The sequence below is a fragment of the Isoptericola sp. GX10416 genome (assembly GCF_056590155.1).
Genome location: NZ_JBWPVO010000015.1, coordinates 1 through 56425, shown reverse-complemented (window position 1 = coordinate 56425; position 56425 = coordinate 1). Strand labels below are relative to the sequence as shown.

Annotated in this window: 53 protein-coding genes (1 of these 53 cut by a window edge); 27 read left to right on the top strand and 26 right to left on the bottom strand. The window is 73.5% G+C overall.

Translation table 11 applies throughout. The features are described 5' to 3' along the window. Positions 1-437, top strand: partial view of a TetR/AcrR family transcriptional regulator gene (locus ACWAT2_RS17370; RefSeq protein WP_402377525.1) — the 3' portion only. 232 nt of this gene lie to the left of the window's left edge; only the last 437 of its 669 coding nucleotides appear in the window; its start codon lies off the left edge, out of view; the stop codon is at positions 435-437. 22 nt (positions 438-459) lie between these two features. Here ACWAT2_RS17370 and msrA read toward each other — a convergent pair whose 3' ends face one another. Beyond that, entirely contained in the window at positions 460-1131 is a 672-nt protein-coding gene (gene msrA, locus ACWAT2_RS17365) for a peptide-methionine (S)-S-oxide reductase MsrA (protein WP_402377522.1), read from the bottom strand. Between the two features lie 210 nt (positions 1132-1341). Between msrA and ACWAT2_RS17360 the strand changes: the two genes are divergently transcribed. The 7 genes from ACWAT2_RS17360 to ACWAT2_RS17330 all read left to right on the top strand — a co-directional run bounded on the left by ACWAT2_RS17360 (position 1342) and on the right by ACWAT2_RS17330 (position 6764). Beyond that, positions 1342-1953 carry a YdeI/OmpD-associated family protein gene (locus ACWAT2_RS17360; protein ID WP_402377520.1) on the top strand — a complete coding sequence of 204 codons (612 nt, stop codon included), beginning with the start codon at positions 1342-1344 and terminating at the stop codon, positions 1951-1953. Between the two features lie 117 nt (positions 1954-2070). Continuing rightward, positions 2071-3300 (top strand): AI-2E family transporter, encoded by a 1230-nt coding sequence (locus tag ACWAT2_RS17355; protein ID WP_402377518.1) that lies wholly within the window; start codon positions 2071-2073, stop codon positions 3298-3300. Further along, complete coding sequence (ilvA, locus tag ACWAT2_RS17350) at positions 3297-4517, top strand: threonine ammonia-lyase (protein ID WP_402377515.1); 1221 nt, start codon at positions 3297-3299, stop codon at positions 4515-4517. The genes ACWAT2_RS17355 and ilvA overlap by 4 nt, the downstream gene beginning before the upstream one ends. Positions 4518-4639: 122 nt before the next feature. Continuing rightward, positions 4640-4792 carry a hypothetical protein gene (locus tag ACWAT2_RS17345; protein WP_402377513.1) on the top strand — a complete coding sequence of 51 codons (153 nt, stop codon included), beginning with the start codon at positions 4640-4642 and terminating at the stop codon, positions 4790-4792. Between the two features lie 10 nt (positions 4793-4802). Next, positions 4803-5168: a YciI family protein gene (locus tag ACWAT2_RS17340; RefSeq protein ID WP_402377510.1), complete on the top strand. Its 366-nt coding sequence runs from the start codon at positions 4803-4805 to the stop codon at positions 5166-5168. A 94-nt stretch (positions 5169-5262) separates the two neighbouring features. After that, positions 5263-5436, top strand: a complete 174-nt coding sequence (locus ACWAT2_RS17335; protein WP_402377508.1) for a YciI family protein — start codon at positions 5263-5265, stop codon at positions 5434-5436. Beyond that, positions 5433-6764 carry an RNA polymerase sigma factor gene (locus ACWAT2_RS17330; RefSeq protein ID WP_402377505.1) on the top strand — a complete coding sequence of 444 codons (1332 nt, stop codon included), beginning with the start codon at positions 5433-5435 and terminating at the stop codon, positions 6762-6764. Before ACWAT2_RS17335 ends, ACWAT2_RS17330 begins: the two co-directional genes overlap by 4 nt. A gap of 96 nt (positions 6765-6860) precedes the next feature. On the opposite strand, the gene ACWAT2_RS17325 is transcribed toward ACWAT2_RS17330, so the two are convergent. The 5 genes from ACWAT2_RS17325 to ACWAT2_RS17305 all read right to left on the bottom strand — a co-directional run bounded on the left by ACWAT2_RS17325 (position 6861) and on the right by ACWAT2_RS17305 (position 10468). After that, positions 6861-7274 carry an ectoine synthase gene (locus tag ACWAT2_RS17325; RefSeq protein WP_402377502.1) on the bottom strand — a complete coding sequence of 138 codons (414 nt, stop codon included), beginning with the start codon at positions 7272-7274 and terminating at the stop codon, positions 6861-6863. 40 nt (positions 7275-7314) lie between these two features. Further along, entirely contained in the window at positions 7315-8613 is a 1299-nt protein-coding gene (ectB, locus tag ACWAT2_RS17320) for a diaminobutyrate--2-oxoglutarate transaminase (RefSeq protein ID WP_402377499.1), read from the bottom strand. A gap of 97 nt (positions 8614-8710) precedes the next feature. Beyond that, positions 8711-9262 carry a diaminobutyrate acetyltransferase gene (ectA, locus tag ACWAT2_RS17315; protein WP_449768919.1) on the bottom strand — a complete coding sequence of 184 codons (552 nt, stop codon included), beginning with the start codon at positions 9260-9262 and terminating at the stop codon, positions 8711-8713. A gap of 126 nt (positions 9263-9388) precedes the next feature. Next, complete coding sequence (gene greA, locus ACWAT2_RS17310) at positions 9389-9871, bottom strand: transcription elongation factor GreA (RefSeq protein ID WP_402377494.1); 483 nt, start codon at positions 9869-9871, stop codon at positions 9389-9391. Between the two features lie 165 nt (positions 9872-10036). Beyond that, the gene (locus tag ACWAT2_RS17305) at positions 10037-10468 is read right to left on the bottom strand and encodes a DUF4307 domain-containing protein (protein WP_402377491.1); all 432 of its coding nucleotides are present in this window, start codon (positions 10466-10468) and stop codon (positions 10037-10039) included. Positions 10469-10521: 53 nt separating this feature from the next. Between ACWAT2_RS17305 and mca the strand changes: the two genes are divergently transcribed. Genes mca through ACWAT2_RS17290 form a run of 3 tightly spaced genes read left to right on the top strand, consistent with a single transcriptional unit; the run spans position 10522 to position 12577 of the window. Continuing rightward, positions 10522-11418 carry a mycothiol conjugate amidase Mca gene (mca, locus tag ACWAT2_RS17300; protein WP_402377488.1) on the top strand — a complete coding sequence of 299 codons (897 nt, stop codon included), beginning with the start codon at positions 10522-10524 and terminating at the stop codon, positions 11416-11418. Continuing rightward, positions 11418-11771 carry a hypothetical protein gene (locus ACWAT2_RS17295; protein WP_402377485.1) on the top strand — a complete coding sequence of 118 codons (354 nt, stop codon included), beginning with the start codon at positions 11418-11420 and terminating at the stop codon, positions 11769-11771. Before mca ends, ACWAT2_RS17295 begins: the two co-directional genes overlap by 1 nt. Next, a complete protein-coding gene (locus ACWAT2_RS17290) occupies positions 11768-12577 on the top strand; it encodes a nitrilase-related carbon-nitrogen hydrolase (protein ID WP_402377482.1) in 810 nt (269 codons plus the stop codon). Before ACWAT2_RS17295 ends, ACWAT2_RS17290 begins: the two co-directional genes overlap by 4 nt. 40 nt (positions 12578-12617) lie before the next feature. On the opposite strand, the gene trhA is transcribed toward ACWAT2_RS17290, so the two are convergent. Continuing rightward, entirely contained in the window at positions 12618-13295 is a 678-nt protein-coding gene (gene trhA, locus ACWAT2_RS17285; RefSeq protein ID WP_402377619.1) for a PAQR family membrane homeostasis protein TrhA, read from the bottom strand. 289 nt (positions 13296-13584) lie between these two features. Here trhA and ACWAT2_RS17280 point away from each other — a divergent pair, with 289 nt between their 5' ends. The 3 genes from ACWAT2_RS17280 to ACWAT2_RS17270 are packed head-to-tail and all read left to right on the top strand — an operon-like array spanning position 13585 to position 16108. After that, positions 13585-14346 carry an isoprenyl transferase gene (locus ACWAT2_RS17280; RefSeq protein ID WP_402377480.1) on the top strand — a complete coding sequence of 254 codons (762 nt, stop codon included), beginning with the start codon at positions 13585-13587 and terminating at the stop codon, positions 14344-14346. Positions 14347-14394: 48 nt separating this feature from the next. Continuing rightward, the gene (locus ACWAT2_RS17275) at positions 14395-14883 is read left to right on the top strand and encodes a MarR family winged helix-turn-helix transcriptional regulator (protein ID WP_402377477.1); all 489 of its coding nucleotides are present in this window, start codon (positions 14395-14397) and stop codon (positions 14881-14883) included. 22 nt (positions 14884-14905) lie between these two features. Then, complete coding sequence (locus tag ACWAT2_RS17270) at positions 14906-16108, top strand: glycerate kinase (RefSeq protein WP_402377474.1); 1203 nt, start codon at positions 14906-14908, stop codon at positions 16106-16108. Positions 16109-16132: 24 nt separating this feature from the next. On the opposite strand, the gene ACWAT2_RS17265 is transcribed toward ACWAT2_RS17270, so the two are convergent. Next, entirely contained in the window at positions 16133-17599 is a 1467-nt protein-coding gene (locus ACWAT2_RS17265) for a hypothetical protein (RefSeq protein WP_402377471.1), read from the bottom strand. A gap of 199 nt (positions 17600-17798) precedes the next feature. On the opposite strand from ACWAT2_RS17265, the gene ACWAT2_RS17260 reads away from it, so the two are divergent. From ACWAT2_RS17260 to ACWAT2_RS17250, 3 genes are all read left to right on the top strand, one after another. Further along, complete coding sequence (locus ACWAT2_RS17260) at positions 17799-18944, top strand: ferrochelatase (protein ID WP_402377468.1); 1146 nt, start codon at positions 17799-17801, stop codon at positions 18942-18944. Positions 18945-18986: 42 nt separating this feature from the next. Then, positions 18987-19751, top strand: a complete 765-nt coding sequence (gene hemQ / locus ACWAT2_RS17255) for a hydrogen peroxide-dependent heme synthase (RefSeq protein ID WP_402377466.1) — start codon at positions 18987-18989, stop codon at positions 19749-19751. A gap of 68 nt (positions 19752-19819) precedes the next feature. Then, positions 19820-20647, top strand: coding sequence for a tryptophan-rich sensory protein (locus ACWAT2_RS17250; RefSeq protein WP_402377463.1), 828 nt, complete (start codon positions 19820-19822; stop codon positions 20645-20647). Between the two features lie 16 nt (positions 20648-20663). On the opposite strand, the gene ACWAT2_RS17245 is transcribed toward ACWAT2_RS17250, so the two are convergent. From ACWAT2_RS17245 to ACWAT2_RS17235, 3 genes are all read right to left on the bottom strand, one after another. Further along, the gene (locus ACWAT2_RS17245) at positions 20664-21419 is read right to left on the bottom strand and encodes a putative protein N(5)-glutamine methyltransferase (protein ID WP_402377461.1); all 756 of its coding nucleotides are present in this window, start codon (positions 21417-21419) and stop codon (positions 20664-20666) included. Positions 21420-21466: 47 nt separating this feature from the next. Continuing rightward, entirely contained in the window at positions 21467-22765 is a 1299-nt protein-coding gene (locus ACWAT2_RS17240; RefSeq protein WP_402377458.1) for a Glu/Leu/Phe/Val family dehydrogenase, read from the bottom strand. A gap of 153 nt (positions 22766-22918) precedes the next feature. Further along, complete coding sequence (locus ACWAT2_RS17235) at positions 22919-23713, bottom strand: helix-turn-helix domain-containing protein (RefSeq protein ID WP_402377455.1); 795 nt, start codon at positions 23711-23713, stop codon at positions 22919-22921. Between the two features lie 125 nt (positions 23714-23838). Here ACWAT2_RS17235 and ACWAT2_RS17230 point away from each other — a divergent pair, with 125 nt between their 5' ends. Beyond that, on the top strand, positions 23839-27360 hold the full coding sequence (locus ACWAT2_RS17230) for a proline dehydrogenase family protein (RefSeq protein WP_402377452.1): 3522 nt from the start codon (positions 23839-23841) through the stop codon (positions 27358-27360). A 110-nt stretch (positions 27361-27470) separates the two neighbouring features. Here ACWAT2_RS17230 and ACWAT2_RS17225 read toward each other — a convergent pair whose 3' ends face one another. The 6 genes from ACWAT2_RS17225 to ACWAT2_RS17200 all read right to left on the bottom strand — a co-directional run bounded on the left by ACWAT2_RS17225 (position 27471) and on the right by ACWAT2_RS17200 (position 34479). Beyond that, complete coding sequence (locus tag ACWAT2_RS17225) at positions 27471-28484, bottom strand: LacI family DNA-binding transcriptional regulator (RefSeq protein WP_402377616.1); 1014 nt, start codon at positions 28482-28484, stop codon at positions 27471-27473. A 17-nt stretch (positions 28485-28501) separates the two neighbouring features. Continuing rightward, the gene (locus ACWAT2_RS17220; RefSeq protein WP_402377449.1) at positions 28502-30058 is read right to left on the bottom strand and encodes a glycoside hydrolase family 1 protein; all 1557 of its coding nucleotides are present in this window, start codon (positions 30056-30058) and stop codon (positions 28502-28504) included. Positions 30059-30134: 76 nt separating this feature from the next. Further along, complete coding sequence (locus tag ACWAT2_RS17215) at positions 30135-31058, bottom strand: carbohydrate ABC transporter permease (protein ID WP_402377446.1); 924 nt, start codon at positions 31056-31058, stop codon at positions 30135-30137. After that, on the bottom strand, positions 31055-32236 hold the full coding sequence (locus ACWAT2_RS17210; RefSeq protein ID WP_402377444.1) for a carbohydrate ABC transporter permease: 1182 nt from the start codon (positions 32234-32236) through the stop codon (positions 31055-31057). The genes ACWAT2_RS17215 and ACWAT2_RS17210 overlap by 4 nt, the downstream gene beginning before the upstream one ends. Positions 32237-32375: 139 nt before the next feature. Continuing rightward, the gene (locus ACWAT2_RS17205) at positions 32376-33716 is read right to left on the bottom strand and encodes an ABC transporter substrate-binding protein (protein ID WP_402377441.1); all 1341 of its coding nucleotides are present in this window, start codon (positions 33714-33716) and stop codon (positions 32376-32378) included. A gap of 262 nt (positions 33717-33978) precedes the next feature. Continuing rightward, positions 33979-34479, bottom strand: coding sequence for a DUF2505 domain-containing protein (locus ACWAT2_RS17200; RefSeq protein ID WP_402377438.1), 501 nt, complete (start codon positions 34477-34479; stop codon positions 33979-33981). 65 nt (positions 34480-34544) lie between these two features. Here ACWAT2_RS17200 and ACWAT2_RS17195 point away from each other — a divergent pair, with 65 nt between their 5' ends. Then, complete coding sequence (locus ACWAT2_RS17195; protein WP_402377613.1) at positions 34545-36020, top strand: sensor histidine kinase; 1476 nt, start codon at positions 34545-34547, stop codon at positions 36018-36020. Between the two features lie 63 nt (positions 36021-36083). Here the strand turns inward: ACWAT2_RS17195 and ACWAT2_RS17190 are convergent, their stop codons facing one another. Continuing rightward, entirely contained in the window at positions 36084-36332 is a 249-nt protein-coding gene (locus ACWAT2_RS17190) for a WhiB family transcriptional regulator (protein WP_106267737.1), read from the bottom strand. Between the two features lie 228 nt (positions 36333-36560). On the opposite strand from ACWAT2_RS17190, the gene ACWAT2_RS17185 reads away from it, so the two are divergent. Beyond that, on the top strand, positions 36561-36995 hold the full coding sequence (locus ACWAT2_RS17185; protein ID WP_402377435.1) for a hypothetical protein: 435 nt from the start codon (positions 36561-36563) through the stop codon (positions 36993-36995). 35 nt (positions 36996-37030) lie between these two features. Here ACWAT2_RS17185 and ACWAT2_RS17180 read toward each other — a convergent pair whose 3' ends face one another. From ACWAT2_RS17180 to ACWAT2_RS17165, 4 genes are all read right to left on the bottom strand, one after another. Then, the gene (locus tag ACWAT2_RS17180; RefSeq protein WP_402377433.1) at positions 37031-41017 is read right to left on the bottom strand and encodes an FtsK/SpoIIIE domain-containing protein; all 3987 of its coding nucleotides are present in this window, start codon (positions 41015-41017) and stop codon (positions 37031-37033) included. Positions 41018-41095: 78 nt separating this feature from the next. After that, the gene (locus tag ACWAT2_RS17175; protein WP_402377430.1) at positions 41096-43714 is read right to left on the bottom strand and encodes an ABC transporter permease; all 2619 of its coding nucleotides are present in this window, start codon (positions 43712-43714) and stop codon (positions 41096-41098) included. Continuing rightward, positions 43714-44532: an ABC transporter ATP-binding protein gene (locus ACWAT2_RS17170; RefSeq protein ID WP_402377428.1), complete on the bottom strand. Its 819-nt coding sequence runs from the start codon at positions 44530-44532 to the stop codon at positions 43714-43716. The genes ACWAT2_RS17175 and ACWAT2_RS17170 overlap by 1 nt, the downstream gene beginning before the upstream one ends. Before the next feature lie 214 nt (positions 44533-44746). After that, positions 44747-45364: a hypothetical protein gene (locus ACWAT2_RS17165; protein ID WP_402377425.1), complete on the bottom strand. Its 618-nt coding sequence runs from the start codon at positions 45362-45364 to the stop codon at positions 44747-44749. Between the two features lie 234 nt (positions 45365-45598). On the opposite strand from ACWAT2_RS17165, the gene ACWAT2_RS17160 reads away from it, so the two are divergent. From ACWAT2_RS17160 to ACWAT2_RS17150, 3 genes are all read left to right on the top strand, one after another. Next, the gene (locus tag ACWAT2_RS17160; protein ID WP_402377422.1) at positions 45599-45895 is read left to right on the top strand and encodes a lactococcin 972 family bacteriocin; all 297 of its coding nucleotides are present in this window, start codon (positions 45599-45601) and stop codon (positions 45893-45895) included. Positions 45896-45983: 88 nt separating this feature from the next. Then, entirely contained in the window at positions 45984-48047 is a 2064-nt protein-coding gene (locus tag ACWAT2_RS17155; protein ID WP_402377420.1) for a hypothetical protein, read from the top strand. A gap of 56 nt (positions 48048-48103) precedes the next feature. Next, a complete protein-coding gene (locus ACWAT2_RS17150) occupies positions 48104-48763 on the top strand; it encodes an ABC transporter ATP-binding protein (RefSeq protein ID WP_402377417.1) in 660 nt (219 codons plus the stop codon). Here the strand turns inward: ACWAT2_RS17150 and ACWAT2_RS17145 are convergent. From ACWAT2_RS17145 to ACWAT2_RS17135, 3 genes are all read right to left on the bottom strand, one after another. Then, positions 48745-49425, bottom strand: coding sequence for a hypothetical protein (locus ACWAT2_RS17145; RefSeq protein ID WP_402377415.1), 681 nt, complete (start codon positions 49423-49425; stop codon positions 48745-48747). The genes ACWAT2_RS17150 and ACWAT2_RS17145 overlap by 19 nt on opposite strands. Before the next feature lie 153 nt (positions 49426-49578). Continuing rightward, positions 49579-50250 (bottom strand): response regulator, encoded by a 672-nt coding sequence (locus ACWAT2_RS17140; RefSeq protein ID WP_402377413.1) that lies wholly within the window; start codon positions 50248-50250, stop codon positions 49579-49581. Further along, entirely contained in the window at positions 50247-51707 is a 1461-nt protein-coding gene (locus ACWAT2_RS17135; protein WP_402377410.1) for a sensor histidine kinase, read from the bottom strand. The genes ACWAT2_RS17140 and ACWAT2_RS17135 overlap by 4 nt, the downstream gene beginning before the upstream one ends. A 143-nt stretch (positions 51708-51850) precedes the next feature. Here ACWAT2_RS17135 and ACWAT2_RS17130 point away from each other — a divergent pair, with 143 nt between their 5' ends. Next, positions 51851-52537, top strand: a complete 687-nt coding sequence (locus ACWAT2_RS17130; protein ID WP_402377408.1) for a response regulator transcription factor — start codon at positions 51851-51853, stop codon at positions 52535-52537. A gap of 6 nt (positions 52538-52543) precedes the next feature. After that, positions 52544-53890, top strand: coding sequence for a sensor histidine kinase (locus tag ACWAT2_RS17125; protein ID WP_402377406.1), 1347 nt, complete (start codon positions 52544-52546; stop codon positions 53888-53890). 113 nt (positions 53891-54003) lie between these two features. On the opposite strand, the gene ACWAT2_RS17120 is transcribed toward ACWAT2_RS17125, so the two are convergent. Next, the gene (locus tag ACWAT2_RS17120; protein WP_402377404.1) at positions 54004-54486 is read right to left on the bottom strand and encodes a GtrA family protein; all 483 of its coding nucleotides are present in this window, start codon (positions 54484-54486) and stop codon (positions 54004-54006) included. 40 nt (positions 54487-54526) lie between these two features. Between ACWAT2_RS17120 and ACWAT2_RS17115 the strand changes: the two genes are divergently transcribed. Both ACWAT2_RS17115 and purE read left to right on the top strand, forming a co-directional pair. After that, complete coding sequence (locus ACWAT2_RS17115; protein ID WP_402377401.1) at positions 54527-55750, top strand: 5-(carboxyamino)imidazole ribonucleotide synthase; 1224 nt, start codon at positions 54527-54529, stop codon at positions 55748-55750. Beyond that, on the top strand, positions 55750-56277 hold the full coding sequence (gene purE, locus ACWAT2_RS17110) for a 5-(carboxyamino)imidazole ribonucleotide mutase (RefSeq protein ID WP_402377398.1): 528 nt from the start codon (positions 55750-55752) through the stop codon (positions 56275-56277). The genes ACWAT2_RS17115 and purE overlap by 1 nt, the downstream gene beginning before the upstream one ends. Positions 56278-56425 lie beyond the last annotated feature (148 nt).

Genomic DNA, 56425 nt, shown 5'->3' with positions numbered 1-56425 from the left:
AACCGCCCGACACCACGTGCACGATGTGCGACCTCGCCGAATGCCTCGGCCTCTTCGTCGAGGCGTTCGAGCAGCTACCGCCCGGCGTCCTCGCGCCGCTGCTGGGAGACACGGCGGACGACGCCGGGCTGCGCGCGGAGTTCATGGCACGGCTCTTCGACCCACCCCGTGAGGCCGTGCGGCGCACGCTGTCCCGCGCGCGTGACCGCGGCGACCTGCGCGAGGACCTCGACCTGGACCTCGCCGTCGACCTGCTCGGGTCGTTCGTGCACTACCGCGCACTCTTCGGCCACGCGGCCACGACGCCCATCGAGATCGAGGCAGCGGTGGAGACGATCCTGCAGGGCGTCGCGGCCGACTACGACGCCCTGGTCGCCCACGCGACGGGCAGCGACGTCGTGGCGGCGCCGCACGAGCTGCACCCTCGCCCGGAGTGACGCCGCGCCGCGCCCGCCGGTGTCAGGCGGCGTCGGGGAAGGGGACGCCCGTGGTCGCGTGGCAGCGGTAGCCGTGCGGGTTCTTCGCGTCCGACAGGTACTGCTGGTGGTAGTCCTCGGCGTAGTAGAACGGCCCCGCCTCGGCGGCCGGCCGCATGTCGGTGGTGATCGGGTCGTAGCCCTTCGTGGCCAGGACCTCGCCGTACCGCTCGGCGGTGGTGCGTACCGACTCGGCCTGCGCCGGCGTCGTCCAGTACACCGCCGAGCGGTACTGGGTGCCGACGTCGTTGCCCTGGCGGTAGCCCTGCGTCGGGTCGTGCCGCTCCCAGAAGATCTTGAGCAGCTCGTCCTCGTCCACCCGGGCCGGGTCGTACGCGACCATCGCGGTCTCGGTGTGCCCCGTGCGGGCCGAGCACACCTCCTCGTACGTGGGGTTCGGCGTCGTGCCACCCATGTAGCCGACGGCGGTGCTCACCACGCCGGGGACCTGCCAGTAGATCTCCTCGGCGCCCCAGAAGCAGCCCATCGCGAGGTAGAGCACGCGCGTGCCCGGCTCCCACGGGCCGGTGAGCGAGGTCCCCAGGACGGTGTGCGACCGCGGGGCGGGCAGGATCGGCGACTCACGGCCCGGCAGGGCGTCCTCGGGGGTCACCATCGTGGTCTTGGCCGACTGGCCGAACAGGTTCTCGAACATCGCGTCGCCTCCTTGGTGCGGTGCGGGGGCGTTCCGCCGACCCCGCACCTGCGCAACGATGCGGGGCGCGCGGGTGTTCCGTGGTCGTCGCCCGCCCCTCCGCTGTGGGTGCACGACGCGCCGCTGACCCGAAGCGCATGTCGGCGTGTCGTGCACCCACAGCGCAGAGAGGGGGTGCGGGGTGTCGGGGGCTGGGCGTAGCGTCGCAGCATGACGCAACCGGTCGACGTCGACGAGTTCCTGCTGCCCGACGCGGCGGCCTGGCGTGCGTGGCTCGACGAGCACGAGGACTCCGCGCCCGACGGCGTCTGGCTGGTCCTGGCGCGCAAGGGCCAGGACGCCCCGACCACCCTCACCCGCGCCGCGGCGCTGGAGGAGGCGCTGTGCAGCGGCTGGATCGACGCGCAGGCGAAGAGCCGTGACGGCGCCACGAGCCTCCAGCGGTACTGCCCGCGACGACGCCGCAGCATCTGGTCCGTGCGCAACCGCGAGATCGTCGCGCGGCTGATCGACGAGGGCCGGATGCGCCCGCGTGGCCAGGCGGAGATCGACCGCGCGAAGCAGGACGGCCGCTGGGACGCCGCCTACGCCGGGCCGGCCACGATCGAGATGGCCCCCGCGCTCACGGCGGCGCTCGCGGAGAGCCCGCGCGCGACAGCGATGTGGGAGATCCTCACCTCCCAGAACCGCTTCGCGATCCTGCACCGCCTGACGACGGCGAAGAAGGAGGAGACGAGGGTCCGCAACGCCGCGAAGTTCGTCGCGATGCTCGAGCGCGGCGAGACGGTCCACCCGCAACGGCGCACCCTCGACACGGACTGACCGTTCCGCCGTCGGCGAACCCCGGACCTGCCGCGACATCGTCGCGCAGCGCTGCTTCCGGCCATTTAGTGTGGGTCCGTGAACGCCCCTCAGGAGACGTCTGCCAACGGACGTGACATGGTCCCCGCCAGCGTGCGGGGCGCTGCGGCGTGGTCGTGGCGGCTGCTGATCATCGCTGCCGGTGTCGCCGGCTTCTTCTGGTTGCTCGCCCAGCTCAAGACGATCGCCGTCCCGGTCGCGATCGCCCTGCTCATCACCATCCTGCTGCGCCCCCTGCGGCTCACGCTCGAGCGGTGGCACGTGCCCCGCGGGCTGGCCACGGCGCTGTCCATCCTGGGACTCATCGCGTTCGTCACCGGCCTGATCGTGATCGCGGGCCAGTCGATCGTCAACGGCTTCCAGGACCTGTGGGACCAGGCTGTGGCGGGTTTCGAGGAGTTCCTCAGCTGGCTGTCGGACGGGCCGCTCGGCCTCGACACGGCCACGCTGAGCGATCTCGGCAGCCAGGCGCAGGACATGGTCGCGGACCAGAGCTCGTCGCTGATCACCGGCGCGCTCGGCGCCGCCACGACGGTCGGCCACGTGCTGGTCGGCATCATCATCGCGCTCTTCTGCACGATCTTCTTCCTGCAGGACGGCCGGAGCATCTGGACCTGGGTCGTCAACATCCTGCCGATCGCCGCCCGGGAGAAGGTCCACCAGGCCGGCCGGCGCGGCATGGTCACCCTGTCGTCCTACGTGCGCACCCAGATCCTGGTGGCCCTGGTCGACGCCCTGGGCATCGGCATCGGCTCCGCGTTCTTCGTCCCGGCACTCGCGATCCCGATCGGCATCCTCGTCTTCGTCGGCTCGTTCGTCCCGATCCTCGGCGCCATCGTGACCGGCGCGATCGCCTGCGCCGTCGTCCTCGTGGCCGAGGGGTGGGTCGCCGCGGCGATCATGCTCGGCATCGTGCTGCTGGTCCAGCAGGCGGAGAGCCACATCCTCCAGCCGTTCCTCATGGGCCACGCGGTCTCCCTGCACCCGGTGGCCGTGGTCCTGGTCGTCGCGGCCGGCAGCCTTGCGGCGGGCCTCATCGGGGCGCTGTTCGCGGTGCCGCTCGCCGCCGTCCTCAACACCGTCATGCAGTACCTGCACGGGCACGACAAGTTCCCCGAGCTCGGCACCGACGACCATCTGCCGCTGCTGCGCCGCCGTCCCTCCCTCGCGGACCTGCCAGGTACGCTCCTGTGGCCGAGCCGGTCGGGCGCGTCGCAGGACGACGCCGGTGCAGCACCCACCACCTCGGGTGATGTTCCTGCCGCACCGGCTGACGATGCCGGACCGGCAGGAGAGAGCAGGACGTGACAGCACCGCACCCCATCCATCGTGTGACACTGGCCGACGTCAGGGCGGCCGCCGAGCTGCTGGCACCGGTGGTGACGCGCACGCCGGTCCACCCCTTCCGGGCGTTGACGCAGATCGCCGGGGCCGACGTCGTCCTCAAGTGCGAGAACCTGCAGCGCGCCGGGTCGTTCAAGATCCGCGGTGCGTACACGCGGCTCGCGGGCCTGACGCCGGAGCAGCAGGAGCGCGGCGTCGTCGCGGCCTCCGCCGGGAACCACGCGCAGGGCGTCGCGCTCGCCGCGGAGCAGCTCGGCATCCCCGCCGTCGTCTACATGCCGCAGGGCGCCTCGGTACCCAAGCTGGAGGCCACGCGGAGCTACGGTGCCGAGGTGCGCCAGCTCGGTGCCAGCGTGGACGAGGCGCTGAGCGCCGCGCGTGCGGAGGCCGCTCGCACGGGCAAGGTGCTGATCCACCCGTTCGACCACGTGGACGTCGTGGCGGGTCAGGGCACGGTCGCGCTCGAGATCCTCGAGCAGGTGCCCGACGTCGGCACGGTGGTCGTGCCCCTCGGGGGCGGCGGGCTCGTGGCCGGCATCGCCACGGTGCTGGCGGAGCTCGCACCGCACGTCCGGGTCGTCGGCGTGCAGGCGGCGTCGGCCGCCGCGTACCCGGCCTCGCTGGCCGCCGGGCGCCCGCTGGCCGGTGACCTGGGCGCGACGATGGCGGACGGCATCGCCGTCGGCACGCCCGGCGACGTGCCCTTCGAGGTGCTCACCCGGCTCGGGGTCGAGGTGCGGACCGTCACGGAGGACCAGATGTCCCGCGCGCTGCTGATGGTGGCCGAGCGCGGCAAGCTCGTCGTCGAGCCGTCGGCGGCCGCGTCCGTCGCAGCGGTGATGGCCACGCCCCACGCCTACACCGGGACCGTGGTGCCGGTGCTGACCGGTGGGAACATCGACCCGCTGCTGCTGCAGCGCGTGGTGCAGCACGGACTCGTGGCCGCGGGCCGGTACCTGCAGCTCTCGGTGCGGCTGGACGACAAACCGGGGGCGCTGGCCACCCTGCTGGAGACGATCGCCGCCGCCGAGGGCAACATCGTGCGGGTGGACCACCGCCGCACGGACACCACGCTGGAGATCTCCGAGGTGCTCGTGACGCTGCAGCTTGAGACCAAGGGGTACGACCACCGGGCGGCGGTGCTGGACCGGCTGCGCAGCGACGGCTACCGCATCGGCTGAGCGCCGGACCGGACGAGGTCGACCCTGCTCCGCTCCGGGTGTCGATCCGGGCGTCCCCCGTTCGTCGAGGTGGTGACGCGGCCACCAGGGCCGCACGGAGCGAGGAGTCCATGATGCGATTCGTGTCGACGATCCTGTGCAGAGGACCCGAGGTGGAGCGCCACCGGCGGTACGTCGCCGAGCGGCGGTACGGTGTTGGCGACGGCATCGAGGCCGCAGACGTCGCGATGTTCGGACCTGTCGTGTACGTCCGTCCGGACGTCCGGAACCGCTGAGGAGGCAGTGATGCGCTACCTGATGCTGGTGCTCAGCACCCCGCAGGACCCGGACGCCGTCGACGAGAGCGGCGCCCCGGCGATCGAGGACTGGGTGGACCGCTACTACGGCGACGGCACGGCGTCGGCCGGGGACCGGCTGCGTCCGCCCGAGGACGCCGTCGGCGTCCGGGTGCGCGGCCGGAAGGTGCTCGTGACCGACGGTCCGTTCTCGGAGTCGAAGGAGGCGATCGGCGGCTTCGACATCATCGAGGCCCCCGATCTCGACACGGCGATCACCGTCGCCTCCGAGCATCCCATGGCGCACCTCGGGGCGATCGAGCTGCGCCCCTTCTGGCCGCTGGACCTCGACGGGCAGCAGGGAGGTGACCGATGATGCGGTACCTGTTCCTGGTGCGCGAACCCGACGTCCCGGACCGTGGCCCGACCCCTGACATCGACGAGTGCGGGTCCACGACGGTGCGACGGTCGTGACCGACGGCCCCTTCGCGGACTCGAAGGAGATCATCGGCGGTTTCGACATCATCGAGGCGCCGGATCTCGCGGCGGCGCTCGCGATCGCCGCCGAGCACCCTGGTTCGTGGGGCGGATCGACGATCGAGGTGCACCCGTTCTGGCCGACGGGCGGGGACCCGGCGGCGTGACGGGTGCGGCGTCCGCGGTCGAGGACGCGTTCCGCAGCGAGTGGGGGCGCGTCCTCGGCGCCGTCGCGCGCAGCACCGGCGACCTCGACCTCGCGGAGGAGTCGGCGCAGGAGGCGTTCGCGACCGCGCTCCGGACGTGGTCTCGGGACGGCGTCCCCGGCCGGCCGGGTGCCTGGCTGACGACGACGGCTCGTCGGCACGCGATCGACGTCCTGCGGCGGCGTCGCACCGAGGGGGAGAAGACCACCGCGGCGGCGCGTCTCGGGGAGCGGGTGGACGGCGGCCTGCGCGCCGCCGGCGCCGCGGGTGACCCGGTGCCCGACGAGGTCGCGCTCGGGCTGGAGGACGAGGCGTGGGAGACCGACGACCCCGACGGTGACCTGCTGCGCCTGCTGTACACGTGCTGCCACCCGGCGATACCGCTGGACGGGCGGGTGGCGCTCACGCTGAGGTCCCTCACGGGCATGACGACCGCTCAGGTCGCCCGGGCCTTCCTCGTCCCCGAGCCGACGATGGCGCAGCGGCTCGTCCGGGCCAAGCGCCGCATCCGCGCCACGGGGATCGTCTTCCGCGTGCCGCCGCCCACGTTCCTGGCGGACCGCACGGCGGGGGTCCTCGCGGTGCTGTACGTGCTCTTCACCGAGGGTTACGACGCGTGGGCCGAGCCCACCGACGCCGCTGAGGGCACCACCGCCCGTCGAGCACTGGCCGACGACGCGGTGCGGCTCGCGCGCATGGTCGCGCGGCTGCTGCCCCACGAGCCCGAGGCGCAGGGGCTGCTCGCCCTGCTCCTGCTCCAGCACGCCCGGCGGGAGGCCCGTACCGGGCCCGACGGTGCGACCCGCGTCCTGGCGGAGCAGGACCGGATGCGGTGGCGCCAGGACGAGACGGCCGAGGGTCTGGAGGTGCTCGACGCCGCGCTCGCGGCACGACGGCCGGGCCCGTACCAGGTGCAGGCCGCGATCGCGGCGCTGCACGCTCGGGCGGCGGACGGCACGGAGACGGACTGGACCGAGATCCTCGCGCTCTACGACGTCCTGGGCGAGATGACAGGATCGCCCGTCGTCGCGCTGAACCGGGCGGTCGCCGTCGCGCAGGTGCACGGCCCTGGTGCGGCGCTGGAGGCGCTGGACGCCGTCGCCGGCGTTCCGGAGCTGGCCGGCTATCACCTGCTGGCGGGTGTCAGAGCAGACCTGCTCGCTCGGCTCGGGCGGGCGAGTGAGGCCGCCGACGCCCTGCGGACCGCCCTGGCGCTCGTGGACCGCGAGGGGGACCGCCGACTCCTGCGCCGCCGGCTGGCCGACCTGGTGGACCCGGAGACGACATGAGCGTGCCCCCTCGTCCCGTGGAGGGACGAGGGGGCACGCTCCTCGAGACGGCGACGCCCGGTCGGCCGGACCGGCACGCGGGCGGCGCACGGAGGGTCAGACCGCCGCGGTGGTCTCCGGCTCCGGCTCGGTGACGAGCGGGTACACGCCGTTCTCGTCGTGCACCTCGCGGCCGGTGACCGGCGGGTTGAAGACGCAGACGCACGTGATGTCGGTGCGCGGGCGCACCTTGTGCTTGTCGTGGTCGTTCAGCAGGTACAGCGTGCCGGGCTTGAGCTCGTGCACCTCACCGGTGGCCAGGTCCTCGATCTCGCCCTCGCCGGACGTGATGAAGACGGCCTCGATGTGGTTGGCGTACCAGAAGAAGCTCTCGGTCCCGGCGTACAGCGTGGTCTCGTGCACCGAGAAGCCGACGCGCTCCTTGGCGAGGACGATGCGCTTAGAGCGCCAGTTCTCGCTCTTGATGTCGGCCTCGGTGTCGGTGATCTCGTCGAGCGTGCGGACGATCATGTGTCTCCTCGGTCGTGAGAGGTCAGGTGGGACGGGTCGGTCAGGAGCCCAGGACGGCGTCGAACGCCTCGTCCAGGATGGCCAGGCCGCGGCGCAGCTCGTCCTCGGTGATGGTCAGCGGCGGCAGCAGCTTGACGACCTCGCTGTCGGGACCCGAGGTCTCGACCAGCAGACCGTGCTCGAACGCGTACTGCGTCACCCGGCCGGCGAGCTCGCCGTCGGGCAGCTGCAGACCGCGGGCGAGGCCGCGACCCTTGGAGAGGAGCTCGTGGTCGGGGTGACGCGAGACGACCGAGTTGAAGGCGCTCTCGACGATCAGGCCCTTGGCCTTGACCTCGTTCTCGAGGGTGTCGTCGGACCAGTAGGTCCGGATCGCCTCGGAGGCCGTGGCGAACGCCGGGGCGAACCCGCGGAAGGTGCCGTTGTGCTCGCCCGGCTCCCACACGTCCAGCTCGGGACGCACGAGGGTGATCGCCATGGGCATGCCGTAGCCGGAGATCGACTTCGACAGGCAGATGATGTCCGGGACGATGCCGGCCTCCTCGAAGGAGAAGAACCCGCCGGTCCGGCCGCAGCCCATCTGGATGTCGTCGAGGATCAGCAAGATCCCGTGCGCCTTGCACAGCTCGGCCAGGCCACGGAGCCACTCGGCGCGCGCGGCGTTGATGCCACCCTCGCCCTGGACGGTCTCGACGATGACGGCGGCGGGTTCGTTGAGGCCGGACCCGCCGTCCTCGAGCATCCGCTGGAAGTACTGGAAGTCGTCGACGTCACCGTTGAAGTAGTCGTCGTACGGCATCGGGGTGGCGTGCACCAGCGGGATGCCGGCGCCGCCGCGCTTCATCGAGTTGCCGGTCACGGACAGGGCGCCGAGCGTCATGCCGTGGAACGCGTTGGTGAAGTTGATGACCGACTCGCGGCCCGTCACCTTGCGGGCGAGCTTGAGGGCCGCCTCGACGGCGTTCGCGCCGCCCGGGCCGGGGAAGACGACCTTGTGGTCGAGTCCGCGCGGCTCGAGGATGTTGGTGCGGAAGGTCTGCAGGAACTCGCGACGCGCGGTGGTGAACATGTCGAGCGTGTGCACCATGCGGTCGTCGGCGAGGAAGTCCAGCAGGACCTTCTTCAGGATCGGGTTGTTGTGCCCGTAGTTGAGGGAACCTGCACCCGCGAAGAAGTCGAGGTACTCGGTACCGTCCTCGGCGTACACGGTGGCGCCGACCGCACGGTCGAACACCACGGGCCAGGCGCGGGAGTAGCTGCGGACCTCGGACTCGAGGGCGGTGAAGCCCGTCGGGTCATCGGTGGTCGACGCGTCGGACTGGGGGGTCAGGGTCGTCACGAAGGACACTCCTCTGAGGTGGTGCGCGCGGGTGCTTCGAATGGAACGGGGGCTGTGTCGTCACCTGCGCGCGGGACCGGCGCAGCCCGGTGTCGTGTCAGTTGCGGAAGCCCTCGATCACGAGCAGCGGTTCTGCCTCGTGGCCGTCGGGGAAGTGCTGTGCCTCGAAGCCGGGCACCTCGGTGAGCGAGGCGTTGCGGTCCTCGGACCAGCGTCGGAAGACGCGGCGGGAGGCTGCGTTGTCCTCGGTGACCGTGGTCACGAGGGAGGTGATTTCCGGCTGCTCGTCGATCACGGCGTCGATGAGACGCCCTGCGAGGCGGCGCCCGCGGGCGCGCTCGTCGACCGCGACCTGCCAGAGGAAGTAGCGGCTGGGATCCGCCGGCAGTCGGTAGCCGGTCACGAAGCCGACGACGTCGTCACCCAGCAGGGCGATCCGGCACGTGTCGGAGAAGTGGTCGGCCAGCAGCAGATAGCTGTACGACGAGTTGAGGTCCAGCGATCCGGAGTCGCGGGCGACCCGCCACATGGCGCCTCCGTCGTCGACGGTGGGGCGGCGGATCGTGAGTGGCGTGGAGCCGTCCCCGGCAGCCGCGTCCGCGGGCGCCGAGGGGGTCGGTTTGGTCGTTGGGCCGTCAGAAATTGTCATACCGGCATCAACCATAGACACGATCGAGGGATAATCCCACCCCGCCACGATGAATCCGGGGTGCGATGTTGACCACAGCCGCACGATGCCGGGGCGTCCGACGGTGGGCGCCCCGGCATGTGGCAGTCAGCCGGAGAACGGCTTGGCGGAGCGGATCTCCACCGGGATCTCGCGCCCGTTCGGCGCGGTGTAGCTGGTGGAGTCGCCCACCTTCTTGCCGTCGATGGCCGCCCCCAGGGGCGACGTGGGGGAGTAGACGTCGAGGTCTGTGGTCCCGGCGATCTCGCGCGAGCCCATGAGGAACGTCATCTCGTCACCGGCGACCTCGGCGACGACGACCATGCCGGCCTCGACGGTGCCGTCGTCGGCGGGCTGCCCCACCTGCACGTGGCGCAGCTTCTCGGTGAGCTCGCGGATGCGGGCCTCGTTCTTCGCCTGCTCCTCGCGGGCAGCGTGGTAGCCGCCGTTCTCCTTGAGGTCGCCCTCGTCGCGTGCGGCAGCGATGCGCTCGGCGATCTCGGTGCGGGCCGGTCCGGAGAGGTGCTCCAGCTCGGACTGCAACCGGTCGTGAGCCTCCTGGGTGAGCCAGGTGACGTTGCTCTCGGTCACGAGGGCTCTCCTTTCGTGGTGCTCGTCGCCTGCCCCGGATGACGCACGCCGGGCCGCCCGGCGGGCGTCGGCACGCGCGCCGGACGGCGCAGGACTGCGTGTGAATCCCTCAGGATAGCCGACGGTGGGCGGATTCGTGGACTTCGTGGCACCGTCGTCGAGCCGTCAGAGGTCGGAGACGACGCAGTCGGTGACGTCGGCGGCGGTCGCCTGCTCGGAGGTGCCGACGGTCACCTGGTAGGCGGAGGTCCGGCCGTCCGCGGGGCCGACCGGGACGTCGAGGGTGCCCACCTGGGCGTAGCTGGTGGACAGGGCGTCGACGGTGCAGACCGCCGTCGTGCCCGGGGGCATGTGCACCTGGAACGTGACGTCCACGCGCTCCGCGTCGACGACGTCGAAGCTCACCATCTCGGCGGTGACGGGATCCGCGGCGCTCTGCGCCAGGGAGAACCAGGCGGTGGCACCGACGGCGGCCGCGAGGGCGACCCCGATCGCGACCTTGGCGCCCCGCCCCGGGCCGCGGGCCGGCGTCGAGGAGGCCTTCGCCGCGCCTCCGTAGCGGCCGGCGGGGACGGTGGGGAGCTGCTCGGAGGTCATGACACCATTGTCCTCCACGACGCGGACGTCTCGAACTCATCCCAGGAGGACCCTTGACCGGCGAACCACTGCGGCTCATGGCGGTGCACGCGCACCCGGACGACGAGGCGAGCAAGGGTGCCGCGACGACGGCGAAGTACGCCGCCGAGGGTGTCGAGGTCCTCGTCGTCACCTGCACCGGTGGGGAACGTGGCGACGTGCTCAACCCGTCGTTCGCGCCGCCCGAGGGGCACTCCTTCGACACGCTCGAGGAGAAGCGCGCCGTGCGCCGCCTCGAGATGGCAGCGGCCGCGGCGGCGCTCGGCGTGCGTCAGCAGTGGCTCGGGTTCGTCGACTCCGGCCTCCCGGAGGGTGACCCGCTGCCCCCGCTGCCGGAGGGCTGCTTCGCCCTGCTGCCGCTGGAGGAGGCCTCCGCACCGCTCGTCGAGCTGGTCCGCCAGTTCCGGCCGCACGTCATGACCACGTACGACCCGACCGGCGGCTACCCGCACCCGGACCACATCCGCTGCCACGAGGTCTCGTACGAGGCCTACCGTGCGGCGGGCGACGCGAGCCGCTACGTCGTCGACGGCGGCGCGGAGCCGTGGGAGCCGCGCAAGCTCTACTACAACCACGGCTTCTCGATGGAGCGCATCCGTGCGGCGCACGAGGCCATGGAGGGCGCCGGCCTGGAATCCCCGTTCGGCGACTGGATCGAGTCCCGCACGGCGCGGGAGATCCCCGAACGGGAGGTCACCACGCGGATCGACGTCTCCGGCTACTTCGCCCAGCGGGACGCCGCGCTGGTCGCCCACGCCTCGCAGATCGACCCCGACGGATTCTTCTTCGCCGTGCCGCGAGACCTCGAGGTCGACGTGTGGCCCACGGAGGAGTTCGAGCTCGCGGACTCCCGGGTGCCGGTCGAGACCCCGGAGTCCGACCTGTTCGCCGGCGTCGAGGAGGAGTCCTGATGTCCGTCGCGCTGCTCGGCGGCCTGCTGGCCGACGTCAGCCCGTCGCCCAGCCCGACGGCGCCCGTCCTGGAGGACTGGGAGGTCACCCCCGGTCTGACGGGATTCCTCGCGACGTTCGCTATCGCGGCCGCCGCGGTGCTCCTCTTCCTCTCCCTGAGCCGCCACGTGCGCAAGGCGGACGCCTACGCCCGGGCGCACGGCATCGAGGTGCCGCAGCGGCGGTCCATCGGGTTCCGGACGTCGACGGGCGAGGCGTCCGACGGCGCGGCGACGCCCGACTCGCCCGCTTCGCCGTCTGACGCGTCGCCCGACGGCGGCACCCCGGACGGGACGGACCGGCCGGCGTCATGACGCGTGTCACCGTGGCACAGGTCGAGGTGGCCGACGACCACGAGGCGAACCGGTACATGGTCGCCGACGCGTTCCAGGCCGCCGCGGCGGTGGACGCCGACCTCCTGGTGCTGCCCGAGTACGCCTCGGGGTACCACCGGCACGGCGTCGGCATCGAGCACGCCGAGCCGCTGGACGGCGCGTTCGTGTCCACCCTGCGCACGCTCGCCGCGGAGCACGGGACGGCCGTGATCGCCGGGACGACGCTGCCGGGCGCGACGCCCGGCCCGGCCGACGCACGTCGTGCGGTGAACGCCGTCGTCGCCGTCGACGCCTCCGGCGAGCTGGTCGGCGCGTACCGCAAGGTCCACCTCTACGACGCGTTCGGCACCCGCGAGTCCGACCGGCTGGAGCCGGGGCCGGCCGACGCGGCACCGCTCACGCTGCGGGTCGGCGACCTCACCTTCGGCGTCATCACCTGCTACGACCTGCGGTTCCCCGAGTCGGCGCGGCGCGTGGTCGACGCCGGGGCGGAGGTCCTGGTGGTCCCGGCGGCCTGGGTCGCGGGTCCCCTCAAGGCGGAGCACTGGCGCACGCTGCTGGCCGCGCGGGCGATCGAGAACACCGTCGTGACGGTCGGCGTCGGGATGGCCGGCAAGGGCGTCACGGGCAGGTCCGTGCTGGTCGGGCCGGACGGCGTCGTCGGCCTGGAGCTGGACGAACGGCCGCAGTACCGCACGGTGGACCTGGATCCTGAGGAGCTCGCCGCGGTGCGCCGGGCGAACCCCTCGCTGCAGAACCGGCGCTACGCCGTCGTCCCCCGCTGACCCTCGCCCCAGCCCTGACGTTCGGCGACCGGGGGGAGGGTCAGGTGGCCGCGAGGTAGATCGCCACGGTGTGGCAGGTGAAACCGACGACCGTCAGGACGTGGAAGATCTCGTGGAACCCGAACCACCGGGGTGAGGGGTTCGGGAACTTGGTGCCGTAGACGACCGCGCCGAGCGTGTAGGCGAGCCCACCGCCGGCGACGAGCCAGACCACGGCCGGACCGCCGGTGGCGCCGAACTGGCCGAGGTAGCCGACGGCCACCCAGCCGAGCGCCAGGTAGATCGGCACGTAGAGCCAGCGTGGCGCGCCCATCCACAGCAGCCGCGTCAGCACCCCGGCGGCGGCGCCGATCCACACGATGGTGAGCAGGATCGTGGCGGCGCGCGGGTCCAGCAGCATGACGGCCAGCGGCGTGTAGGTGCCGGCGATGATGACGAAGATGTTCGCATGGTCCGCGCGTCGCAGGGCCACCTCGACGCGCGGCGACCACGTCCCGGTGTGGTAGACGGCGCTGGTGGCGAAGAGCATGAACGCGCTGAGTCCGAAGACCGCCGCCGCGACCTTGCCGGCCACCGGTTCGGCCAGCACGACGAGGACGATGCTGGCAGCCAGCGCGAGGGGGGTCGTGGCCGCGTGGATCCATCCGCGGAGCCTGGGCTTGAGCCGGCGGGCGATGTCCTTCGCGTCCTGCGCGACGTCCTTCGCGGCAGCGGTCAGGTCACCGCGGTCCGGGGCTTCCGTCCCCGGACCACGACGCTCGGCTCCTTCGGCCACGGTGTCTCCTTGCTGGTGCTGGTGCTGGTGCTCGTCGAATGAACCTACGGTCCCGTAGGTTACGCCAGCGTAGGCGCGGTGCGGGAACCGTCCCGCCGGGGACCTGTGAAGATCGTGCGACGAGACGGCGGGGCACGCGCGCGAACCTCGCCCGGTCGTCCCGGCGGGGCGACCCGGAGCGGTACCGTTGTCCCGATTCGTCCGACCCCCCGCCACACCGCGAAGGACCAGCGTGCGCCTGCCCCACCCGCTGTACAGCCTGTACGAGCGCCGGCTCTCCGGGTCGTTGGACCGCGAGCAGATGCCGCGCCACGTCGGCGTCATCCTCGACGGCAACCGGCGCTGGGCGAAGTCCTTCGGCGAGACGGCGGCCACGGGCCACCGGCGCGGGGCCGACAAGATCACCGAGTTCCTCGGCTGGGCCGAGGAGCTGGGCATCGAGGTCGTGACCCTGTGGATGCTCTCCACGGACAACCTCGCGCGACCCGAGTCCGAGCTCGCCAACCTGCTCGACATCATCGAGGACGCCGTCTGCGACCTCGCCGGTTCCGGGCGATGGCGCCTGCGGGTCATGGGACGACTGGACCTGCTGCCCGAGCGTCTCTCGAACGCGCTGCGGAGCGCCGTGGCCGAGACCTCCGACGTCGTGGGCCTGCACGTCAACGTCGCCGTCGGCTACGGGGGCCGCCACGAGATCGCCGACGCCGTGCGGTCCTACCTGCGCGCCGAGGAGGCCAACGGCACCACGCTGGCCGAGCTGGCCGAGCGCCTCGACGTCGAGGACATCGCCGCCCACCTGTACACCAAGGGCCAGCCCGACCCCGAGCTGGTGATCCGCACCTCCGGCGAGCTCCGCGTCGGCGGGTTCCTCATGTGGCAGAGTGCCCACTCCGAGCTGTCGTTCGTCGAGGCATACTGGCCGGACTTCCGGCGCGTCGACTTCCTGCGCGCGCTGCGTGACTTCTCCCGGCGCGAGCGCCGGCTGGGTCGATAGACGACGCCCTCGGACTCTCGCGGCGACGACGCCAGGACAGGAGAACCCATGACATCGACCGACAGCAGCCTGCCCGGCACGGCTCGGGATGCCGCACGGACCTGGGAGGCGCTGTTCCGCACGCAGGTCACGCTCATGCGCCGGTTCCAGGCGGACTCGGTCTGGGACGAGGTGTCCATGCGCGAGTACGACGTGCTCTTCACGCTGTCCCGGGCGACGAGCTGCACCATGCGGCTGCGCGACCTCAACGAGAGCGTCCTCATGGCGCAGTCCTCGCTCTCCCGGCTCGTGGAACGGCTCGAGGACCGCGAGCTCGTCCTGCGGTCCGTGCCGGACGACGACGCCCGCGGCACCCTGGTGGCGCTGACGGAGACGGGACGGCGGATGCAGCGCGACGTCGGACGGCGCCACGTCCGTGCCATGGAGCAGTACGTCGGCGGTGCCCTGGACGTCGAGGAGCAGGCCGAGCTGACGCGCCTGCTCGACAGGCTGCGGGCCGCGCAGGCCGGCATCGCGGACTGGTCACCCCAGGGTTGATCGGGCCGGTTATCCTCGGCGCGTGACCTCGCCGACGCCCGCCGAGCCCGCCCCTCGCCACGTGACCCGCACCGCCACGCCCGACGAGCCCCACGTCGTGGTGGTGCCCGACTCGTTCAAGGGCAGCCTCGGGGCCACCGACGTCGCGGCGGCGCTGCGGGCCGGCGTCCTGGCCGCCAGCCCCGACGCGCGCGTGACGTGCCTCGCGATGGCCGACGGCGGCGAGGGCACCCTCGACGCGCTGGTCACCACCTGGCTGACGCCCGTCCAGCACGTCGAGACCGTCGACGCCGTGGGTCGTCCGAGGACCGCGCGGTTCGCCGTCTCGCCCGACGGTCGCACCGGCGTCGTCGAGCTCGCCGAGGCGAGCGGTCTGCCGGCCGTCGGCGACGTCCCGCCCCAGCCGCTGCACGCCGGTACGCACGGCACGGGCGAGGTCGCGGCCGCCGTGCTCGACGCCGGCGTCGAGGAGGTGCTCGTCTGCCTGGGCGGCTCTGCCTCGACCGACGGTGGCGCCGGCCTCCTGACCGGTCTGGGTGCCCGGCTCCTCGACGCCGACGGCGCACCCGTCCCGGACGGCGGCGAGGGCCTGGCGCAGGTCGCCTCGCTGGACCTGTCCGGCCTGCACCCGCGCGCCCGCCAGGTGCGCTGGCGTCTCGCCGTCGACGTCACCAACCCGCTCGTCGGCGAGCTCGGGTCGGCCGCCGTGTTCGCCCCACAGAAGGGCGCCGGGCCGGGGGAGGTCGAGTTCCTCGACGCGGCGCTCACCCGGTGGGCCGACCTCCTGGAGCGTCGGTCCGGCGTCCGGGTCCACGAGCTGCCAGGAGCGGGTGCCGCCGGCGGCGTGCCCGCCGCGCTCGTGGCGCTGCTCGGCGCGGAGCTCGAGCCCGGGGCGTCGCTCGTGGCGGAGGCGGTCGGTCTGCCGGCGGCGCTCGCGGACGCCGCGCTCGTCATCACCGGCGAGGGGTCGTTCGACTCCCAGTCGGTGCGGGGCAAGGTGGCCGACGGCGTCGCCCGCCTGGCTGCGGCGTCCCCGGCCCGGCCCCCGGTCGTCGTGGTCGCCGGCCAGGTCCTGCTCCCGGCCGCGCAGGCACGCGCGGCGGGGATCGCGGCGGCGTTCTCGATCGCTCCCGGGCCGATCGGGCTCGACGAGCTGATGTCGCGCACGGCCACGCGGCTGACGGAGGTCGCGGCGTCGGTCACGACCCTGGCCCTCGCGAGGTAGCACGGCCCCGGCGAGTGGTGCGTGTCAGGGGGCGGAGTCGTCGTGCAGCACCACGCGGGACAGCTCGACGTCGCCACCCGGCAGCACCCAGTAGTGCAGCCGGCGGGCCTGCGGCGAGCTCGCCTGGAGGGACAGGCGCATGGCGTGCGCGCCGTCCGACTCGCGCACCAGGTACGGGCTGCCACCGCCGTCGCCGCACCGCAACCGGTGCAGCCCGAGGCCCGGCACGTCGGGCGCGCGCCCGGTCAGGACGAGGACGACGGCGCGGTGGACACGGTCCTCCAGCCCTCGCCCCACGTCGGCGAGCGACTCGCAGAAGCGTGGACCGACCGTGAAGCGGGGCAGGGGGTATTCGTCCTTCTCGTCCGCGCCGATGATCTCGGCCCAGGCCTGCAGCACGTCGTACCGCAGCTGGGCCTCGGGGTCGGCGAAGAGCCGCCGCGCCGGTGCGGGCTCCGTCGGGCGTGCGCGGCGTTTGCGGGCGCTGCGGATCTTGGCCTTGTACCGCTCGACGTCGTCGTGCAGGCGGTCGAGCCGGTCGCGCTGCTCCCGCACGAGGTCGCGCAGCCCGGTCACCTCCAGCTCGAGCGCCCGGACGGTGGCACGCAGCTCGACGGCGTCGCGTTCGGCGCGGTCGGCCCGGGAGCGGTGCTCGTGGACGGACAGCTCGAGCTGGTTGACCAGCGCCTTCTTGGGCGGGGTCGGCGCGGCCGCGGTGTCGTCCTCCTCGGGCACGTGAGCGTCGGACGACGGCGCGGCGGCCCGGGTGCGCCCGTCCGGCCCTCGGTGGACGTCGGGCGGGGGGACGGCCGGTCGCGGACCGGGCCCGGGGACGGGTCGCGGCCGTGGTGCCGGCTCCGGGGGCGTCGCTGCGGAGGGGGCGGACGACGCGTCGTCGGGGCAGGGCGACGGGAGCCAGGGGGGTCCGCCGTCGAGGAGGCTGACGGCCTCGAGCGCCGTGTCGGCGTCGTCCACGTCGTCGAGCCGCAGGTCCGGCTGGATGGTGCCGCCACCGGGGCCGGGAACGGGGCGGCCCGGGAGCATCCTCGCCGCGACGGTCTCGCCCACCGAGAACAAGTCGCGCAGGTCGGCGTCCCCACGGGCGGCATGCTCCCGCGGGACCCGCACCGTCACCGCCGGGGCGAGGGCCAGCAGCACGGTGTCGGCCGCGACCTGGTGCACCTGTGCCGGCACGACGGCTCCGTCGGGGTATCGGCCGTGCACGCGGGCGAGCTGAGCGGCCGGGTCCGGCAGCATGCCCCGCACGTCGAGCCGCCGCGAGCCGGCGTCGAGCGCTCCCCGGACCCGCATGCCCGGCGCGAGCAGCCGGTCGATCGGGACGACGGGCAGCGTCAGCTCCTGGGCGACCTGCGCGGTCGTGCCGTCGGGGGCCTGGACCAGCGCCCGGGTGCCGACCACACCGAGCACGGTGGCCGACGTCGTCGACCGGGTGGCCGCGGCGGGGGAGGCGGCGGTGCGAATGCTGGCCACGATGCCTCCTCCGCGACGGTACGGGCGGATTCTCGAGCCTACCCGCGGCCGTGACCTGCGGCTCGACGGCGCCGCCGCGCGGCGAGGATCGGCACCCGGTTGACGCCGGGAAGGAGATGACACGGTGTGCGTTCAATGTCACGTCCGTTTTCGCTGACCGGGGCGACCGAGCGTCCCGTCCGGTGCGAGGATGAGGGACATGCCGATGACCTCCCGGTCGGCCGATCCCGGCCCGTACGACGCCCTGCTCCTCTACTCCTTCGGTGGCCCGAACAAGCCGGAGGACGTCGTCCCGTTCCTCCGCAACGTGACGGCCGGCAAGGGGATCCCCGACTCCCGCCTGGAGGAGGTCGGCGAGCACTACTACGCGTTCGGCGGCAAGAGCCCCATCAACGACCAGAACCTCGCGCTCAAGGCGGCGCTCGAGGCCGAGCTCGCCCGCCGCGGTATCGACATCCCCGTCGTGTGGGGCAACCGCAACTGGGAGCCGTACACCACGGACGCGATCGACGAGCTCGAGCGGCTCCGGGCGCAGCGCGCCGTCGCCCTCGTGACCTCGGCCTACTCCTCCTACTCCGGCTGCCGCCAGTACCGGGAGGACCTCGCCGTCACGCTGGACGAGCGTGGCCAGCTCGGCCCGGATGGCTCCACGGGCGTCCAGTTCGACAAGATCCGCTCGTACTTCAACCACCCGGGGTTCGTGCAGGCGAACGTGGACGCGGTGCTGGACGCCTATGCCGCGCTGGAAGCAGCGGGTGGCACGCCGGCCGAAGCGCGGCTGGTGTTCGTCACGCACTCCATCCCTGACACGATGGAGGCGGCGTCCCGGGTCTCCGGCGCCACCTACTCCCAGCAGCACCTCGACGTCGCAGCCGTGATCGCCGAGCGTGTCGGCCAGCAGCGCGGGCACGCCGTCGAGTGGGAGCTGTCCTACTGCTCCCGCTCCGGCCCGCCCACCCAGCCGTGGCTGGAGCCCGACGTCAACGACCTGCTGACCCAGCGCGCGGGCGAGGGCCTGCGCGACGTGGTGCTGTCCCCGATCGGGTTCGTCTCCGACCACATGGAGGTCGCGTACGACCTCGACACCGAGGCGATGGACACCGCCACCGAGCTGGGGATGAACGCCGTGCGGGCCGGGACCGTCGGCACCCGGGAACCGTTCGTCGCCGGCCTGGTCGACCTGCTCCTGGAGCGCGCCGCGATCGCCCGTGGCGAGGACGTCGACGAGGCGACCGTGGGCGACCTGCCCGCGTTCCGCTCCGTCTGCGAGGTGGACTGCTGCCTGCGGCGCGACGGCGAGCCGAGCGGTGTCCCCGCCCTGTGCTCGCGCGACCTGCACCGCTGATCCTGCCCGCCCACGGCGTACCGAACACGAAGGAGACCACCCGTGACCGACCAGCACATCCACGGCGACACCGGCGAGGCCGTCGACGCGCAGCCCCTCAACGAGTCCGTCCGCTACGCGATGATCTCGGTGTTCTCCCTCGCCGAGCCGCTGCCGGCCGACGGCGGCGCGCGCGCCGAGCTCGTGGCCGCGGCCGAGGACGCGCTGTGGGACGGCCGGCCCCGGACCGACCGTGACGCCGCGGGCACCGAGGGTGACGTCGTCGTGCGCGGGGTCTACGACGTGGCGGGCCTGCGGGCCGACGCCGACCTCATGGTCTGGGTGCACGGACCGTCCGTGGAGTCCGTGCAGGGCGCCTACCAGCGACTGCGCGCCTCCGGGCTCGGGGCGCACCTGGCGTCCGAGTGGTCCGTCGTGGCGCTGCACCGCGCCGCCGAGTTCAACAAGGGTCACGTGCCGGCGTTCCTCGCCGGTGAGGCACCGCGTGACTACCTGTGCGTGTACCCGTTCGTCCGGTCCTACGACTGGTACCTGCTGCCCGACGACGAGCGCCGCACGATGCTGCGCGACCACGGGATGGCCGCGGCCGGGTACAAGGACGTGCGGGCCAACACCATGAGCACCTTCGCCCTGAGCGACTACGAGTGGCTGCTCGCGTTCGAGGCGGACGAGCTGCACCGCATCGTGGACCTCATGCGCGACCTGCGGGCCACCGAGGCGCGCCGCCACGTGCGCGAGGAGGTGCCGTTCTTCACCGGCCCGCGCGTGGAGCTGGGCGCCTGGGCCGACCGGCAGCCCCTCGCCTGACGGGCCGAGGGTCGTCGCACGGCCGGCCAGCGGATGCTCAGCCGGTTGATGTTCGACATGCTGGAACCATGAGCACCGACAACGACTCCGCCGCGTCCCCGGCCCCTGCCACCACCGGCGACCGGGTGCGCCAGGTCGTCGTCCTGCTCGGGTCGCTCGTCGCGATCGCCGGCGCTGCCGTCGGCTCCGGAGCGTTCGGGGGCCAACCGATCGCCGAGGCGGCGGGCGGCGCGCTCTCCGCCGAGGCCACCGTCGTCGCGCCCGGCTCGTCGGCCTTCTCCATCTGGTCGGTGATCTACGCCGGGCTCCTGCTGTTCGCGATCGTCCAGCTCCTGCCCGGACGCGGCGGGGACGCGCGGATGCGGGCCGTGGGCTGGTGGTTCCTCGGGTCCATGCTGCTCAACGCCGTCTGGATCGCCGTGGTCCAGGCCGGCTGGCTGTGGGGCAGCGTGCTGGTCATCGTCGCCCTCCTCGCCGTCCTGTGCGTGATCTTCGTCCTGGTCGTGCGCATCCCGTCGCGCCGGCCGCTCGACACCGTCGCGACGGACGTCACCGTCGGGCTCTACCTGGGATGGGTGAGCATCGCGACGATCGCCGACGTCGCGGCGACCCTCGCCGCCCAGGAGGTCGGCGGGCTCGGCCTCGGCGAGAGCGTCTGGGGAGCGGTCCTGGCCGCTGCGGGAGCGCTGGTCGTGGTGGCCGTCGCCGTCTACGGCCGGACACGTCCCTTCGTGACGATCCCCGTGGGCCTCGCCGCGGGTTGGGGTCTCGCCTGGATCGCGGTCGCACGCACGCAGGGGCCGTTGACCGACGTCGTGGTCGCCGTGGCCGCCACGATCGCCGCCGTCGTCGCCGTGGTGGCGCCGATCATCGTCGCCCTCGCGCGCCGGCGCTAGCACCGCCCACGGGTGGCTAGGTGCCCGCCGCCGCGACGACGACGGTGCCGCCGGGCCCGTCGTCGTCCTCGGCGTGCACGACGCGCCCCCTCAACGCGGCGGCCGCCACGAGCGCGAGCGCCCCGCCCGTCTGGTCGGTGCCCACCTCGAACAGGAGGCTGCCGCCCGGCCGCAGCCAGGCGGGTGCGTCGGCGACCACCCGGCGCAGCACGTCGAGCCCGTCGCTGCCGCCGTCGAGCGCGACGACCGGTTCGTGGTCCCGGGCCTCGGGCGGCATCCCGGCGATCGCGGCGGTGGGTACGTACGGGGCGTGGCAGAGCAGCACGTCGACCCGGCCCCGCAGCGCGGCCGGGAGCGGGTCGAAGAGGTCGCCCTGGTGCACCGTCCCTCCGAGCGGTGCGAGGTTGCGTCGGGCGTGGGCGACGGCGGCCGGGTCCAGGTCGCTCGCGTGCAGGGCGGCGGACGACCGGCCGTCCAGGCCCAGCAGCACCGCCCCGCCGACGGCGCCGCAGCCGCAGCACAGGTCCACCACGACCTCGGTCGGGGGCGTCACGCGCAGGGCGGTGCGGACCAGCAGCTCGCTGCGGCGCCGCGGGACGAACACCCCCGGGCCGACGGACCACCGGTGGCCGGCGAGCTCCACCCAGCCGAGCAGGTGCTCCAGCGGCTCGCCGGCGACACGACGGGCGACCAGCGCCTCCAGCTCGTCGGGCACCGCCGCTCGGCCGTCGGTGTGGTCGAGCAGCAGCCGTGCCTCGTCCTCGGCGAACACGCAGCCGGCCGCCCGCAGCCGGGCGACCAGCGCGTCCCCGTCGCGGCTCAGGGGTAGAGCCCCCGCGTCTCGTGCGCCTCGGCCGTGCGCTGCACACCGATGACCAGGGCGGCGTCGCGCAGCGAGATCCCGTCGCGCCGGGCCAGCATCGAGACGTCGGCGTAGGCCGACGACATGCGCCGGGCCAGCTTCTCGGCGATCTCCTGCTCCGACCACCAGTAGGTCTGGTTCGCCTGCACCCACTCGAAGTAGGAGACGACGACGCCGCCCGCGTTCGCGAGGACGTCCGGCACCACGACGACCCCGTTGTCCGCGAGGATCTGGTCGCCGCGCGCGGTGGTCGGGCCGTTCGCGCCCTCGACGACCCAGCGCGCCCGCACCGCGGGAGCCGTGGTCTCGTCGAGCACGCCCTCGAGCGCGGCCGGCACGAGGACGTCGACGTCGAGGGCCAGCAGCTCGGCGTTGGAGATCGGGTCGGCGTCGTCGAACCCGACGACCGAACCCGTGGCCTCCACGTGCTGCTGCAGCCGTTCCACGTCGAGCCCGTCGTCCGCCCGCACGCCACCGTACAGGTCGCTCACGGCGACGACCCGGGCACCACGGTCGGCGAAGATCGACGCGGCGTGGCCGCCCACCTTGCCGAAGCCCTGGATCGCCACGGAGACCTCGGGCAGCGGCACGTCCGCCTCCTTGAGCGCGGCGGCCGTGACGTGCACGATGCCGGCGCTCGTGGCCGTCCCACGGCCCAGCGACCCCCCGACGGCGAGCGGCTTGCCCGTCACCACGGCCGGGATCGTGAAGCCGCGGTTCACCGAGTAGGTGTCCATCACCCAGGCCATCGTCTGGGCGTCGGTGCCCATGTCCGGGGCCATGATGTCTGTGTCCGGGCCGATCACCGGCATGATCTCCGAGGTGTAGCGGCGCGTCACGCGCTCGAGCTCGGCCGCGGAGTACTCGCGCGGGTCGATGCCGATGCCACCCTTCGCGCCGCCGTAGGGCAGGTCGACGATGCCGCACTTCCACGTCATCCACATGGCCAGCGCCCGCACCTCGTCGATGTCCACGGCCGGGTGGTAGCGCAGCCCGCCCTTGCCAGGCCCGCGCGAGACGTTGTGCTGTACCCGGAAGCCGTGGAACAGCACCGTCTCGCCGCTGTCGCGGCGCAGCGGCACCGCGACATGGGTCTCGCGGCGGGGCGTGGCGAGCATCTGGTGCAGGCCGTCGGCGTAGCCCAGGTGCGCGACGGCCCTGGTGAGCTGGCTGTGCGCCGTCGCCAGGGGTGAGGCGTCCGCCACCAGGGGTGGGGCTTCCGCCACCAGGGTCGTCGGGGTCGACGTCGTCGTCAACAGAACCTCCTGCAAGGCACGGGCCGGGCGCTCGGGTCCGGCCCGGCGGGTCGGTACGCCCCGTCGTGCGGGGTCGCAGGCAAACCGTAACCCCACCGACGGGGGCTCGACGACGGCCCCCCGCCCGGGCGCGGCGGCCCCGGTGCGGCCTCGCTAGCCCCGGCGTGCCCGACGGCGGAACGACGCCGGCGTCTCGCCGGTCAGCCGGGCGAAGGCCCGCGTGAACGCCGCCTGGTCGTAGAAGCCCGTGCCGGCGGCGATCTCGGCGATGGGGGTGCTGCCGCCGGTCAGCAGGTCCGCCGCACGGTCCACCCGGGTGCGCAGCACGAGCTGGCGGGGCGACAGCCCGAACACCTGCTTGACGCGCCGGTCCAGCACCGCCGGGGTGCAGCCCGCCATCGACGCCAGGTCGCGGACCGTCAGCGCCACCTCGGGGGAGCGGTCCAGGTGCCGCTCCACCGCGGACCGCAGCCGCGCCATCGCGTCCATCGTGACGTCGTCGGCGTCCCGGGAACGCAGGTCGCGCGAGACCGAGACGATGCCGACGAGCCGGTCCGCGTCGTCGTGCACGGGGAGCTTGGACGTGAGGTACCAGCCGGGGGTGCCGCCGAGGCGCCGGATCAGCTCCAGCTCGCCCCGCAGCGGCCGCCCGCCCCGGAGCACCTCGGCGTCCTGGGCCTCGTAGCGCTCCGCCAGCTCGGGGACGAACAGGTCCCGCGCACGCCGGCCGACGACCTGCCGGCGCGAACGTTCCTTGGTGCGGTGCACGAACGTCCGGTTGACGAGCACGTAGCGGCCGGACGCGTCCTTGGCGCAGAACATGACGTCGCTCAGCTCGTCCATGAGGGCGACCATGGTCCGCGCCATCGCGGCCAGGACGGCGTCGCCGGCCGGCCAGGTCGGTTCGTCGACGGGCGGCCCGTCGGGCGGCGGTACGGGGGGAGGCACGGTGCCGGTCTACCCGGCACGGCGCCGCGCGGCAAGTTTGTCGCCGTCGTGTTTGTCGCAGGAGCGCCGCGGCGCGAGCGGTTCTGTACAAGACGAGCAGGCGCCGTCAGGAGCATCCTGGAGGGATGAGCACCCACCTGAACGAGCGCGGCGCCACCACCCCCGGCGCCGGACGGCCCGACCTCCCCGACGCCGCCGCCCTGGTCGAGGACGCCGTGGCCCTCGCCCACTCGTGGATCGCCACCGCCGAGGGGACCGGCGGCGGTGCCACCCGCGCCGACCGCCGCACCCGCGCCACCGCCGAGCGGCTCGGCGACCTCGTCGCGGACCCCGCCGGCCTCGAGCTCGCCGTCGGCTTCGTCGACGACGTCGCACGCCCCCAGGACGTCCGGGTGGCCGCCAAGGCCCTCGCGCGGCTCGGGCGCGACGCCGGCAGCGCGAGCTTCCTGTCACCGGTCGACCGGGCGCTGTTCCGCGCCGGGGCCGCCGTCGCGCCGATGCTGCCCGCCGTCGTGGTGCCCGCCGCGCGGGTCCGGCTGCGTCAGCTGGTCGGTCACCTCGTCGCCGACGCGGGCCGAGGGCTCGGCAAGCACCTCGCCCGGACGCGCGACGAGGGCTACACCCTCAACGTCAACCTGCTCGGCGAGGCCGTGCTCGGCGCCGACGAGGCCGAGGCCCGCCTGCAGCGCACCATCGACCTGGTGCGGCGCGACGACGTCGACTACGTCTCCGTGAAGGTCTCCTCCGTGGCGGCCCAGCTCGTCACCTGGGACCTCGACGGCTCGCGGGAACGCGTCGTCTCCCAGCTCCTGCCGCTGTACCGCGCCGCGCGCGACCACGGCGTGTTCCTCAACCTCGACATGGAGGAGTACAAGGACCTCGCCCTGACCACCGCCGTCTTCCGCGACGTGCTGGACCGGGACGAGTTCCGCGACCTCGAGGCCGGGATCGTCCTGCAGGCCTACCTGCCCGACGCGATGGGTGCGCTCGACGAGCTCACCGACTGGGCGCAGGGCCGGGTGCGTGCGGGCGGTGCACGGATCAAGGTCCGGCTCGTCAAGGGCGCCAACCTCGCGATGGAGCACGTCGAGGCGGAGCTGCACGACTGGCCCGCCGCGCCGTACCTCTCGAAGCCCGAGGTCGACGCCAACTACGTGCGCATCCTCGACCGCCACCTCACGCCCGAGCGCACGGCGGCCGTCCGCCTCGGCGCAGCGTCCCACAACCTGTTCCACGTGGCGCTCGCGGTGCTGCTCGCCCGCGGCCGCGGCGTCGGCGAAGGCCTCGACGTCGAGATGCTGCAGGGCATGGCGCCGGTCGAGGCACGGCTCGTGCGGGCCGAGGTCACCCGGGGCGCCCCCGACGAGCACGGCGACGTGGTCCTCTACACGCCGGTGGTCCGCGACGAGGACTTCGACGTGGCGATCTCCTACCTGGTGCGCCGCCTCGAGGAGAACGCCGCCGAGCAGAACTTCCTGCACGCCTCCTTCGCCCCGCCGTCGGCCGTGCCCGGGGTGGCCGGCACGCCGATGGACCGTCAGGAGGTCGCGTTCCGCGCCTCGGTGACGCGCGGCCTGGACTACACGCCCGACGACGTCGCGCCCCGCCGCCGGTCCCGCTTCGCCGCCGAGCCCGCACCTGTCACCGACGGTCCGTTCCGCAACGCGACCGACACGGACCCCGCCGTGGCGGCGCACCGCGAGTGGGCACAGCGGATCGTCGGGCCCGACAGCGGATTCGTGCCCGTCCAGGCCCCCGAGATCACCGACACCGCGACGATCGACGCTGCCGTCGCCCGCGCCGTCGAGGTCGGCAGAGCCTGGGCCGCCGTGCCCGCCACCGGACGCGCCCGGGTGCTCCGCGTGGCCGCGCACCGCCTCGAGGCCCGTCGCGGCGACCTGATCGCCGCCGCCGTGCACGAGGCCGGCAAGACCGTCCCGGAGACCGACCCCGAGGTCACCGAGGCGATCGACTTCGCCCGCTACTACGCCGACGCCGCCGAGGCGCTCGACACCGTCGAGGGCGCAGACTTCGCGCCCGACGGCGTCACCCTCGTCACCCCGCCGTGGAACTTCCCGGTCGCCATCCCGATCGGTGGCGTGCTCGCGGCGCTCGCTGCCGGCTCGACCGTGCTCGCCAAGCCGGCACCGCCCACACCGCGCTGCTACGAGCTCGCGGTCGAGGCGGTCCACGAGGCCCTGGAAACGGTGGCCCCCGAGATCGGCCTGGCCCCGGACGTCGCGCGCGACGCCGTGCAGTACCTGCGGGTCCCGGACGGGGACGCCGGCAAGCATCTCGTCACCCACCCCTACGTGGCTCGCGTGGTGCTGACGGGGTCCATCGAGACGGCCGAGCTGTTCGCACGCTGGCGGCCGGAGCGCCCGGTGCTCGCCGAGACGTCCGGCAAGAACGCGCTGGTCGTCACGCCGTCGGCGGACCTCGACCTGGCCGTGGCCGACGTGGTGCGCAGCGCGTTCGGGCACGCCGGGCAGAAGTGCTCCGCGGCGTCCCTGGTCATCCTCGTCGGCTCCGTCGGCGACCCGACCGTCACGGGCGAACGCTTCCAGCGACAGCTCGTCGACGCCGTGCGATCCCTCGCCGTCGGGGCGTCCACCACCCTGTCGACCGTGATGGGGCCGCTCACCGAGCCCGCCACCGGCAAGCTCGAGCGGGCGCTCACCACGCTCGAGCCGGGAGAGACGTGGCTCGTGCCGCCGCGCCGGCTCGACGACCAGGCGGCCGCGGCCGGGCTGGAACCCGACCGCCTGTGGACCCCCGGCCTGCGCGACGGCGTCGCCCGCGGCTCGTTCTTCCACCTCACCGAGGTGTTCGGCCCGGTGCTCGGCATCATGCGTGCCGCGACGCTGGACGAGGCGCTCGAGATCCAGAACCAGGTGTCCTTCGGGCTGACCGGTGGGATCCACTCCCTCGACGCCGACGAGATCGCCACCTGGCTCGACCGCGTCGAGGTCGGCAACGCCTACGTCAACCGCCACATCACCGGGGCGATCGTGCAGCGGCAGTCGTTCGGGGGCTGGAAGGCCTCCGTGGTGGGGCCTGGTGCCAAGGCGGGCGGCCCCAACTACGTGGCGCAGCTCGGTTCGTGGAGCGACACGCCGGCGGCGGCCGGCGGACCCCCCTCACGGGGCAACGACCCCCGAGGATGGCTCGCCTGGGCCGAGGCCTCGGACGACGCCGCATGGCAGAGCGAGTTCGGCGTGCCGCACGACAAGACCGGGCTGAGCGTCGAGGAGAACACCTTCCGCTACCGGCCCGTGGAGCAGGTGACCGTGCGCATCGGCGACGACGCGCTGCCCGCCGAGGTGCAGCGTGTCCTGGCCGGTGCCCGGCGTGCCGGAGTGCGCGCCGTCGTCGTCCCCGAGGCCGACGCCGGATGGGGTGTGCCGCACGGGGAGCCCGTCTCCCACGCGCAGTTCGCGGCAGCCGTCGCCGAGGGGCAGGTCACCGGTCGGATCCGCGTGGTCGGGTCCGCCCCCGGGCTGCGCGAGGCAGCCGTGGACCGGCTCGGTGAGGTGACCGTGCTCGACGGGCCGGTGCTGGCCGCCGGGCGGCGCGAGCTGCTGACGTTCCTGCGCGAGCAGGCGGTCAGCCGGACCAAGCACCGGTACGGCCACCTGCGCGACTGACGAGTGCTGTGGGTGCACGACACGCCGTCTAGCCGAACGGTCAGCCGGCGTGTCGTGCACCCACAACGGTGGGTGGGTCAGGCGGTGCTGATGCCGCCCGAGGCTGCGGCTCAGGCGGAGTCACCCTCGACGAGGCGGGGCACGAAGATCCGCGGCTCCGGGTGCACGTCCTCGCCGGCCAGCATGTCGAGGAGCGTCGACGTCGCTGCCGCCACCATCTCCACGACCGGCTGGAGCACCGTGGTGAGCCGTGGCGTCGTGCGCTCCGCGCCCAGGGCGTCGAAGCCGACGACCGCGACGTCGTCCGGCACCTTCTTGCCGTGGTCACGCAGCACCTGGAGCGCACCGGACGCCATCAGGTCGGAGGAGGCGAAGACGCCGTCGATGTCGGGGTGGTCGGCGAGGAGGCGCTCCATCGCCTTGGCGCCGCCCTCCACCGTGAAGTCGCCGTTGGCTACCGCGTCGGTCGGCAGGCCCGCCCGGCTCAGGGTCCGGCGCCACCCCTCGTGGCGGTCGAGCGACGCGGTCATGTCCTGCGGACCGGTGACGGCTGCGATCGTGCGGCAGCCACGATCGACGAGCCGCTGCGTCGCGACGCGGGCACCGGCCGAGTTGTCGACGTCCACGTAGTGCAGACCAGCGCTGTCGAACGGGCGACCCACGAACACGCCGGGGAGCGAGCCGGACCGCAGCTCCGGCTCGAGGCGGTCGTCCTTGTGGTGCGAGGCGATGATGACACCGTCGACGTGACCGCTGTTCAGGTACCGCGCGATGTGCCCCGGCCGCTCGCCCGGGCGAGCGAGCAGGAGCACGAGCTGCAGGTCCGTGCCACCGAGGCCCTCGCTGACTCCGCGCACCACACCGGCGAGGAACGGGTCGGTGAGGATGCGGGCGTCCGGCTCGGGGACCACCAGCGCGATGGAGTCCGTCCGGCGGGTCACGAGGGAGCGTGCCGCCCGGTTGGGCGCATAGCCCAGCCGGAGGATGGCTGCGTCGACGGCCTGCTGGGCCTCGGGGGACACGCGATCGCCCCCGTTGATGGCGCGGGACGCCGTCGACCGCGAGACTCCTGCGGCGCGCGCGACGTCGTCGAGCGTCGGAACGATGTGCTTCGTGACCACGATCGGAGACTACCTTTCGCTCAACCGCGGGCCGGGACGGCGTTGTCCCGGGCGACGTCCGCGTACCAGCGACCCGAGGACTTCACGGTGCGCTCCTGGGTCTCGTAGTCCACGCGCGTCAGACCGAAACGCTTGGAGTAGCCGAGCGCCCACTCGAAGTTGTCCATGAGCGACCAGGCGAAGTAGCCGCGGACGTCGGCGCCCGCATCGATCGCGTCCTTCAGCGCGCGCAGGTGCGCGTCGAGGAAGGCGATGCGGTCCGGGTCGTCGACGGTGCCGTCCTGCTCGACGACGTCGGGATAGGCGGCGCCGTTCTCCGTGACGAAGAGCGCCGTGCCGCGCGGCCCCGTGTAGTCCTCCTGGATCCGGACCAGCAACCGGGTGAGCCCTTCCGGCTGCACCTCCCAACCCATGTCCGTCGTCGGCAGGCCGCGGCTGTGCGGGTAGACGCCCTCGGGGACCGGGTTGGGGGACCGGGTCTCCCGGGCCGGCGCGCTGTCGTCGTGCTCGCGGACCCCGTCGGGCCCGGCGGTGCCGTCCTGCGCACCGGCCGCGGCCTCGGGGGTCGCGGAGACCGCGCCACCGTTGTAGTAGTTCACGCCCAGCACGTCGATGGGCGTCGAGATGAGCTCGAGGTCGCCCGGCCGGATGAGCTCGGCGAGCCCGAGGTGCGCGACGTCGACCAGGATGTCCTGCGGGTACGCGCCCCGCAGGACCGGGTCGAGGAAGATGCGGTTGAACATGCCGTCGTCACGTCGCGCCGCGTCGACGTCCGCCGGGCTGTCCGGGTCGACCGGGTCCGAGACGGTGAAGTTGAGCGTGATGCCGAGCGACGCCTCCGGAGCGCGCTCGCGCAGGGTCTCGACGGCGAGCCCGTGGCCGAGCATGAGGTGGTGCGCCGCCGCCAGCCCGAGCTCCGGCGACGTCCGGCCCGGCGCGTGGACGCCCGCGGTGTAGCCGAGGAACGCCGAGCACCACGGCTCGTTGAGCGTCGTCCAGACGGGCACACGATCAGCGAGGGCGTCCGCCATGACCTCGGCGTAGTCGGCGAACCGGTAGGCCGTGTCCCGTGCGGGCCAGCCGCCGGCCTCCTCCAGGGCCTGCGGGAGGTCCCAGTGGTACAGCGTGAGCCAGGGCATGATGTCGGCTCCGAGGAGCTCGTCGACCAGCCGGGAGTAGAAATCGATACCCTTGTGGTTGACCGTCCTGCCGTCCGGGACCACCCGCGCCCAGGAGGTCGAGAAGCGGTACGTGTCGAGGTGGAGGCTCTTCATGAGCGCCACGTCCTCGTGGTACCGGTGGTAATGGTCGCAGGCGACCATGCCGTCGTCGCCGTGGTGCACGGCGCCCGGGACCCGGGCGAACACGTCCCAGATCGAGTCGAGGCGGCCGTCCTCGGAGCCGGCACCCTCCACCTGGTAGGCGGCCGTGGCAGCGCCCCAGAGGAACCCGTCCGGGAAGGCGACGCGTCCGCTCGTGTTCCGGGTCGCCTGCACCAGCGGGCTGGTCGGCGTGAACGGGACAGCCGTCCCGGGGGCGGCGGTGCGAGCCGCGATGCCCGGCATGCTCAGAGTCATCTGTACTTCCCTGTCGGAGGAGGGGACTGTCCGGGCGCCCTGGGGCGCCCGGACAACCTGTGATCGAGTCTGCGTGTCAGCCCTTCACCGCGCCAGCCATGATCCCGGCCACGAGCTGACGCCCGACGAAGAAGAAGATCACGAGGAGCGGGAGCGTGACGAGGAAGATGCCGCCCATCACCAGCGAGTAGTCCACGAAGTAGTTCGCCTGCAGCGAGCGCACCACGAGCGGCAGCGTCGGATTCTCGTTGGTGAGGATGATCGACGGCCAGAAGTAGTTGGTCCACTGCTGCACGAACTGGAACAGACCGAGCATCGCGGCGGCCGGCAGCGCCGCGGGCATCGCGACGGACCAGAACGTGCGGATCATGGACGCCCCGTCCACGCGGGCCGCCTCGATGAGCTCGTACGGCAGGGCCTCGGACAGGTACTGCGTCATCCAGAACACACCGAACGCCGTGACCAGACCGGGCAGGATGACGGCCTGGACCTTGCCGTACCAGCCGATCTCGCTCATGAGGATGTACAGCGGGATGATCCCGAGCTGGACCGGCACGGCCATCGTCGCGATGACGAAGACCAGCAGCGGGCCACGGCCGCGGAAGTTCAGCTTGGCGAAGGAGTACCCCGCCAGGGTGGAGAACAGCACGACCGACGCCGACGAGATCACGCCGATGAGGGTCGAGTTCCAGAGCGCCTTCCAGAAGTTGATGTTGGAGTCGGTGATGACCGTCTGGAACTGCGTGAACAGGCTCGCGTCGGGGAGCCACTGCGGGATCGCGTTCTGCGCGATCGACGTCGGGTCGGAGGACCCGAGCAGCAGTGTGTAGTAGAGCGGGAAGATCGAGATCAGCAGGACAGCGCCCAGCAGGATGTACGTGACCCGACCGGCACGGCGGGCGGACCCGCCGAGGGGTGCCTTGCCGCGGGCGCGGCGCTTGGCGGCGGCGCGGGCAGCGCGTGTGCCGGCGGTCTGCGCGGTGACGGCGACGGAGCTCATCGGACGTCCTCCCCGGGGTTCTGGTTCGGCGAGCCGGTGGACGGCTGGACGGACGGGATCGACGGCGGTGGCGGTGGCGAGCCGGGCGGGGGGCCGGCGTTGGCACCGGGCGGTGCCGATGGCGTCGGGGTGCCGCTCCGGGCCGCTCCGGCACGGGCTTCGGCGAGCAGGGCCTTGGTGTGGCGTCGGCTCACCTTCGGGCCTCTCGTGCCGCCGGTGGCGATGCGCTGCGTCATGATGAAGTTCGCCATGCCGACGATGACGATGATGATGAACAGCAGCCAGGCGACGGCGGCCGCCTTGCCGAAGCTCTTCTGGTTGCCCCACGCGACGTCGTAGAGGTAGACGACCGTGGTCATCCAGTCACGGTCGGGGCCGCCGAGGCCTCGGGCGTCGTACATGCGGACCTCGTCGAAGATCTGCATGCCACCGACGGTCGAGGTGATGACCACGAAGATGACGGTGGCCCGGATCTGGGGGACCGTCACGGAGAAGAACTGGCGGATGCGCCCGGCGCCGTCGATGACCGCGGCCTCGTAGAGCTCGCGCGGCACCGCCTGCATCGCGGCGAGGAAGATCAGCGTGTTGTAGCCGGTCCAGCGGTAGTTGACCATCGTGGAGATGGCGAAGTGGCTGGCGAGGCGGTCGCCGTGCCACGCGACCGGGTCGACGCCGACCAGGCCGAGCAGCTCGTTGATGAAGCCGTACTGGTCGGCGTAGAGCCGGCCGAAGATCATGGAGATGGCGACCGGCGCCACGACGAACGGCACCAGGACACCCATGCGCCAGAACGTCGCCGCGCGAAGGTTCTGGTCGAGGATCGCGGCGATGGCGATCGCCATGATCACCTGCGGCACCGAGGAGAACAGGAAGATCGAGAACGTGTTCGCGACCGACTTCCAGAACAGCGGCTGCTGCAGGACGGCGACGTAGTTCGCCATGCCGACGAAGTCGCCCTGACCGCCGAGCAGGTTCCAGTCGTAGAGGGACACGACCGCCGTGTAGACGAGCGGGAACAGGCCTACGACGGCGAAGAGCAGGAAGAACGGCGAGATGTACAGGTAGGGCGAGACCTTCACGTCCAGCCGGCCGAGCCGCTGGGAGAGGCCGAGCCGTCGAGGCGGACGGTCCGGTTCGCCGCGCGCGTGCGCGGGCTTGGTGGGGGACAAGATGGCCATGAGTGTTTCCTGTACGTCTCTCCGTGGGCGGGGGCTGGGCACGTGTCGGGCCGGCCGCCGGGATGGCGACCGGCCCGACACGGTGTCTCACAGGGGGAAGCTCGGCGTCTGGCGCCTCACTCCCGGACGAGCGGTGACGTCACTGAATGACGTTCTGGGCGTCGGTGACCGCGGTCTCCCACGAGGCCTCCGGCTCCTCGTCGTTGAGGTCAACGCGGTTGATGGCGTTCTGGACCTCGGCGTGGATCGCGAAGTAGTTCTTGCCCTTGAACGGAGCGCCGTCGATGGCCTGGGCACGGGTCGAGAAGATCGCGCCGGCCGGGGCCTCGTTCATGAACTCGTTCGTGAACGTCTGGACGGCCTCGGACTCCTGCGCCTCGATCTGCGACGGGAAGGTGCCCGCCTCCTCGAAGGCCTGGGTCTGGACGTCCGGCGAGGTCAGCCAGGCAGCGAGCTCCGTGGCAGCCTCGGTGTGGGCGCCGGAGGCGGGCACGGTGAGGAACGAACCGCCCCAGTTGCCACCGCCACCGGGGAAGACGTCGGCGATGTCCCAGCCCTCGACGTTGCCGGCGTTCTGCTCGATCGGACCGGTCATCCAGGCCGGGCAGAGCATCGTCGCGAACGCGTCGTTCTGGAAGCCCGCCGTCCAGTCGTCGCCCCACTGCTCCAGGCCGGCGGACAGGTTCTCGTCCGCCGAGGCGGCGATGACCTGGTCGTACAGGTCCTTCACCTCGGTGTTGCTGGCCAGGTCCTTGGGCTCACCGGTGGCCGGGTCCTCGTAGGCGCCGTCGAGCTGGTTGACCATGCCCTGGAAGGTCGCCTGGGCGGAGTCGAACCAGGCGTTGCCCGTCTCGTCGACGTACTCCTGGCCGGCCTCGAAGTAGGTGTCCCAGGTGGCGTTCTCGCCGCCGATCCACTCCGCGACCTCTTCGCGCTCGGACGGCAGCCCCGCCGCCTCGAGCAGGTCGGAGCGGTAGCAGATGGCCTCCGGGCCGATGTCCGTGCCGTAGCCGATGAGCTTGCCGTCCGGCGTCGTGGCCTGCTGGACCTTCCAGTCCACCCACCGGCCGTCGAGCTCGGCGTTCGTCAGGTCGGTGAAGAGGTCGGGGTACTGCATGAGCTCGGGGAGCCAGTCGACCTCGATGGCCTCGATGTCGGCCAGTCCTTCGCCACCGGCGGCGAGCTTGGTGGTCAGGTTGGTCCGGGCGTCACCGGACTCGGCGGCCGTGACGTGCTTGACCGTCACGTTCGGGTGCTCCTCGGTGTACTGGGCGAGGAGCTCGTCCGTGTAGCCGAAGTTGTTGAAGGTGGCGACCGTGAGGGTGATCTCCTCGTCGGACGACTCGCCGTCGTCGCCGTCTGCGGTTCCCGGCTCGTCGGTGTCGCCCGAGCAGGCGCCGAGAACGAGGGCGAGGGACGCGATGCCGGCAGTGGCCGCGGCGACGCGACGGCTCCGGCGGGGGCGGGTGCTGCTGAGCACGGTGACTCCCTTGTCTGGTTCGAATCATGCGTAGGGCGCTTCAGGAAGCGCAGACGTCTCACGACGTGGTAGCGCTTCCACGACCGGGGATGATGCTTCCGTTGCGAGCGTGTTCCGTCAAGCCCTCGCAGCCACCGATGCTGGAAGGTGATGTCGAGATTTCGTATCTGTGCAGGTCAGAGCGGTGGTGGAAGCGCTCCCGTGACCAAACCGTGACAGCGTGGACGAGTGTCTGCCGACGGCGGTGAGCACGCGGTGCGGGTCAGGACCGCGTCAGCCACTCCCGCCCGGCTCGTTCCTCGGCCTCGAGCGTGCGCCGGACGGCCCCGGCGGCCGCCTCCTCGACGGTCGCCGCGAACAGCGGTATGCCCGCCCTGACCTCACCGTCGTACACCTGGCGGGTGCCGCCGTCGGCCGTCGGCTCGAGCCGGAGCGATCCCGTCATCCGCACCGGGGCGCCGGCGATCTCGACCGCGACCGTGCCGACGTGGCGGCCCTCGCGCGCCGGCTCCCACGCCTCCGCCTGCCGCACCTCGAGGTGGTCACCGACGAGCTGGCGGACCTGACCCGGGATGAGGTCGGTGGGCAGGGTGCGTCGCAGGGACACCGTGAACCCGGAGGCCGGGTCCCCGCTGACGTCGACCTGGGAGGCGGCGCCGGCGTCCTGCCGTCGGCCGCGCCACCGCACGAACTCCGCGTCGCTGAGCATGGCGGCCACGACGGACACGTCCGCCGGGTAGGTCTGCTCCACGGTCAGGTGCACGCTGCCCACCCTACCGGCGTGCTCCACGACGGGTAGTGCCCCGTACGCTGGTGGGCGTGTCCGCCATGAGTGATCTGATCGCCGAGCACGCCGAGCTGGCCGAGGGGGACCTCGAGTGGCTCCACCTGCTGGTCGGTGACTGGCAGATCGTCTCCGACCTCGCCTTCGCCGACCTCGTCCTGTGGCTGCCGACGGCGGACGGCCGCTTCGTCGCCGTCGCGCAGTGCCGTCCCAGCACCGGTGCCACCGTCCACTACGACGACGTCGTCGGGTCGTTCGCCCCCGAGGGGCAGCGCCCGCAGCTCACCGCCGCGATGAGCGAGGGGCGCGCCCAGCGCTCGCGCGAGCCGCGCTGGTTCGGCGCGTACGCGGTGCGTGAGGAAGCAGTGCCCGTGGTGCACGACGGCCGCGCCGTCGCCGTCGTCGCCCGGCAGACGAACCTCGGCTCCGGTCGCACGCCCAGCCGCCTGGAGCTCAACTACATCGAGTCCGCGGACGACCTGCTGGCGATGATCGGCCGGGGGGAGTACCCGTCGCTCAACGCGGCGACCGGTCCGCGCCGCGGCGCCCCGCGCGTCGGCGACGGCCTGATCCGGCTCAACTCCGAGGGCGAGGTCCTGTACGCCAGCCCGAACGCGCTGTCCTGCTTCCACCGGCTCGGGGTCATCGGGCCGTTGGTCGGCCAGTCGCTCGTCGAGGTCACCGCCGGGATCGCCGAGCAGCAGAGCACCGTCGACGAGTCGCTGCCGCTCGTCGTCATGGGCCGGGCGCCGTGGCGCACCGACATCGAGGCGGGCCGGGCGGCGCTGTCGTTGCGGGCGCTGCCGCTGACCGACCGCGGTCAGCGCATCGGCGCCGTCCTGCTGTGCCGCGACGTGTCCGAGCTGCGTCGCCGCGAACGCGAGCTGATGACCAAGGACGCGACGATCCGCGAGATCCACCACCGCGTGAAGAACAACCTGGCGACGGTGGCGGCGCTCCTGCGTCTGCAGGCCCGGCGCATGGAGGTTCCCGAGGCGCGGGCGGCGCTGGAGGAGGCGATGCGGCGCGTCGCCACCATCTCGCTGGTGCACGAGTCCCTGTCCCAGACGCTCGACGAGAGCGTCGAGCTCGACGACATGCTCAAGCGTGCGCTGCGTCTCGCGGCGGACGTCGCCTCCACGCGCGCGCAGATCAGCACCCGGCAGAGCGGCTCGTTCGGGCTCGTGCCGGCCCAGGACGCCACGCCGCTCGCCCTCGTGCTCACCGAGCTCGTGACCAACGCCGTCGAGCACGGGTTCCCCGGCCAGGAGTCCGGGACGGTCTCGATCGACGTCGAGCGGGAGGACTCGTCGCTGCGCGTCGTCGTGGCGGACGACGGCGTTGGGATGCGCGACGGCATCGACGAGCTCGGCCGGGCGTCGCGCAGCGGGCTCGGGTCGCAGATCGTCAAGACGCTCGTGGTCAACGAGCTGCGCGGCACCATCGACTGGCTCCCGCGCGAGGGCGGCGGGACCCAGGTGGTGCTGCAGGTGCAGCTGCGGGGCGACGCGCAGCGCTGAGCACGCAGAAGGGCTCCCCCGCTCATCAGCGGGGGAGCCCATCTGCGTGCGTACTCGGTGGCGTCAGCCGGCGCGACGGGCCCGAGCGGTGCGGCGCTTGAGGGCGCGGCGCTCGTCCTCGCTCATGCCGCCCCAGACGCCGGCGTCCTGGCCGGACTCCATGGCCCACTTGAGGCAGTTGTCGACGACGTCGCAGCGACGGCAGACGGCCTTGGCCTCCTCGATCTGCATGAGGGCCGGGCCGGTGTTGCCGATGGGGAAGAAGAGCTCGGGGTCCTCGTCGAGGCAGGCTGCCTTGTGGCGCCAGTCCATGTCATCTCCTCAGGTCGATGATCGTTCCCAGGAGGGCGCGCAGCCGTCTGGACATGCCGAGGGGCAGCCGTCTCCGGGTCCGGATCGTTCAGGGGGTTCGGGATCTCTGTCCAGAATCACACCTCGTGAAGGTGGGCACAAGGGGTGACGGCCAGATTTCTGTTCCGTGAACCCTGAGGGTTTCATCACACTGCACAAACTTTCCCCGGGGCCGTATCCTGACGTGTCATGCCCGGTCCTGCTGCTCCTTCCCCTGATCCCGGCCCGGTCCCGCCACCGCGCACGCGACCCGGCGGCGTCCTGGTCGCGGTCCTGGTGGCGGTCGGGATCGAGGCGGTGGCCATGGCGGTCTTCGCCGCGGCGGTCGTCGTCGAGCTGGTGGGGGGCCGCTCCGGGAGCACCGGCGTCAGCGTCTTCATCGTGGTGTTCTTCCTCGGTCTGGCCTGGCTCCTCGTCGGCTCCGGCCGCGCGCTGTGGCGTGGACACCGGCGGGGACGTTCCCCGATCGCCGGCTGGCAGATCTTCCAGGGGATCATCGGTGCCTCCCTGCTCACCGGCGGCTCACCGGCTGCGGTCGTGGGCGGCATCGTTCTCCTCGTCCTGGCCGCCGGTGCCCTGCTCGGTCTCATGACGCGACCGGTGCTCGAGCACACCGCCGGCTGACCAGACACCGCCCCGGCCGACACCGCGCGCCGGGGTCATGCCCCGGCGGCCTGCAGCGGAGCAGCGGTCCCGCCGTCCACCAGCGCTCCGCGTCCTGGCCGGGCGGGTCCCGGCTCGGCGACGTCGCCGAGCGGTGTGCCGAACACCTCGTCCGCGTCCCGCCCGCCCGGGGCCAGCACCACACCGGTCCGCCGTGCGCGCAGCTCCGCCAACGGGCCCCGGTGCGCCATCAGGACGCCCTGGGTGGTGGCCGACGCCACGAGGACCAGCCCACCTTCCTCGACCAGCGCGCCGAGGCGCTCGACCTCCACGGGGCAGCCCTGGGCGAGCGCGTCGAGATCGTCGACCACGACGGTCGGGACACCGTCGTCGGCGCCGTCGGCCGCGGTGTCGCCCGAAGGCCCGGCCGCCGACGCCAGCTCCTCGACCAGCCGCCGGACCGCTGCCGGGGACGGGGCGATCCGGTGCTCGCAGGCCTCGGCGCGCAGCGCGTCGTCGCGGGAGACGACGGCGGCGAGCCTGCCGTCCGCCGCCAGCCCGCGGACGACGGTCCGCAGCACCGTCGACCTGCCCGTACCGCGTGGACCGACCACCAGGGCCCCGCGTCCCACGTCCAGCGCGAGCGGGGCTGCGGCGTCGCCCCCGACCCCGATCACGACCTCGCGTCGTCGAGAGGCCGTCGGGAGCGGGGGCGACTCGTCGACGGCCCGAGCGAGGTCTGCCCATGTGAGCCGTACCGGCAGCGGCCGGACCCGGTTCGGTCGCGGCCCGTCCGCCGGGTCGAGGCGGCCACGGCCCTCGACGTCGTCCGGCATCAGGATCTGGCAGACGAAGGGCTCACCCGACGGCAGCCAGGCCGCGCGGCCCGGTGGCCCGCCGTGTCCGGCGAGCGCTGACGGCGCCCCGAGCATCACGTCGGAGTGCTGGTCCGTCCCCAGCAGCACGAGCCGCGGGCCGACGCGCGCCGCCACGCCGCCGACCGACGCGGTGTCGGCGGTGAGGGCGAACGACGCGTGCCCGGCGGCGAGGGCCGTCACCAGGGGGTCCCAGGCGCCGGGCCCCGCGAGGACTGCCCGGAGCTCCTCCACGCCGTCGACGACGACGAGGGTGCGGGGCCCGCTGCCGTCCGTCGTGGGCGGGCGGTCCAGCAGCCGCAGGATCCGGCGTGCACGGCGGGGGTCGTCGGGACCGGTGAGCGTGCCGAGGCCGGGGTGCCCCGCCAGACCGGCGAAGGCCTGCGCCGCGGCGGGCGGTGCGAGCACGTGCACGTGCCAGCCGCGAGCCAGCGCCGCGGCGGCGAGGGACACGAGGGTCGTGGTGCGGCCGGACCGGGTGGGCCCCAGGACGGCGAGGTGCCCGGCCCGGGGGAGCCAGTGGACGAGGAGGCGCCGCTGGGCGTCCGGGTCGTCGGCGAGCGCCAGCGGGAGCGCCTCCGGTCCGTCGTCCGTCGGTGTGACGTCGTGGAGGTCGGCCGCGCCGACGCGGGACGGCAGGGCGGGCAGCCAGGGGGCAGGTCCGGGACGGTGCCCGAGCCGTGCGGCGGTGCGGCGGGCGACGTCCACGGCGGCGTCGACCGGCCCGGGCCCCCCGGGCGGCCGCGGTCCCTCCTCGCGCGCCGGTCCGACGGCGGGCACCGGCCGGTCCGCGGCACCGGCCGGGGCGGGCCGCTGCCAGGTGGGCGCCCGGCGCACGTCCGGGCCGCCGTCGGCGGGCAGGGTGCCCGCGTGCGCGCACTGCAGGGCGACCGGCGGGGCGGCGCCCACGCGGAGCACCGCACGTCCCGGGACACCGACGGGGATGCGGGCGGCCGCGGCGTGGTCGACGACGTCGTGGGAGTCGGCGGCGTCCACGACCCGCAGCGCGACGCGTGCCGAGACGTTCGCGCGCACGTCGGTGCTGACCGCTCCCGAGGGACGCTGCGTGGCGAGCACGAGGTGGACCCCCAACGACCGGCCCTGGGCGGCGATGCGGAGCAACCCCGGCAGGAAGTCCGGCAGGTCGTCGGCGAGGGCGCGGAACTCGTCGATGACCACCACGAGCCGGGGCAGGGTGCCGGGCGGGGCGTCGTCGAGCGAGGCCGCCCGACGCTCGGCCAGGACCCGCTCCCGGCGGTGCAGCTCGGCGCGCAGCCCGGCGAGTGCCCGGCCGGCCAGCCCGGGTTCCAGGTCGGTGACCTGCCCGACGACGTGGGGCAGGTCGGCGCAGCGACCGAACGAGGCGCCGCCCTTGAAGTCCACCAGTGCCAGTGCGAGGTCGGCGGGGGATCGGCTCAGTGCCAGCCCGAGGACGAGCGACTGCAGCAGCTCGGACTTCCCGGAGCCCGTCGTCCCGGCGACGAGCAGGTGGGGGCCGTCGGCGACGAGGTCGAGCGTGACCGGGGTGCCGGTGGCGTCGACGCCGAGGGGCACCTGCCACCCGGCGGCGTCGGCCCAGCGCCGGGCGGGGTCCACACCGTCGAGCAGGTCGGCCAGCGGCACGACGCCGGGCAGGCCGGGGTCGATCACGTCGGCAGCTCCGGGGTCCGACGTCGGCAGCACGGCCGTCGCGGCACGCGCAGCGGCGTCGAGGTCGGCCGGCGTGCGACGCAGACCGTGCAGGCCCGCCAGGCGGCGGGCCGTGCGCTCGGCCCAGGCCGTGGTGACCCCGACGCCCGGACCGGCGGTGTCGGTGCCGTCCGGTGCCGTCCGATGGACCCGTCCGTCCGGGGACAGCCGGAGCGACGCCCGGCACCAGGAGGGTGCGGGGACCTCGCGGCCGCCCGGCTCGCTCGGCAGGCACAGCACGACGAGGTCTCCCCGGCGCACCGCCTCGTCCGCGACGCGGAGAGCATCCTCGTCCGGGGTGTCCACCACGAGCAGGCGGGCGGCCGCGCCCTCCTCCCCGGCGCCGCCTGCGGGGCGGTCGTCGCTGAGCCAGCGGCACCAGGACCAGGCACCGTGCCCCTGGCCGGTCACCTGGACGGCGACTCCGGCCGCGGCGAGGTCGACGACGACGGCGCGGGCGACGGCGCGGGCGGCGTCGGTCGGGCCGCGCACCGCCAGCGCGCCGTCGGGCAGCAGGTCGGCGGGTGTGCGGCCGGCCGGTGCGGGGTCCTGGTGGGCGCCGCTGCGCGCCCGCGCGGCCAGGGTGTCGAGGGCACGGCGCCACGCGACGTCAGAGGCCTGGTGGCAGGCCACCACCCGCGCGGCCGTGCGACCCGGGGCGGTGCCGGCGGGGGCCGTGCCGGGCGGCGGGAGCTGGTCCTGCGCGCGCCGCCGCCGGACGGCGGCCACCACCTGGGGGGCCAGAGCGACGACGGCGACCAGCGAGAACAGCGCGTACAGCGGCTGGCGGAGCATCACCGCCAAGGTGATCGAGCCGAGGACGGGGACGAGCCCGGTGAGCAGCATCGCCGGGTTGACGGGCAGCGTGGTGGAGCGCTCCGGCGCTGCCGGGGCGAGCCAGCCGGAGACCTCGCCGGAGCGGAGCAGCTCGTACCGGGTGCCGGCCACCTCGAGGAGGGTGCCGGGACGCCAGCGGCGCGGCAGACCGCCGAGCCGTCGGCGACGCTCGCGGCCGCCGTCCGTGCGCAGCAGCGCGGCGGGCGGGGAGCCTGCCCGGAGGCGTGCACCGCGCGGCCGGCGCCGGGCGGCACGGACCCTGGCGCGGGCGTCGGCGCGCACGGTCACGGTCCGCGCGCCCCGGCCGACGACGACGGGACGCCTGGTCGTGAGCGGGATGGTCTCGCCGGCTTCCGGGCCTGTCGTCGGGGTGACGAGCCACGGGCTGCGCAGCGCCGCGACGTCGGGAGCGGACGGTGGTGCCGGTCCCGTGGCCGCGACGCGCAGGGTCGCGCCGGGCAGCAGCGGACGGTGCCCGACGACGGCGTCGTCGCCCACCGGTGTGCCGTCGGCCACCAGGGGGGCGTGCGACAGCTCGGGGCGGCGGACGAGCCGGGCCAGGGGTGCGCGCAGGTCGCCGAGCCGGGCGCCGTCGGGCAGCTCGACGTCCTCGCCGGGGTGCAGCGTGAGGCGGACGGACATGAGGCCAGCGTGCCGCCGTCGGGCACGCGCCCGCCGGCGCCGTCCACAGCCTGTGGACGGCCCCGGCATCGTCGTCCGCTACTCCGCCGCGAGCGCCTCCACCGGGGAGGCCTTGAGCGCCGTCCGGGCCGGGGCCACCGAGGCGACCAGGCCGGCCACCAGGGCGATCACCAGCACCAGCGTCACGTCGAGCCAGGGGACCGAGAGGGTGACGTCACCCATGATCCCCAGCGCCGCCGCAGAGCCCGACCAGCCGTACACGAGGCCCAGCGCGATGCCGAGCACCGCACCGACGCCCGCGATGAGCAGGCCCTCGATCGCCAGCATGCCCCGCAGCTGGCCCTTCGACAGGCCGATCGCACGCAGGGTCGCGGACTCCTTGCGCCGCTCGATCACCGACAGCGACAGGGTGTTCGCCACGCCGATCAGTGCGATGACCACGGCCACGGCCAGCAGGCCGAGGACGATGCCCAGCATCGTGTCGATCACCTGGTCGAACTCGGCGCGCTGCACCGCGATGCCCGTCACCTGGGCCGCCTCGCCGGAGTCCGAGACCACGTCCTGGATCGTGCCGACGGCCGCGGTGGCGTCCGCCGAGTCCGCGAGGGCGACGTACATCTCGGTGATCACCGAGCTCTCCTGCACCTGGAGCAGGTCGTCGGCGGCGAGGTAGTTGGTGAACGGCACCGCCTCGTTGACCATGACGTCGAAGGTGGCCGTGCCGTCCGCACCGGCGAGGGCCAGCCGGTCGCCGTCGGCGAGGCCCATCTGCTCTGCCTGGTCGTAGCCCAGCAGGACGGTGCCCGGCGCCAGGCCGTCGAGCTGGGCGGGAGAGTTGAGCACCTCCCGCGCCGCGGCGGGGTCGAGGGCCGTGACCTCGACGGACCACTGCTCGCCGTCGTCCTGCCCGTCGGCGGGGACCAGGTCACCACCGGCGACGACGATCTCCGGGGTGCTCAGCGACACGTCGGCGAGGTCGGCGACCGCCGTCACGTCGGCCGTGCCCGCGACGTCGGCACGCAGGCTCTCCGACAGCGCGGCCGGGGAGCCGTCCTCGTCGTACGTCGTGCTGGACACCACGACGTCCACCGGGAACTGCTCGTCGAGCGCCTCGGTCAGCGAGGTCCGGGCGCTGGCGGCGCCCGTCGACATCATCGCCACCAGGGTCACGCCGATCAGCAGCGCGGTGCTCGTCGTCGCGGTGCGGCGCGGGTTGCGCAGGGTGTTCGCCGCGGCGAGCCGGGCCGTCGGGCCCGACGCCCCGACCGCCCGCCCGGCGAGCGCCGTCACCTTCGGCAACCAGAAGACGGCGCCGACCGCCACGCCGACGAACGACAGCGCGCCGCCGGCGATCCCGGCCAGGAGGCCGGACGTGGGCTCCTGCGCCACCGTCCCGAGCGCCGCGCCCAGGCCGAGCAGCGCGAAGCCGAGCACGGCGGCCAGCAGCGAGAGCACCAGGCGCACGCGGCCCGCCCGGCGCGAGGCGGACGGAGCGTCCGAGGGGCGCAGCGCCGCGAGCGGAGCGACCCGCGTCGCGACCCGTGCGGGCACGAGCGCGGCACCCACCGTCACGAGAGTGCCGACGAGCACCGGGACCACCACGACCTGCCAGGTCAGCGAGATGCTGTCGGGCAGCGGGACGGGGACGTCCATCGCCTGGGCGACCCACAGGGCACCCTGCCCGAGCAGGATGCCGAGCAGCACCCCGGCCACCGACGCGACCGCGCCGAGGATCCCGGCCTCGGTGAGCACGCCCCGGCCGACCTGCCCCTTGTCCGCACCCACGCAGCGCAGCAGGGCGAGGGTGCGGGCGCGCTGGGCCACCAGCACCTGGAACGTGTTGGCGATGACCAGTCCTGCCACGACCAGAGCGATCGCGGCGAACGTCAGGACGAAGATCAGGAACATCAGGTCCTGGCCGCCGGTCAGGGTCGCGGCCACGTCGGCGGCCCGCTCGTCGGTGGTCACCACCCATCGGGCGTCGCCGATGCTCGTCGTGCCGTCCACCGCGGTGGCCAGCGCGGCCTGGACGTCTGCGACGTCGGCTCCCGGAGCGAGCGCGACGGCGACCTCCGTGGCACCTACCTCGGTCCCGTTCTCCTCGGCGATCCAGGTCGCGAAGGTGTCGGCGTCGACGACGGCGGCACCGCCGGTCTCGGAGTACGCCCCGTAGGGGTCGTCGAGGATCCCGACGACGACGGGTCGCTCGGTCACCTGCTCCCAGGTGTCGTCCTCGGTGAGCACGTCACGGGTGAGGTTGACCCGGTCCCCGGCCTCGAGGCCGAGCCGCTCGGCGACGGCTGCGGGGAGCGCGACCTCGTCGGCCCCCGTGGGCATCGAGCCGACCGTCGTCTCCATCGGCATGAGCCGGTCGTCCGCGGTGGGGATGACGCTCTGGAAGACCGACCGCGACCCGGCGGAGAGCTCCGCGTAGGAGCTGCTCATCGGGGCGACCGCGTCCACGCCGTCGACCTCGCCGAGAGCGGCGACCTCCGTGATCGGCTCCTCCGACGTCGCGCCGATCACCAGGTCGGCGTCGGCGTACCGAGCGGCGATGGAGTCGTACGTGGTCTGCGTGATGACACCGCTGGCCAGCAGCGTCGCGGCGACGAACGCCGTGCCGATGACGATCGCGATGCCGGCGGCCGCGAGCCGGCCGGAGCTGCGGCGCATCTGCGCCAGGGTGATCCGCAGCATCAGGCACCCGCCTGCGCGGCGTCGTCGGCCACGGGACCCTCGAGGGACCGCAGGGCGTCGAGGCCGGCGAGGACGGCCTCGGGCGTGGGGTCGCTGATCTCGCCCGCGATGCGGCCGTCGGCGATGAGGACGACGCGGTCGGCGTACGCGGCGGCGGCCGGGTCGTGCGTGACCATGATGATGGTGCGGCCCAGCTCGCGCACGGAGCGGCGCAGGAAGCTGAGCACCTCGGCGCCGGAACGCGAGTCCAGGTTGCCCGTCGGTTCGTCGGCGAAGACGACCTCCGGCTGGGCGATGAGGGCGCGGGCGATGGCGACGCGCTGCTGCTGCCCGCCCGAGAGCTCGCTCGGACGGTGCTCGAGCCGCTGCTCGAGGCCGAGCGTGCGCACGAGCGTGTCGAACCACTCGCCGTCCGTCTTCGCCCCGGCGAGCTCGAGCGGCAGCGTGATGTTGTCACGCGCCGTGAACATCGGCAGCAGGTTGAACTGCTGGAACACGAAGCCCACGCGGTCCCGGCGCAGGCGGGTGAGCGCCTTGTCGCCGAGGCCGGTGGTCTCCGTGCTGCCGAGGAACGCCTGCCCGGACGTCGCGCTGTCCAGCCCCGCCAGCAGGTGCATCAGCGTGGACTTGCCGGAGCCGGACGGCCCCATGATCGCGGTGAACCGCCCCTCGGCGAAGTCGACGTCCACGCCGTCGAGAGCGCGCACCTGCGCCTCGCCGGAGCCGTAGGTCTTGGTCAGACCGCGCGCCCGGACGGCGAGCCGGCCGGTGTCAGGGGTGTCGGTGTCTGTGACGGGGACGAACACGGTGGTGTCCACGAGATGTCTCCACGGGTCTTGCTCCGGCGGCTCCCGGGGACGGGAGCTCGATGACACCACCGACGCTACGGACCGGCCGGCGAGCCGTCGTCGGCCCGGGGGCTGGTCGTGGCGGCGCCCAGGTCATACCCAGGTATGACGCCCACCCTGAGAGGTCCCTGAGCGCCGCCCCGCTGGTCAGGCCGTCAGGACCGGGGCCGTTCGCGGAACGAGATCACGGTCGCTCCGGGGCGCGGGCCCGGCCGCGCACGAGCACGAGCACCGCGCCGGCGAGGAGCAGGCCGGCGACGACGACCGCCCAGGTGTAGCCGGGCCCGCCCAGCAGGCCCTCGAGGAGCACGCGGCTGCGGGAGGTGGGATCGGCCAGCACCACCGCGACGAACGCGGCGACGACGGCGACCACCGCCGCGGTCAGGACCCGCTCCCACCGCTTGTCCAGCGTCGCGCGGCCCATCAGCCGCCGGCCGGCCCGGACGATGTGCCGGGCGCGCAGCAGCCGCAGCGCACCGACGGCGCGCACGAGCCGCAGCAGCTGGACCGGCCCGATCGCCAGCACGGCCGAGATCACGATCGCGGCCGTGACGACCACCAGCCAGCGGTGCTGCCACAGCCAGCCGCGCTTGTCCGGGGAGACGGCGAACAGCACGACGGTCTCCCCGAGCAGGACGGCGCCGGTCAGCAGGCTCGCGACGGTGCCGACGGACTGGTAGGGCTCCTCGAGGAGCGTCAGCCACACCGCGGGGACCGAGGCCAGCGCGGCGACGAGCACCGGCCACGCGAACCGCCGCGACCACCGGGACTCGGGCGTCTCGGAGGCGGGGGGCGCTGCCACGTCGCGAACAGGTCCGGAGCGAGGCATCCCACAGGATAGGCACGAGAACAGGTGCTGTCTCACCAGGGCACGGGCGCCCACCGGCCGGTTCAGGCTTCGGTCGATACCACACAGACGGATCGAAGAGAACCCGTAGGCAGCGATGTCCGTCCCTCGTCGGCGCGTGCACGCTGGACACGTTGTGGCGCCGCAACCTGTCCAGCATCACTATGCTCCGACGCAAGGAGAGCAGACATGTTCGAGAAGATCCGCAAGCCCGTCGCGACCAGCGCCGTGATCGCGGCCCTCGTGGCCGGCGGTGCGACCGCTGCCCACGCCGCGGTCGACTACGTCGGCGGAGGCACCTGGAACCACGGCGTGAACAGCAGCACCGTGTGGTCGAACTACTACCACGGGTCGACCTGCCACGGGGCGACGTCGGTGGGGACGTACACGGACCGGGAGAACAGGTCGGCCGGGTACTGGGCGACGACGAGCGCGCCGTCCCGCTGGTACGCGGTCGACAAGGCCTACTGGCGCACCTCGTGCTAGTCGGCTGACGCGTGGGGCCGGGCCGCAGACGCCCGGCCCCACGTGCTCGCCGCACCAGCACCCGACAACACCAAGGACACCGCCCTCGATGCTTCACCGGTCCGTCAAGCTCGCCTACGTCCTGTGCGTGGCGCTGGGGACGCTCCTCGCGCTGACGTCCTTCCACGCGTTCGACGAGTTCCAGATGACCGACGCCCCGTACCAGGTCCGGGTGGACGAGCCGATGACGCACGGCACCGCTGCCGACGCGCGAGCAGCGGTCGTGGCCACGGCACGCAGCACCGGCGCCGACGTCGCACGGTTCGTCGACGACGTCCGCGCGCCCGACAGCGTGGCCCACCTCTACGCCGTTCCCGGCGGCGACGGCGGTCCCGTCGCCGGACGCCTCGCCGACGGGTACGCCGGGTTCAGCCGGTACACCGACGTCCGGTTCCACCCGTACGAGGAGGTGGGCGACCTCGACCCGCGGGGGTACTACCTGGTGTGGGGGGAGCGCGAGGACGCGCAGGCGTTGCTGGGAGCCCTGTCGGAGCTCGGCATGGGGGGCGTGGTGGCGCCCGTGCCGGGGCTCGTGGACCTGCCGCTGCACACCGCGGGCGGGCCACTCGGCCGAGCGGCCCTGGTGACCCTGCTGGCCGTCGTCGTCCTCGTCGGCGCGGGCGTGGTCATGGGAGCCCCCGCCTACGGTGTCCAGCGTCTCCAGGGGCGGTCGTACAGTCAGATCCTGCTCCGTGACGTGCGTGAGGTGTCGGCCAGCGCGGGTGTGGCCCTCGGGCTCGTCGCGGTCGCCGCCGTGGCCGGCCTGGGGCTCTACAACGGCTTCGCCCGGTTCGGGGCGTTCGTCGTGGTCGCCGCGGTGAGCGTCGGTGCGCTGCTCGCCGTCGCCCTCGTCACCCATGCCCTGGCGCTCGCGCTGCTGTCCCGGTCGGCGATCTTGCCGGCGGTCAAGGGCGAGTTCCCGTCCCGGCTGGCGATGGCGGCCATGTACCTGGTGCGGGTCCCCGCCGTGGTCCTCGTGGCGGTGGTCGGGTTCGCCGGCGTCCAGGCGTACCTCGTGGTGGAGGAGCGGGCGGCAGCCCGCGAGGCCTGGGCGGACGCGGCCGACACGTCCTCCGTGCTCATCAGCGGGACGGCGGACATGCAGGCCGACCCGGAGCTCTTCTCCCGCGTCGGGGCGATGGCGCGGGAGGCGGTCGACGACGGCGCGGCGATCGTCGTCGCCGACGTCTCGACCGAGATGGTCCCCGGCGACCCGCGGGGACCGTTCCTCGCCCCGGACGTCTCGTGCCCGGTGCTCGCCGTCTCGCCGAGCTACCTGGACGAGCACGAGGTGCTGGCCGCCGGCGGCGTCCGCCTCGGCGCGAGCGACGTCGGTGGTGAGCCGACGCTGCTCCTGGCGCCCGGGTGCGGCGACGACGTGCGCAGCGGCACCGCCGCGTGGTTGGCGGGCCGGGCCGGCATGGCGGGTACCGAGGCGCCGGGCCACGCCGAGGGCGAGCTGGCCCCGGACCAGGACTTCTTCACCTACGGGGACCGGTGGAACCCGAACGTGTCCCCGTGGGCCTACGACGCGGCGCTCCTCGTCCTGCCGGCCGGGCTCGAGGCCCTGTCGGACTCGACCTACGGTGACATGACGGCCGGCGGCGAGGTGCTGTTCCTGGACCAGGACGACGCGCTCGAGCGCGCCGGCTCGGCGGACCTCCGGGACCAGGTGGCCGGTGTGCTGCCGGCGGGGGCCGCGGCGGCCAAGCAGACCCGGCAGGTCGCCGTCGACCTGCGCACCTCGGTCGTCGCGTTCGTGGGCGTGCTCGGCGTCGTCGCGGCGACCGCGGTCGGGGTCGTGATGATCCACGCCCGCCGTCGCGCGCAGGAGATCTACGTCCGGCACATCTGCGGGTGGCGGTTCTGGCGGGCGGCCCGGAGCCTCCTCGTCGTCGAGCTCGGGCTCGCGGTGCTCGCGGTGCTGTGGTCGGTCGACCGCGCCGCGTCGCTGGCGGGCGCGCCGGGGACGGCGGACGCGCTGCGGTCCGACGTGACGGCGTGGTACGTGGGCATCGCGACCGCGGGTGCGGTGCTCGGCTGGTTGCTCGTCGCAGCGCTCGCACGGTCCACGTCCGCCCGGCTCGTGCGCACCCGGTCCGCGGACACGTAGCGGCCCCGGTCGCATCCCCGATCGCCGTCCCCACAGCCCAGAGGAAAGGTAGACACGTGTCGACAGTCATCGCGAAGGACGTCACCAAGGCGTTCGGGGAGCGGATCCTGTTCGCCGACCGGTCGTTCGAGGTCGGTCCCGGGAGCATGACCGCCCTGACGGGACCGTCCGGCTCGGGCAAGTCCACGCTGCTCAACTGCCTGGGACTGCTCGAGGACGTGACCTCCGGGGTGATCGAGGTGGACGGCCGGAACGTGACCGCGCTCGGTGCCGGTGCGGCGCGGCGGTTCCGGCGCGACAAGCTCGGCTACCTGTTCCAGAACTACGCGCTGGTCGAGAACGCGACGGTGCGGTTCAACCTGGACGTCGCCCGGGTGCGTGGTCGGCGCGGTGCGGACGGCCTGACCGACGACGAGGCTCTCGACCGCGTGGGTCTCGGCGGCCGGGGGGACGAGCCTGTCTTCCGCATGTCCGGCGGCGAGCAGCAACGCGTCGCGCTCGCTCGGCTCTTCGTCAAGGCACCGACGCTGATCCTGGCGGACGAGCCCACGGGCGCCCTCGACCGCGACAACGCCGACATGGTCCTGGACTCGCTGCGGGACTTCGCCCGGGACGGGGCCGCCGTCGTCGTCGCCACCCACTCCCAGCACGTCGTGCAGGCGTGCACCGAGGAGCTGCAGGTGGGCGCGAACCCGGGTCACCAGGGCAGGTCGTGACCGGGCGGAGCGACGTAGGGGCGCTCCAGCGCATGGTGCGCCAGCGCCTCGCGGATCCATCCCGGTCCCCGCGCGGTCACCGGTGACAGCCGCAGCACCCGGGCGAGCTGGACGAGGTGCTCCTCGACCGTGCGGGGCGAGATGTCGAGCATCTCGGCGATCTCGAGCGTGGTCGGCAGGGGTGCGGTGACGTCGCCCGTCATGCGCGGGGACACGAGCGCCACCATCACCGCGTGGCGCCGCGACGCAGGGTCGAGGCCCCATGCGGGCACGCAGCCCGAGGAGCACCGCGGGGACCAGGCCGGCCGCTGGTCGGGCCCGAACACGTCGAGGACGTGACCCGAGGCGCCCGCAATCCCGGCGAGGTCGAACGGCGGCGCGAGGACGGTGCCGGGCTCGACCCGCACCTGGTCGATGGGGCGCTCCAGGTTCCACACGCGCAGCGGGACCGATGCGCTGAGGTTGGCGATGCTCCACGTGCGCTCGTCGGCGACGATGGAACCCGCGGCGCCGTCGACGTCGAGGTCCGTCGCGGGGCAGCACCCGGAGTCGCAGCTCCCGAACTCCACGGGGACGTCGGCGGGCACGTCGACGGTGACGGTGGTGCCCTCGCCGACGGTGCGCACGGTCAGGACGACGGAGGGGCGCGCGGCGTCGGGCACTGCGCGCTCCTTCCTCGTGGTTCGCTGGGTTCGGCGGACGTCCACCATGCCAGTCCAGTCGTCCATCCTTGCAGGTCACCGCCGACGACGACGGGTCGAGGCCGCGGTGCTCGAACCCGGGATCTACGGGTTGTGCAGGGCCGAGGCCGGCCCTCAGGACCCGGGCCGCACCAGCCCGGTCTCATAGGCGGTCACCACGGCCTGCACCCGGTCGCGGGCGCCGAGCTTGGCCAGGACCCGGCCCACGTGCGTCTTCACCGTGGCCTCGGCCACGAACAGGTCGGCGGCGATCTCGGTGTTGGACCGTCCGCGCGCCATGAGGACCAGCACCTCGCGCTCGCGCTCGGTGAGCTCGCCGAGGGCCTCGTGCGCCGGGCCGGCCGCCGTCGTCGGCAGCGCGGTGACGAGGTGCTCCAGGAGCCGGCGCGTGGACGACGGCGCGATGACGGCGTCGCCGCGGTGCACGGTGCGGATGGCGGCCAGCATCTCCTCCGGCGGGGCGTCCTTGAGCAGGAACCCGGAGGCGCCCGCCCGGATCGCCTCGAGCACGTACTCGTCGAGGTCGAAGGTGGTCAGCACGACGACGCGCGGTGCCGCGGGCTGCGCCGTCAGCCGCCCGGTCGCGGTGAGGCCGTCCATCGTGGGCATGCGCACGTCCATCAGCACCACGTCGACCCGGTGGTCGGCGAGGAGGCGCAGCGCCTGCGCGCCGTCGGAGGCCTCGACGGCCACGGTGAGGTTGGGCTGGGAGTCGATGACCATCCGAAAGCCGGCGCGCACGAGCTGCTGGTCGTCGACGAGCGCGACCTTCACGGCGTCGGTCATGCGGGCTCCTGGTTCTCGGGGTGCGCCGGCCGCACGGGGGAGCCGGCCGGCGCGGCGGGCGGCTCGGTGGACGCGGGGGCCGCCGGGGGAGTGGCGGCGGGCACCGGCATCGTGAACCGTACCCGCCAGCCGCCGCCGGGGCGCGGGCCGGCCGTCACCGAGCCGCCGAACATCGCGGCGCGCTCGCGCATCCCGAGCAGCCCGTAGCCGGCCTCGCCGTCGCCGGCTGCCGCCCCACGACCGTCGTCGGCCACCTCGACCGCCACGGACTCGGCCTCCCAGCGCAGCACGACGGTCACGCGCGGGTCGGGCCCGGCGTGCTTGCGCACGTTGCTCAGCGCCTCCTGCGTGACCCGGTGCAGCGTCAGTCCCGCGCCGGGCGGCAGACGCCGCGCCACACCGACGCGTACCAGCGAGACGCGGGTGCCGGCGTCGCGCGCCTGCGCCACGAGGGTCGTCAGGTCCGCGTCGTCGGGCTGCGGCGCCAGGGGAGCGGAGCCCGACGACGCACCTCGCCCGGGTAGCACCGCGCCTGCCGCGGCGTCGCCCGCCCGGGCCGCGCCGTCGGCCATCGTGCCGCCGTCCGCGCGCCGTGCCCGCCCGCGTGCTGTCGGGCGTGTCCCGTGGCCGGTCGTGCCACCGCCGTCTTCCTGCCAGGGAGCCTCGGGCTCGGGGCCGTCGTCGTCCCGCAGGACGCCGAGCAGGCGGCGCATGTCGGCCAGGGCCGCCCGCCCGGTCTCGGAGATGACGTCGAGGGACCGCACCGCGGCGGCGGGGTCGTTCGCGGCGACGTACCGGCCGCCGTCGGCCTGCGCCACGACGATGGACAGGGAGTGCGCCACGATGTCGTGCATCTCGCGGGCGATCCGGGCGCGCTCGGCGGCGGTGGCGATGCGGGTCTGCTGGTCGCGCTCGAGCTCGAGGCGCTCCGCGCGGTCGCGCAGGGCGTCCAGGGTCACGCGCCGTTGGCGCCGCACGAGCGCCAGCGCCCACACAGCGAGACCCAGGAGGGTGCAGAGCAGGCTCAGGCCGACGAGCTGGCTGAGCTGGCCCGTGCTGCGTTCCTGCACCGCGACGACGGGGCCGATGAGGAACGAGCCCACGACGGTCGAGAGGATGGCCGTGACGTGCGCCCAGCCTGGGCCGTACACGGTGACGGCCCACAGCGCGGCGAGGACGGCGAAGTCCGCGGGGATGAGCAGGGTGTGGCCGGCGAGCAGGTGTGCGAGGGCCACGGCGTAGACGGCGACGGACGACGCGACAGGTCGGGTGCGTCGCCACGCGAGCGGGGCGACCGTGGCCAGGGACCACGCGACGACCCAGCCGGACTGGGTGCGCGTGTCGGAGAGCGTCGTCGCGGTGGCCGCGACGAAGATGCCGAAGAACACCGTGCCGGTGGCGTCCACGGCGAAACGGTGGCGCTCGAACCACGTGCTCAACCGCGCTGACCAGCCCATGCTCGACACCATAGGCAGGTCAGGAGGTTGCGCGCGTCAGCCCGTGGTGGGACCCGGTCGCCGTGCGGCATGGCCCCTGGGGATGATCGGACCACCGTGTCGCGAGGTGCCAGGACCAGGCATATTGCCGCTAGCATGAGGGAATGACCCACGTACTGCTGGCCGAGGACGACCCGGCGATTGCCGAGCCTTTGGCGCGGGCTCTCACGCGTGAGGGTTACGACGTCGTCGTGCAAGGAACTGGTCAAGGAGCGATCGACAACGCCGGGGACGCGGACATCGTCGTCCTGGACCTCGGTCTGCCGGACATCGACGGGCTCGACGTCGCCCGCGAGATCCGTGGTCGCGGGCTCAGCACGCCGATCCTGGTGCTGACCGCCCGCGCCGACGAGGTCGACCTCGTGGTGGGCCTGGACGCCGGTGCCGACGACTACGTGACGAAGCCGTTCCGGCTCGCCGAGCTGCTCGCACGCGTCCGGGCGCTGCTGCGCCGCACCCACGGCGAGGCCGCGGAGGACGAGGAGCTGCGCGCGCAGGACGTCCGTGTCGACGTCGCCGCGCACCGAGCCTTCCAGGGGGAGCGTGAGCTGCACCTGACCACCAAGGAGTTCGACCTGCTCCGGGTGCTCGTGGGCAACGCGGGCTCCGTCGTCGTGCGCGACACGCTCATGCGCGACGTCTGGGGCTCGGACCCGGTCGGGTCCACCAAGACGCTCGACATGCACGTGTCGTGGCTGCGGCGCAAGCTCGGCGACGACGCGAACTCCCCGCGCTACGTCTCCACCGTCCGGGGGCTCGGCTTCCGGTTCGAGCTCGGTCAGCAGGCCTGACCTCCGGTGCGCCGTCGCGTCCTGCTGGCGACGATCTCCGCGGTCGCCGTCGCAGTGGTCCTGCTCGGCGTACCGCTGGGCTTCTTCGGGGCACAGTACGTCGTCGCGAACGAGGAGCGCCGGGTCTCGGACCGGTTGGACACGTTCGTCCGGACCGTCGAGCGCGCCCAGGCGCAGGGTGAGAGTCCCAGCGAGGAGCAGCTCCTGCGCGCAGCGGAGGGGCGCTCCGGAGACCTCCCGGCACGCGTCACCGTCAGCCTGCCCGACGGCGAGCTGCTCGAGTTCGGCGACGTGCTGCGCGAACCGACCATCTTCAAGGCGGCGCAGACCACCGACGAGCGTGCCTCGGTGTCCATCGAGGTCTCTGCCTGGGGCGCCTACATCAAGGCCGCCCAGACCGTCGCGCTCGCGGTGGTCGCCGGCGTCGTCGCCATCGCGGCCGGCGTGGCGATGGCCGTGTGGCAGGCGAACCGGCTCTCCGCGCCTCTGGTGTACCTCGCGGCGTCGGCCGAACAGCTCGGCTCCGGGCAGGTGCGTCCGAGCCTCGAACCGTCCGGCGTGGAGGAGATCGACCTGGTGGCGGCCGAGCTGGCCCGCAGCGCCGACCGGCTGGCCGGGCGGCTCGCCTCGGAGCGGCAGTTCGCGCAGGACGCCTCCCACCAGCTGCGCACGCCGCTGACCGCCCTGACCATGCGGCTCGAGGAGATCATGCTGACCAGCGACGACGAGGCCGTCGTCGAGGAGGCCAGGGTGTCGCTCGAGCAGGTGGAGCGGCTGGTGACCGTGGTCGACGACCTGCTCTCCACGTCCCGGCGCTCGCAGGGCGGTACCACCGAGGCGGTCGCCCTGGCTGACGTGGTCCGCCAGCAGGAGGAGGAGTGGGCGGAGACGTTCCGCACCGCCGGACGCGTGCTCGTGGTCGACGTGCCGGACGAGCACCGGGTCCTGGCGACCCCCGGTGCGCTGGCGCAGGTGATCGCCACGCTCCTGGAGAACTCCTTGAAGTACGGCGACGGCGTCACGGCGGTGCGCTCGAAACCGTCCGGCCCGAAGGGTGCGGTGGCGCTCGAGGTCTCGGACGAGGGCCCCGGCGTGGCGGACGACATCGCTCCGCGGATCTTCGAACGCGGCACGACGACGGGAGGCAGCACCGGCCTCGGGCTGGCGCTGGCACGTGACCTGGTCGCCGCCGACGGCGGTCGTCTCGAGCTGGCGCAGCGGCGTCCGCCGGTGTTCCGCATCTTCCTCGCCGGGGTGCCGCGCACGCTCGACCCGAGCGTCGTGCTCCCACCCGGGTCGACGATCTCGTCGCGCGGGCGCCGCCGCGGCTGGCTCCACCACAACGAAGGCTGAGACCCGCCCCGCCCCGCCCCGCCCTGCCTCATCGTTGTGGGCGCGATTTCTGGCCCGTATTGTCCGTTTGCGGCCGGTTGTGGGCCCAGAAATCGCGCCCACAACGCTCGGGGTCAGCCGACGCCGCGGAAGACCACCGTGCGATACATGACGTACCGGAAGATCGTGCTCAGCACGAGGCCGACCCCGTTCGCCGCGACGTTGTCCGCCAGTGCCGAGTCGAGGCCGAGCACGTACCGGGACACCGCCAGGCATCCGGCCGAGATGGCGAGCCCGCCGACGTTCACCGCGGCGAACTCCAGCAGCTCGCGTCCGCGGCGCGGGGTACGGCGGTCCGCGAACGTCCAGTACCGGTTGCCGACCCATGCCACGAGAGTCGCGACCGCCGCCGCGATGATCCGCACCGTGATCGGCTTGTGGGCGAGCACGTCGACAGGCCCGTGCAGCATCAGGTTGAACACGGCGAGGTCCACCACGAACGCGAGCGCGCCCACCGAACCGAACCGCAGCAGCTCGATGCGCCGCGCCCACAGTGCGAGCATCGTGCGCGCCGGCCACCGCTGCGGGGCGGGTGCGGCTGCCGGGGCACGAGACATGCGGGCCACCTTATCGGCCCGGCCGGTATCCTCGACCAACGTGACGCCCCCCGCCAGTGCCCCCGTCCCACCCGTGGTCGCCGTCGTCGGTGGCGGCCAGCTCGCCCGCATGATGGCCCCGGCCGCCGCCGAGCTCGGTGTCCATCTGAGGGTGCTCGTCGAGGACCCCGCGACAGCGGCGGCGCAGGTCGTCGTCGACGCCCCGGTCGGGGCCGCGTCCGACGAGGCGGCGATCCGCGCGCTCGTGGCCCCCGCGGACGGACGGGCCGCGGCCGACGTGCTGACCTTCGAGCACGAGCACGTGCCGAACAGCCTCCTGACCGACCTGGTCGACGGCGGCACCCCGGTGCGGCCGGGCCCTGGAGCCCTGGTGCAGGCCCAGGACAAGATCGTGATGCGCCGTCGGCTCACCGAGCTCGGGGCGCCGTGCCCGCGCTGGGCGGCGCTGCCCACCGATCCGGAGGCCGCCCGGTCCGCGCTCGGGGTCTTCCTCGACGGCGCACCGGGCGGTGAGGCCGTGGTGAAGACCGCTCGGGGCGGCTACGACGGCAAGGGCGTGCGCGTGGTCGCCGCACCAGCGGAGGCGGACGACTGGATCGCCGCCCACGCCGCGGGAGGCCCCGAGCTCCTCGTCGAGGACAAGGTGCCGTTCAGCCGTGAGCTCGTGGTGCTCGTCGCCCGCCGGCCGTCGGGAGAGGTGCGGACATGGCCCGTGGTGGAGTCGATCCAGCGGGACGGCGTCTGCGCCGAGGTGATCGCGCCCGCTCCGCGCCTCGACCTGCAGCTTGCCGAGCGGGCTCGCCAGGTGGCCGTCCAGGTGGCCGAAGGGCTCGACGTGACCGGCGTCCTCGCGGTGGAGATGTTCGAGGTGCCGGACGGTGACGGCGGCCCGGTGGTGCTCGTCAACGAGCTCGCCATGCGTCCGCACAACTCCGGGCACTGGACGATCGACGGCGCCGCGACGAGCCAGTTCGAGCAGCACCTCCGGGCGGTGCTGGACCTGCCGCTCGGTGCGACCGCGCCGACCGCACGCTGGACCGTCATGGCGAACGTCCTGGGCTCGAGCCTGGAGCGCCTCACGGACGCGCTGCCCGAGCTCGGCGCGCGGTTCCCGGAGGCGCGCGTCAACCTGTACGGCAAGGACATCCGCCCGGGCCGCAAGCTGGGACACGTCAACGTCAGCGGCGACGACCTGGACGAGGTCCGCCGCCGTGCGGTCGCCGCGGCCGCCCTGCTGCGCGGCGAGGAGATCGAGGAGAACTGATGAGCGAGAACAAGCCCGTCGTCGGGATCGTCATGGGGTCGGACTCCGACTGGCCCGTCATGCAGGCCGCGGCCGAGGCGCTGGACGAGCTGGGCGTGGCCAGCGAGGTGGACGTGGTCTCGGCGCACCGGATGCCGACCGAGATGATCGAGTACGGTCGCGGTGCCGCCGACCGGGGCCTGCGGGTGGTCGTGGCGGGTGCCGGGGGAGCGGCGCACCTGCCGGGCATGCTGGCCGCGGTCACGCCGCTGCCGGTGATCGGCGTGCCGGTGCCGCTCAAGCACCTGGACGGGATGGACTCGCTCCTGTCGATCGTGCAGATGCCGGCCGGAGTCCCGGTCGCCACGGTGTCGATCGGGGGCGCCCGCAACGCCGGCCTGCTCGCGGCGCAGATCCTCGGTGCGGGCACCGATGCGGAGTCCCTCGCGCTGCGCGAACGGATGGTCGCGTTCCAGGCCGAGTTGCGCGACGTCGCGCACGCCAAGGGCGAGCGGCTGCGCGAGACCCGCCGCGCCACGCCGAGGTAGTACCGGTCGTGCCGAGGTAGTACCGGCCCCGATGAGGGGGTGCGGCGTCGGATGGTGGCGTTCCGTCGCCCGTCAGCAGGTGGTGGCTCCGTGCAGGTCGTCGCAGTGGAGGCGGACGCGTGCTTCGGTGACGGTGACGGGTTCGGTG

Bases quoted from the DNA above. Each gene is read 5' to 3' on its own strand.
- msrA (WP_402377522.1), bottom strand. From the start codon at position 1,131: ATGTTCGAGAACCTGTTCGGCCAGTCGGCCAAGACCACGATGGTGACC.
- ACWAT2_RS17360 (WP_402377520.1), top strand. From the start codon at position 1,342: ATGACGCAACCGGTCGACGTCGACGAGTTCCTGCTGCCCGACGCGGCG.
- ACWAT2_RS17355 (WP_402377518.1), top strand. From the start codon at position 2,071: ATGGTCCCCGCCAGCGTGCGGGGCGCTGCGGCGTGGTCGTGGCGGCTG.
- ACWAT2_RS17340 (WP_402377510.1), top strand. From the start codon at position 4,803: ATGCGCTACCTGATGCTGGTGCTCAGCACCCCGCAGGACCCGGACGCC.
- ACWAT2_RS17325 (WP_402377502.1), bottom strand. From the start codon at position 7,274: ATGATCGTCCGCACGCTCGACGAGATCACCGACACCGAGGCCGACATC.
- ectA (WP_449768919.1), bottom strand. From the start codon at position 9,262: ATGACAATTTCTGACGGCCCAACGACCAAACCGACCCCCTCGGCGCCC.
- ACWAT2_RS17305 (WP_402377491.1), bottom strand. From the start codon at position 10,468: ATGACCTCCGAGCAGCTCCCCACCGTCCCCGCCGGCCGCTACGGAGGC.
- ACWAT2_RS17295 (WP_402377485.1), top strand. From the start codon at position 11,418: ATGTCCGTCGCGCTGCTCGGCGGCCTGCTGGCCGACGTCAGCCCGTCG.
- ACWAT2_RS17290 (WP_402377482.1), top strand. From the start codon at position 11,768: ATGACGCGTGTCACCGTGGCACAGGTCGAGGTGGCCGACGACCACGAG.
- ACWAT2_RS17275 (WP_402377477.1), top strand. From the start codon at position 14,395: ATGACATCGACCGACAGCAGCCTGCCCGGCACGGCTCGGGATGCCGCA.
- ACWAT2_RS17260 (WP_402377468.1), top strand. From the start codon at position 17,799: ATGCCGATGACCTCCCGGTCGGCCGATCCCGGCCCGTACGACGCCCTG.
- ACWAT2_RS17250 (WP_402377463.1), top strand. From the start codon at position 19,820: ATGAGCACCGACAACGACTCCGCCGCGTCCCCGGCCCCTGCCACCACC.
- ACWAT2_RS17230 (WP_402377452.1), top strand. From the start codon at position 23,839: ATGAGCACCCACCTGAACGAGCGCGGCGCCACCACCCCCGGCGCCGGA.
- ACWAT2_RS17220 (WP_402377449.1), bottom strand. From the start codon at position 30,058: ATGACTCTGAGCATGCCGGGCATCGCGGCTCGCACCGCCGCCCCCGGG.
- ACWAT2_RS17215 (WP_402377446.1), bottom strand. From the start codon at position 31,058: ATGAGCTCCGTCGCCGTCACCGCGCAGACCGCCGGCACACGCGCTGCC.
- ACWAT2_RS17210 (WP_402377444.1), bottom strand. From the start codon at position 32,236: ATGGCCATCTTGTCCCCCACCAAGCCCGCGCACGCGCGCGGCGAACCG.
- ACWAT2_RS17195 (WP_402377613.1), top strand. From the start codon at position 34,545: ATGAGTGATCTGATCGCCGAGCACGCCGAGCTGGCCGAGGGGGACCTC.
- ACWAT2_RS17190 (WP_106267737.1), bottom strand. From the start codon at position 36,332: ATGGACTGGCGCCACAAGGCAGCCTGCCTCGACGAGGACCCCGAGCTC.
- ACWAT2_RS17185 (WP_402377435.1), top strand. From the start codon at position 36,561: ATGCCCGGTCCTGCTGCTCCTTCCCCTGATCCCGGCCCGGTCCCGCCA.
- ACWAT2_RS17180 (WP_402377433.1), bottom strand. From the start codon at position 41,017: ATGTCCGTCCGCCTCACGCTGCACCCCGGCGAGGACGTCGAGCTGCCC.
- ACWAT2_RS17175 (WP_402377430.1), bottom strand. From the start codon at position 43,714: ATGCTGCGGATCACCCTGGCGCAGATGCGCCGCAGCTCCGGCCGGCTC.
- ACWAT2_RS17160 (WP_402377422.1), top strand. From the start codon at position 45,599: ATGTTCGAGAAGATCCGCAAGCCCGTCGCGACCAGCGCCGTGATCGCG.
- ACWAT2_RS17155 (WP_402377420.1), top strand. From the start codon at position 45,984: ATGCTTCACCGGTCCGTCAAGCTCGCCTACGTCCTGTGCGTGGCGCTG.
- ACWAT2_RS17140 (WP_402377413.1), bottom strand. From the start codon at position 50,250: ATGACCGACGCCGTGAAGGTCGCGCTCGTCGACGACCAGCAGCTCGTG.
- ACWAT2_RS17135 (WP_402377410.1), bottom strand. From the start codon at position 51,707: ATGGGCTGGTCAGCGCGGTTGAGCACGTGGTTCGAGCGCCACCGTTTC.
- ACWAT2_RS17130 (WP_402377408.1), top strand. From the start codon at position 51,851: ATGACCCACGTACTGCTGGCCGAGGACGACCCGGCGATTGCCGAGCCT.
- ACWAT2_RS17120 (WP_402377404.1), bottom strand. From the start codon at position 54,486: ATGTCTCGTGCCCCGGCAGCCGCACCCGCCCCGCAGCGGTGGCCGGCG.
- purE (WP_402377398.1), top strand. From the start codon at position 55,750: ATGAGCGAGAACAAGCCCGTCGTCGGGATCGTCATGGGGTCGGACTCC.